Here is a 56,658-nt window from a genome sequence, read left to right as displayed (position 1 = left end):
GGTGGCGGACGGCTTCACCGTGCTGCCGTACACGAGCGACGATCCGGTTCTGGCCACCCGGCTGGCCGGAGTGGGCTGCGCCGCGGTGATGCCGGCCGGCTCGCCGATCGGCTCTGGCCTGGGCATCTCGAACCCGCATCACATCCGACTGATCCGCCAGGCGGTGGACGTGCCGGTGGTGCTCGACGCGGGCATCGGTACCGCCTCCGACGCCGCGCTCGCCATGGAATTGGGCTGCGACGCGGTGCTGGTGGCCAGCGCGGTGACCCGGGCCGCCGATCCGGCGCGGATGGCCACCGCCATGCGGCACGCGGTGCAGGCGGGCATGCTCGCCGCCTCGGCCGGCCGGATACCGCGCCGCTTCCACGCGCTCGCGTCCACCGCGGACGAGGGGGCGGCCCAGTGGTGACCCCGTCCGGGCCAGTGGTGACCCCGTCCGGCCTGGTGGTGCTGACCGATCGCACGCTGTCGGTGCGGCCGTTGCCGGAGACCGTCGCGGCGGCCGTGCGCGGCGGCGCGGAGTGGGTGCTGCTGCGCGAGCGCGACCTGCCGCCCTCCCGGCGCACCGCGCTGGCGGCGGCGTTGCGTGCCGTGCTGCCGCCGGGCCGGCTGATCGTTGCCGGGCCGGACCCGTTGGGCGGGAACGCCGTGCACCTCGCCGAGCGAGACCGGTCCCCGGCGGAGTCGGGCGAACGCCCGGCCCTGGTCGGACGGTCGTGTCACGCGCCCGCCCCGGGAGCCGAGGGCGGGACATCTCACTCCGATGTGGACTATGTGACGGTGTCGCCGGTCTATCCGACGACCACCAAACCGGGGTACGGGCCGGCGCTGACCCCGGCCGGGGCGGCAGCCATCGCCGGTGATCGCCGATGGCTGGCACTGGGCGGGATCGACACCGCCGACCGCGCTCGGGCGTGTGCGGATGCCGGCGCGGCGGGAATCGCGGTGCTCGGCGCGGTGATGCGGGCGTCCGATCCGGAGCGCGTCGCCGGGGCGTTGTCCGCGGCGTTCGCCGACGCCCGTGCCCGTACCGGCGTGCGGAGCGGCCGGTGACGCCGACGGTGGTGCTGACCGTCGCCGGGTCGGACTCCGGCGGCGGCGCCGGGATCCAGGCGGATCTCAAGACGTTCGCGGCGCTCGGCGCGTACGGCGTCTCGGTGCTGACCGCGATCACCGCGCAGAACACCCGCGGCGTACGGGCCGTGCATGTGGTCCCGGCCGCGATGGTGGCCGCGCAGCTCGACGCGGTCCTGGACGACATGCGGGTGCGCGCGGTGAAGGTGGGCATGGTGCCCGACCCGGACGTGGCCGCGGTCATCGCCGAGCGGGCGCATCGGATGCCGGTTGTGGTCGTGGATCCGGTGATGGTGGCGACATCCGGCAGCCGGCTCGCCGACGTTGCCGCGGTCCGGCCGCTGATCGCGTGCGCGCAGGTGCTGACACCGAACCGGCACGAGGCGGCGGCGCTGCTGGACCGGCGGGTGGACACGGTGGACGAGATGGCCGCGGCGGCTGCGGCGCTGGCCGACGCCAGCGGTGGCGCGGTGGTGGTCACCGGCAGCGAACTGGCGGTGGACGTGCTGCATCACCGGGGCGAGACCTTGCATCTGCGAGGCGTTCCGCTGGACACGGCGAACAACCACGGCTCCGGCTGCACCTTCTCCTCGGCGATCGCGGCCCGGCTGGCGGGCGGGTGCGGCGTGCCGGACGCGGTGCTGAGCGCGAAGCAGTACGTCGCGCGGGCGCTGCTCGGCGGCAGCTCCTGGCAGATCGGCGGCGGCCCGGGACCGCTGAACCACTTCCCGTGACGACTTCCTGCGAACGACGAGGCCAGACCGTGAATCCCACCGACCAGGGGAGGACAGATGAGGCGCAAGGTGTACGTGGAAGGCGAACGCCCGGACATCCGGGTGCCGTTCACCGAGGTGGTGTTGAGCGGCGGCCACGAGCCGGTGCGGTTGTACGACACGTCCGGGCCGGGCAGCGATCCGGAGGTGGGACTGCCGCCGCTACGCCGGCCGTGGCGCCGCGCGGGTACCCAGTTGGCCGCCGCACGGACCGGTGAGATCACCCCGGAGATGGAGTTCGTCGCGATCCGCGAGGGCGTGGCGCCGCAGCTCGTACGGGACGAGATCGCGGCCGGGCGGGCGGTGCTGCCGGCGAACGTCAACCATCCGGAATCCGAGCCGATGGTGATCGGGTCGCGGTTCCTGGTGAAGGTGAACGCCAACATCGGCACGTCGGCGGTCACCTCGTCGGTGGCCGCGGAGGTGGACAAGCTCACCTGGGCGACGCGGTGGGGCGCGGACACCGTGATGGACCTGTCGACCGGCCCGGACATCCACCGAACCCGGGAGGCGATCCTGCGCAACGCCGCGGTGCCGATCGGCACCGTGCCGATCTATCAGGCGCTGGAGAAGGTGGGTGGCGATCCGGTGAAGCTGTCCTGGGAGGTGTTCCGGGACACCGTGATCGAGCAAGCCGAACAGGGCGTGGACTACATGACCGTGCATGCGGGCGTGCTCCTGCCGTACGTTCCGCTGGCGGTCGGCCGGGTGACCGGCATCGTCTCGCGGGGCGGCTCCATCATGGCGGCCTGGTGCCTGGCGCATCACGAGGAGAACTTCCTCTACACCCATTTCGCGGAGCTGTGCGCGATCCTGGCTCGCTACGACGTCACGTTCTCGCTGGGTGACGGATTGCGGCCGGGCAGCATCGCGGACGCCAACGACGAGGCGCAGTTCGCCGAGCTGCGAACGCTCGGCGAGCTGACCAAGATCGCCTGGGCGCACGATGTGCAGGTGATGATCGAGGGGCCCGGTCACGTGCCGATGCACAAGATCAAAGAGAACGTGGACCTCCAACAGGAGGTGTGCGACGGTGCGCCGTTCTACACGCTCGGCCCGCTGACCACGGACGTCGCTCCGGCGTACGACCACATCACCTCGGCGATCGGTGCGGCGATGATCGGCATGTTCGGCACCGCGATGCTCTGCTACGTGACGCCCAAGGAGCACCTGGGGCTGCCGGACCGCGACGACGTCAAGGCGGGTGTCATCGCGTACAAGATCGCCGCGCATGCGGCCGATCTGGCGAAGGGCCATCCGGGCGCGCAGGCGTGGGACGACGCGTTGTCCCGGGCGCGCTTCGACTTCCGCTGGGAGGACCAGTTCGAGCTGGCCCTCGACCCGGACACTGCACGGGCGTACCACGACGAGACGCTGCCCGCCGAGCCGGCGAAGAAGGCGCACTTCTGCTCCATGTGCGGGCCGAAGTTCTGCTCCATGAAGATCACGCAGGAACTGAAGGAGTACGCGGATCGGGGCATGCGGGACAAGAGCGAGCAGTTCCTGGCATCCGGCGCGGAGTTGTACGTGCGGCCGTCCTGAGTGAGAGGAGGCGGGGCCCGTCCCGGCGGGCCCCGCCACCGCTCAGAGCTTGTAGAAGTTCGCGTAGTGATCCGGGGTGAACCAGGTCTCCTTGGTGGAGCGGTTGACCACGATCCGGTAGGCATCGCGCGCGGCGCCCTTGCTGCGCGGGTAGACGTCGTACTCGTTGTAGGAGGCGCCGGCCGGCAACTGACCCTCGCGGTTCTGGAACGTTCCGCCGGTGTAGTTGTACTGTCCGTACGGCCAGCTATACCAGCCGGAGCTGAGCGGCCAGCCGAGCTGGCTCCACCCGGAGCGCGCGGTGCGCGCCGCCGAGCACCGTGACTGGGTGCAACTGGAATAGACGGAGGCCTCCGCCGCGGCGGTGTGCTCCGGGGCCAGCACCGCGGGCGCGACAAGGGCGGTGCCGCCCAGCGCGATCACGGCGGCGAGGCTGGTGAGCAGGCGGCGAACGCGGGACGGGGAGCGAGCCGGCCGGTTCGAAATCATGTTCGGACTCCGATGCCTTCGACGATGACCCGGCGCTTGCGGGCCTGCGCCCATCCTCATCGCCGGTGCGGCGCCGGGGAACATCCCCGATCGATCATTCCATCGACGTTTGCCAATGCTTCACAGTGCGGTCCGGCGGACCGGAATCAGGGCCGGTCGGCCCCGGCGGCGGATCCGTCCGGCCGCCCGGACGAGCCGAGGCCGTTCACCCAGTCCACGAACTCGTCGTCGTGGCGCTTGCGGCCGAAACGCCCGCGCCGCTTCGGTTCCTCCTGTGCGGCCGACGGCTCGGGCGCCGTTGCCAGCGGCGCGGTCTGGTCGCCGAGCGCCACCCCACCGGCCGCCTCGGGCGGGCCGGCCGGGCGACCGCCGCGGCTGGTCGGCCATTCCCCGGTGCGTCCGCGGAACGCATCCGCCATGGTGGAGCGCCGACTCGCGGCGGCACGCTCCGGGCGTACGCCGGTGGTTGCCTCCGTGCCGTCGGGCCTCGCGGGTTTGCGGTCGGGCCTGGCGGCCTCGCGGTCGGGCCTGGCGGCCTCGCGCGGCGGTGACGCTTTCGGTGGGGTTTCGTGTCGCTCCGGCTCGGCGGTCGGCGCCGGGGAGGGGGCCTTCGGTGCGTCGTCGGAAGGTGCCGAGGCGGGCGTCGCGGGCCGCTGTGGTCCGGGTTGCTGTGGTCCGGGTTGCTGCGGCGGGCCTGCCGCAGCGCTCGGTTGCTCGGCGGTGGGCTCGTCGTCCACATCCGCCTCGTCGTGGTCCCCGCGACGGAGCACCGCCGCCAGCACCGACCCCAGCACGCCGGCGCCCGCGGCGGTCATCGCCGCCCAGTACGGCACCACCTGATAGCGGTGCGCGCCGGTGCCGGGGCCGGCGATCAGGTAGGCCAGGGTGAGCAACGCCGGGCCGGGCAGCCCGGCCAGGGCGACGCTCAGCATCGGGAACTCCCGCCGCCGGGCGGCCCAGCCCAGGGCCGCGCCGAGCAGCAGCGCCACCGCGGGCATGGTGAACAGCGCGGTCCGCTGGGTGACCGCCGGGGCGAGGAAGCCGGCGTCGAACACGCCGAGCCGTGCAGAGGGGAGCGGATCGCGCACGCCCAGGCTGGGCGCCACCGAGACCACCGCCAGCACCCACACCGCGGCACCCATCGCGGTGCAACTCCAGCGCGCCACCGTGCGGGTCACCGAGGCGAATCCGGCGGCGATGCCGACCACCGCGCCGAGCGCGGCACACAGGCCGATGACGAAGACCGGATGCACGCCGATGACCTGGGCGGTGCGGGCGGGCTGCATGGTGAGCGGCACGGTCACGGCCGCACCCACCCCGGCAGCCACCGCCAGGGCGAGGACCGCGCCGGTGCCCGGGGTGGTCGAACGGGACGCCCCGGTGGATGCCTCGCCGGCCGCGTCCGGGTCCGCCTCCGATCGCTCGGGGTTGCTCCGGCGGCTCCACAGCGTCAGCAGTCGCGCACCGCTCAGCGCGCCGACGACGCCGGAGGTCGTCGCGATCCAGGCGACCCAGGAGAGCTGCGCCACCCACTGGTCGCGCTCCTGGACGTCGAGGACCCGGGTGAGGCGCAGGATGCCCAAGCCGTACGCGACTCCGAGCTGGCTCGCCGCGGCCAGTGCGCCGACACCGAGCGTCGCGGCCAGGAGCTTGGCCCAGGTCCGAAATGTCATGCCGGGCACGTTACGGAATTACCGGTGGGCAAGGCCAGTCCTGACCGTCGTTCTTAAGGCGGCCCAAAAGCCGACGGCACAGGGGTGTTGTGGTCCGGACACGGGCTGTCACCCTGGCCCGTGTCCGGCACCGTGTCACCGCTCAGCCGCCGGCGATCCGCCAGCGCCCGCTGCGCGCGACGAGCAAGGTCAGGGCCTGGGGCATCAAGCCGGAGTGGTTGTCCGGGGTGAGCCGGATGGCTCCGGTCAGGCCATCCATCTGCGACGTCTCGATCAGGTCACGAATGCGATCGCGGTCGTTGCCGACCCGGGCGGCGGCGTTCGCGATGAGATCGACGGCATCCGCCGCAAACGCGGCGACCCCGGAGTAGCTGCCGTACCGCGAGGTGTAGTCGCGGAACCACTGCTTGCGCGCGGCCTTCGCCGGGGTGGTCGCGATGACGTCGTCGATCGCCAGGATCTGGGTGAAGACCATGATCGCGTTGTTGGTGGCATCCGCGGCGTCCTCGGGTACGAACAGGTCCGCGGCTGCCTCGGCATCGAAGTAGACCTTGCCCTTGTAATCGTCCGCCTTCGCGCTGATCGCCGCGAGCGTCGCCTGGTCCGAGCCGGTCAGCACGATCAGGGCCTGCGGCTCGCTGTCGGTCAGCGTGCCCACCGCCTGCGTGATGTCGGTGGCGTTCGGCTTGACCATGGTGGAGGTCTTCAGCTTCACGCCGGCCTTGTCGAGCTCGGACCGTACGGACGAGAAGGCGTCGTGGCCGTAGAGATCGTCGGTATAGAGCACCGCGGCGCTGGCGGTCTTGGTCCGAGTCAGCTCGTTGACCATGGTGGCGGCGCTGTCCGGTGCGTTCGGACCGAGCTTGAACAGGTACCGCCGCTCGGCCACCGGATTACTCACCTCGGAGGCCGCGGCCAGCGCGATGGTCGGGATGTGCTTGTCGTTGATCGTCTTGGCGGCGCCGGCGGCGCACTCGCCGCAGGCGCCGGTGATCACGCCGACCACGTTCGGGTCGTCGGCGAAGGTGCTGATGTTGCGCAACGATGTGGTGCTGTCCGAGCGATTCTCCTGGATGCGCAGCACGAGCCGACGATTGCCGAGCTGCCCCGAGGCGTTGATCTGCTCGACGCGTAGCTGCAGGGCGCGGGCGTAGGAGTTGTCCACCGACGACCCGGACGCCAAGTCGGCGCCGATGACGAGTTCGGTGGCCTCGGCCGCATCGTCGGAGGTGCAGCCCGCCAGGGTGGCGGAGATGAGCGTCGACGCGGCGAGCGACGCCGTGATGCGGCGGGTGAACCTCACGGTGAGTGTCTCCTCATGGCGCTACGGTGTCCGTCGTGGACCCCGCGAACACGGACAAGGTGTCCGTTCGATCGCGGCAAACCTTGCCAACGTGAAGGTCCCCGGTCAAGCTGCGCCTGTCGATGGCGGCGAGACGCACTTCCCACATAGTGGTTGGAATCTTCCGGCGAAAGTGTGACCAAGGAAACACGCACGGTTGCCAAGGTCATATTCGCGCACGTCAAAGCGGCGAGCTGTCGATTGTCGATGCGAACAGGGGATTGTGCCGCGTGGAATCATGACCTTCGCGGAGGATCCCAGGCTTCCCAAAGCTATGTGAGTTCTGATGAAATCGCGGCCGTGCCGCGTGTGGCACGTGCTTCGCCGCACGTACCTTGGCCGGGCCGCCGACGCCCTACGCGCGAAGAAATGCGGGGATGGACACCGAGGAGACACTTTGAGCACCGGATCTTCGACGCCGATCGGCATTGCGTCGCCGGGCAGGCAGCGACGCGGCCTTCCGCGCCTGCGAGATGCCCGGATCCGGTCCAAACTGGGCCTGATCCTTCTGGTGCCGTTGTTGGCCGTGCTGGCGCTCGCGGGCGTACGGCTGGTGGACATCGGCGGGCGGGCGGTCGCCGCCGGGCAGGTCGAGGATCTCACTCGCCTCGCCACGCGGCTGTCCCAGGTGACGCAGGCCATGCAGGACGAGCGCATGAGCGCGGCCGCGTTCCTCGCGACGCCGGCCGGTTCGGATGCCGACAAGCCGGCCGCGTCCGCCTACACCGCGGCCGTGGACGCGACGGACCGACGCATCCAGGAGTACAACCAGGATCGCCGCGATCTGGCGGATCCGCCGGACTCGGTGGCGGATCGGTTGAACCGGATCGACGACCACCTCAAGACGCTGGACGCCACTCGAACGCAGGTCAGCAACCGGAACGAGATCACCGTCACCGAGGCGGTCCTTCGCTACGGCGTGGTGATCACCGACCTGGTCGGCTACGTGGACTCGGTGGGCCAGTTCGCCGGTGAGGGGACCGTGGCCGACGGACTGCGGGCCCTCGCCGCGTTCACCCGAGCCAAGGCCGGCACCTCCGACCAGGAGGCCACCGCGTACGCGGCCCGGGCGGTGGGGGACACCAGCGATGAGGCGCTGTCGGCGTTCATCGCCACCCAGACCAGCCAGCAGGAGGCACTGCTCGCCTTCTCCCTGGTGGCCAGCCCGGCGCAGCAGGAACTCGTGGACAGCACGGTGACCGGTGACGCGGTCAACCTGGCCGACGACGTGTCGACCCGGTTCGCCCGCGCGGAGCCGGTGCCCCCGTCCGACGTCAGGCAGTCCCTGGGCGCCGTGGTGGACCTGATGCGCTGGGCAGAGCAACGGCTCGAGTCGCGCATCGTCGACCTCGCGGCGGACGACACCGCGTCGGCCAGCCGGCAGGCCGCACTCGAGTCGGTTGCCGTTCTGATCGTGCTCATTCTCGCCATCGCGCTGGCGGTCGTGCTGGCCCGGTCGCTCAACCTTTCGCTGCGGCGGCTGCGGGAGGGCGCGCTCTCCGTGGCCAACCGCGACCTTCCCGATGCCGTGGCGCGGCTACGCGATGCCCGCAACCTCGGTGACGGCGGTGCCGAGGACATCGTCCGGCAGGTGCGTGACCCGATCCGGTTGGAGAACCGCGACGAGGTCGGTCAGGTGGCCCAGGCCTTCAACGTGGTCCACCGGGAGGCCGTCCGCATCGCCGCCGAGCAGGCCGCGCTGCGGACCAGCGTCTCGGCGATGTTCCTCAACCTGGCCCGGCGCTCGCAGAACCTGGTCGACCGGATGATCGGTGAGCTGGACCAGATCGAGCGCGGGGAAGAAGACCCCAAGCGCCTCGCCCAGTTGTTCGAGCTGGACCACCTGGCCACCCGGATGCGCCGCAACGACGAGAACCTGCTGGTGCTCGCCGGGGCCGACTCCAGCGCCCCACGTCGCGAGGACGCGCTGCTGATCGACGCCTTGCGCGCGGCGCAGTCCGAGGTGGAGCTCTACAACCGCATCGAGTTCGGGGCCATCGACACCGACCTCTCCATCACCGCCGCGGCGGTGAACGACGTGGTCCGGCTGATCGCGGAGCTCCTGGACAACGCCACCCGCTTCTCCCCGCCCAACACCACCGTGGTGGCGGACGCGCGTCGCGTCCGAGACTACGTCGTCGTACAGGTGGAGGACCGGGGACTGGGCATGTCCGCGGAGCAGATGAGCACGCTCAACCGGCGGCTGAGCGAGCCGCCGAGCGTCGACGTGGCCGCGTTCCGGCTGATGGGTCTGGCCGTGGTCGGCCGGCTGGCCAGCCGCTACGGCATCCGGATCGAGCTGCGCGCCAACATGGACGGCGGCACGATCGCTCACGTCATGCTGCCCGCGTCCATCGTGATCGTCCCCGGTCAGCCGATCGACCCGCCGCGCACCAGCCGCACGCCCCAGTTGGACAGCGGCCCATCGTCCTGGGACAGCCAAGGAGGATCCCGCGGCGGCGTGGCGACCCTGCCGGCGATCGCTCCGGAGCCGTGGGGCCAGCAGAACCCGGAACTCCCGCAGCACCCGGCACTGCCGGCGATGCCGTCGCAGCGTCCGGTGTCGCCGAGCTTCGCGCCCACCGCCGACCGTCCGCCGCTGCCGACGCGTACCGCGCAGCCGGTTGCCCAGTCGCCCGCGTCCGCTCCGCCGGCGTCCGCCCCACCCGCCTCGGCGCCGCCCGCGTCCGCACCCCCGTCACCGGCGTACGCCCGTGGCGGGCAGGCCGCGCCCGACCGGACGGCATTCGGCGGGATGGCCCCGGAGTCGGCGGTGCCCCCGCCGACCGCGCTCGGATCGCCCACGGTGGCCTATCCCACCGTCCGGCCCTCCGCCTCGCCGGATCTCCAGGTGGCGGTCGGTTTCATCACTCCGGACGGGCGAAAGGTTCCGCCCCCGCCGGTGCCGGCCAGCCCTCACCCGAACGGTTGGGGTGCCGCGCTCGCGTCGATGCCGACGCCGCCACCGCCTCCCGCGCGCGCGCCGGCCGAGGATCGGTCCGAAGCGCCGATCTTCCTGCAGATGCAGCAGAGTTGGTTCCGCGGCAGGGACGGACAGGACCCCGACGATTGGGGCATGCCGACCGCGGGGTACGCGCCGCCACCGACCCCGTCCGGCACGGCCTCGCCCGCGGCCGACGCATCCGCGTCTGCGGCGCCCGCCGCCGCGGGGTCGTCGGCGAACCGGTCCGGGGTCACCCGGTCCACCGGCTCGCCCAATGCGGCACCGGCATCCGCACAGCCGGGTGGAGCAGGCCCGGCGACCGGAGGCGCACCGAACACCGGCGGCGGGTCCACCGGGCGACCCCTGCCCCGCCGGGAACCGGCCGCGCCCGGTACGGAGCCGATGCGCGAACGCTCACCTGGCGCGAGCGAACAGGCATCCGAAGGTGCCTCGTCGGTGGGCAACGTGCACAATGGATCTCGGTCGGCAACGGCCGGCGCGTCGGCGACAGCCGGCACCGAGAACGGTGGTTCGCCGAGCGTCCCCCGCCAGCGCGATGCGGGAACGGAAGCGTGGCGGACCGCCGCCGACGAAGGATGGCAGCGGGCGATGGCAGCGGCGCAACCTCAGGACGCCGGCACCACCCGCTCCGGGTTGCCCAAGCGGGTGCCGCAGGCCCAGCTCGTCCCCGGTGGAGTTCAGACCGGCCAGCGCAACCAGAACCGTCGCAGCCCCGACGAGGTACGAGGCCTCCTCTCTGCGTACCACCGAGGTGTGCAACGCGGGCGTACTGCCGGCAGCGCGGAAAACGAAACCGCGTCGGCAGGCGCCCCTGCTCCGAAGGAGAACGACTAGTGACCAGGCCCCCCACCATGCAGGACATGGGCTGGCTGCTCAGTAATTTCGCCGACAGCGTCGCCGGCATCGCACACGTCGTCGCGGTCTCCGCGGACGGCCTGTTGCTGGCGTCCTCCCGCGATCTGCCCCCGGATCGTGCCGACCAGCTCGCGGCGATCACCTCCGGCGTGGTCAGCCTGACCGACGGCGCGTCGCGCATGTTCAGCGCCGGTGAGGTGCAGCAGACCATCATCGAGATGGAGAGCGGCTATCTGTTCCTGATGTCCATCAGCGACGGCTCCTCGATGGCGGTCCTGGCCGCACGGAGCTGCGACGTCGGTCAGGTCGGCTACGAGATGGCCCTGCTCGTGGAGCGGGTGGGTGCCGCATTGGTGCCCGCGCCCCGCGAGACCGTCGGGCATCAGGTCTGACGCGCCCGAGAGAAGAGGTGACCGCGACCATGGGTGCGTCCCAGCCACATGATCCACGTGGCGCGTTGGTTCGCCCCTACGCGGTCACCCGTGGGCGTACGGAACCGCAACGGGACATTCCGATCGAGGCCGTCCTGGTCGCCAGCCAGGCCGCCATGCAAGAGGCCCGGTTCGCCGGGCATGACAAGTACCGCATCGCCGTGCTGTGCGAACCACGGGCGCAGTCCCTCGCGGAAATCGGGGCGTATCTGCGCCTCCCGCTGGGCGTCGCCCGGGTGCTCGTCGCCGACATGATCGCCGACGGGCTGTTGTCGCTGCACAGCGCCGCTCCCAAGGAAGGCTTCGCGGAGCGGATGGATCTGCTGGAAAGGGTGTTGAGTGGACTTCGCAAGCTCTGAGCGGGCGGGGGCGCAACCCAAGGAGATCACCTCCGCGAAAATCGTCGTTGCGGGCGGTTTCGGCGTGGGCAAGACGACGCTGGTCGGTGCGGTCTCGGAGATCGAGCCGCTGACCACCGAGGCGGTTATGACCTCGGCCGGCCAGGGCGTTGACGACGCGTCGAAGGTGCCCGGCAAGGAGACCACCACGGTCGCCATGGACTTCGGCCGGATCACCATGGCCGACGATCTGATCCTGTACCTGTTCGGCACGCCCGGTCAGACGCGGTTCTGGTTCATGTGGGACGAGTTGATTCGTGGCGCAGTCGGCGCCGCGGTGCTGGTGGACACGCGCCGCATCACCGACGCCTTCGCTCCGCTCGACTACTTCGAGAACCGTCACCTCCCGTACCTGGTGGCCCTGAACTGCTTCGATGGTGCCCCTCGCTACGAGCCGGCGGAGGTCCGGGAGGCGCTGGCGATCCCGGCGCATGTCCCGCTGATCATGTGTGACGCCCGGCATCGTGATTCGGTGAAGACCGTGCTGGTCGGTGTCGTGGAGCACGCGATGGCAACGCTCGTCAACGAGCACGGACGGGGTTCGCCGGCCACCGTGGGGTGACGTCCCCTCCCTCGACGAAGGTCCGTGTGCACACGCTCCTGCGACGGTGTGCACACGGAGGTCTCCCCGGCGATCAGGTGGGCAGGCGGTAGCCCCGCTTCACCACTGTCTGCACGATGCCGGTGGCCCCGAGCCCGGCCCGAAGCCGAGCCACCGCCATCTCGACGGCGTGCTCGTCGGCTCCGCGCGGTAGCGCTTGCAACAGCGCGGCCCGGGACAAGACCCGGCCGCGAGCCGAGGCGAGCGCGCGCAGCACTGCCATGGGAGCCGGTGCGAGCGGCCGGAGCTCACCATCCACGATGGTGGCGTGGCCGCGCAGCGTCAGCGAATGGCCCGCCACCACCAACGTCACCGCTCGTTTCGGCAGTTCGTCGACGAGCGTACGCACCAGCGTGCTCAGCCGCGCGCGGGCGGGCGTGACCAGGGGGACGTCGAGTCGTCGCAGCGGCGCCGCGGTGACCGGCCCGATGCAGGCCGCGAGAACGTCTGCGCGGAAGGCGTCGACGAGCGGAGCGGTGTCCGGGCCGGCCGCGCGCAGCAGCGCACTCACCGCCGCTGCCGAGGTGAAAGTGACCGCGTCCACCAGATGCCCGGCGATCAGGTCGACCAAGCGGTGCAGCGGAGCCGGGTCGGTCGGCGGTGCCCAGCGGTACACCGGCAACTCGACCACCCGGGCGCCGGCGCTGCGCAGCGCTTCGGTGTATTCCGGCTGGCTCTCGCCGTGCAACTGGATGGCGACGGTCAGGCCCGCGATGCCGCGACCGGTGAGATGGTCGACGACCTCTTCGAAGCTCTCGCCCTCCGGTGACCACTGATCCTGCAGGCCCGCGGAACGGACGGCCGCGCGAGCCTTGGGACCGCGCGCCACCAGATAGGCCCGGGATAGCACGCCCCGCAGCGGATCGGCGAGGCCCCACCCCTCGGCCGCCTCCAGCCACCCGCGCATGCCGATGCCGGTATTGACCAGCACGATGTCGGGAGGCGTCTCCAGACAGGCGCGGGTGGCGTTGCGCAGGTCGGCGTCGTCGGCGATGGGCACGATGCGCAGCGCGGGCGCGAGCACCACCCGGGCCCCGCGGTGCTCCAACAGGCCGGCGAGCTCGTCCCGGCGCCGGTCGGCGGTGACGCCGATGGTGTAACCCGAGAGCGAAGCGGTCGGCTGCGCCAGGGCGGAAGCCGTGATCACGCTGCGGCGCGTGCTTCCCGTGCGTCCCGTCATCCGGATGTCTGCTCTGCCCGGTCCTTGCTCACGAGGACCCTGTTGACGAGAAGCCGCGGCGTGGCTGGCCGGTCCACCGAAGGGCACGCTCGGAGACCGCCGTCCTCAGCGTCGACCCGCTCCCATGTCACGCCTGCGTTCTCCGCCGTACCTCCGGCCCGCACACACCGCGGCTTCCCCTCGCCGAACCGGTCGTCAACCGGCTCGGCGGACGCCGTCAGGTCCGTCCTCAACCCTGACGGCGGCTCGTGGGTGGTGCTGGTGACGAAACGCCGGACCGGATGATTCGGTCGTATCGCCGAGGTGTTCGCACCACTTCCCATGTCGGAAGAGTGCCGTCGGGTAATTTCGGCCTCGCGTCCCGTATGTTTCGAGCCTGCTAAGAGGCATCGATGCCGTCCGGCGATGCCGGTCGGGTGACTCGTCCCACCCGGCGTGGGTGCGCGGCGCGCGGCGCGTTATCATCAGTTCTCTGGAACCACCGGCCGTTTTGACCGCGCGCCGCGCAGGCGGGTATTGTTGCCTGCTGTTGTGCGACGGCTGCGAGTGCCCGCTTTTGGCGTGCTCGTCGTTCGTGCTCGCCACGACCAGCGCGCGCCCCCAGACCGACGACGAGACAAGGTAATTCTGTGCGTACGTACAGCCCGAAGCCGGGTGAGATCGAGCGTCAGTGGCACGTCATCGACGCTTCTGACGTCGTTCTGGGCCGCCTGGCCACCCACGCTGCGAACCTGCTTCGCGGCAAGCACAAGCCGACGTTCGCCCCGCACGTCGACACCGGCGACTTCGTGGTGATCATCAATGCCGGCAAGGTTGCGCTGACCGGCAACAAGCGGCAGACCAAGGTGGCGTACCGTCACTCCGGCTACCCCGGCGGCCTCAAGCAGGTCGGCTACGAGGAGCTGCTCAGCAAGCGCCCCGAGAAGGCGGTCGAGCTGGCAGTGAAGGGGATGCTCCCGCACAACAAGCTCGCCCGGCAGGTCATCAAGAAGCTGAAGGTCTACCCGGGGCCCGAGCACCCGCACGCCGCGCAGCAGCCGAAGCCGTTCGAAATCACCCAGATCGCGCAGTGAGCGCGGGAGAAGGCAGCAGCATGTCCGACATCATCGAGCCCGAGGTCGTTGAGACCGTCGAGGAGCCCGCTGAGACGGTCGTCGTGGTCGAGACGCCCGCGCCGGCCCCGGTCCGCGCCCCGCGTCCCGGTGACCGTCCGGTCCAGACTGTGGGCCGTCGCAAGGAAGCCATCGTCCGGGTTCGTCTCGTCCCCGGCAGTGGCAAGATCGTCTGCAACGGCCGTGAGCTTGAGAACTACTTCCCGAGCAAGGTCCACCAGCAGCTCATCCGTGAGCCCCTGGTGACCACCGAGAAGGCCGAGACCTTCGACGTCATCGCCAATCTGCGTGGCGGCGGCACCACCGGCCAGGCGGGCGCGCTCCGTCTCGGCATCGCCCGTGCTCTCGTCGCCAGCGAACCGGACGACCGTCCGTCGTTGAAGAAGGCCGGGTTCCTGACGCGCGACGCGCGCGCGAAGGAAAGCAAGAAGTACGGCCTCAAGAAGGCCCGTAAGGCTCCGCAGTACTCGAAGCGCTGACCTTGCGCTCCGTCTGAACCAAACGGCCGAGTGTGCCCCAGTCCTGGGCACGCTCGGCCGTTTGGCGTATCCCTACCGCATTGACATCACCGGCCTGCGCCTGCCGTGCAGGACGCGGCCGGAGCGAAAGGACCAGTCGCATGGGGCGACTCTTCGGCACCGACGGCGTTCGTGGCCTCGCGAACGGCGACCTCACCCCGGAACTGGCGCTCTCGGTCGCGGTCGCGGCCGGCCGGGTTCTGATCGAGACCGATGGCACTCACCAGCCGCTGGCCATCGTGGGCCGAGACCCGAGGGCCAGCGGGGAGATGCTCGAAGCGGCGGTGGTGGCCGGCCTCGCGAGCGTGGGCGCCAACGTCGTCCGGGTCGGGGTGCTGCCCACGCCCGCGGTCGCCTACCTCGTCGGTCAGGCCAACGCCGACCTCGGAGTCATGCTGTCGGCCTCGCACAACCCGATGCCGGACAACGGCATCAAGCTGTTCGCGGCCGGTGGCGCCAAACTCCCGGATGAGCTGGAAGCGCGGATCGAGAAGGCGATCGCCGACGGGCACGGGCTGGTCGGCCGGCCCACCGGTGCGGGGATCGGCCGGGTGCATGAGTTGATGGACGGTGCCGAGCACTATGTGAAGCATCTGGTCGATGCCACCCCGCACCGGCTGGACGGTCTCAAGGTCGTGGTCGACTGCGCCAACGGCGCCGCCAGCGAAGTCGGCCCCGAGGCGTACCGGGAAGCGGGCGCCGAAGTGATCGCCATCCACGCCGAGCCGGACGGTCTGAACATCAACGACAAGTGCGGCTCGACGCATCTGGACGACCTCCGTCAGGCCGTCATCGAGCACGGTGCCGACCTCGGCATCGCGCACGACGGCGACGCCGACCGCTGCCTGGCCATCACCGCGGCCGGTGAGGTGGTCGACGGCGACCAGATCATGGCCATTCTGGCGTTGGCGATGCGCGACGCCGGGACCCTGACGAAGGACACCCTGGTCGCCACCGTGATGAGCAACCTCGGTCTGCGCCTGGCCATGAAGCAGGCCGGGATCGAGTTGATCGAGGCGAAGGTCGGCGACCGTTACGTGCTGGAGGTGCTGCACGCGGGCGGCCTGGCGCTGGGTGGTGAGCAGAGCGGCCACATCGTGATGCCCGCGCACGCGACCACCGGCGACGGTGTGCTGACCGGCCTGCACCTGATGGCGCAGCTCGCCGTGTCGGGCAAGTCGCTGGCCGATCTGGCCGCCGTGCTGCACAAGCTGCCTCAGGTCCTGATCAACGTGCGGGTGGCGGACCGGCACGTGGGTGCGGCCGCGCCTACCGTGCAGGCCGCGGTCGCGCTGGCCGAGAACGAACTCGGCGAGACGGGCCGGGTGCTGCTGCGGCCCTCGGGCACCGAACCGCTGGTGCGGGTGATGGTCGAGGCGGCCGGCGAGGATCAGGCTCGTGCGGTGGCGGAACGGATCGCCGACGAGGTGCGGGCCGCCAGCCCAGCCTGATCCGCGCTGACCTGATGTGCACCGGCCTGATGTGCACCGGCGTGCCGGGGCGGATCAGGCCGGTGCACGCAGCCGGCGTACCGCCTCGTCGATCACGTGTTCGCGTTTGCAGAAGGCGAAACGGATGAGGTGGCGCCCGGCGTCCCGGTCGTCGTAGAAAACCTGGGTCGGCACCGCCACCACGCCGTAGCGCTGGGGCATGGCCCGGCAGAACTCCGCCCCGTCGGCGCCGCCGAGCGGGGTGATGTCCGCGGTCACGTAGTACGTGCCGGCGCTGGGCAGCACGCCGAAACCGGCGTCCCGGAGCCCCTCGACCAGCCGGTCGCGGCGTGCCTGCAGGACGTCTCGGAACTCGGTGAAATAGGAGTCCGGAAGTCCCAAGGCGACCGCCACCGCGGGCTGGAACGGAGCGGCGTTGACGAAGGTGAGGAACTGCTTGACGCGCAGCGTCGCGGACACCAGCGGCGCCGGGCCGGTGGCCCATCCCACCTTCCAGCCCGTGCAGGAGAAACTCTTCCCCGCCGACGAGATGCGTACCGTGCGATCGGCCATGCCGGGCAGGGTGGCCAGCGGGATGTGTGGCGTCTCCGCATCGGTGTAGACGAGGTGTTCGTAGACCTCGTCGGTCACCGCGTACACGCCGTGCCGGTGGCACAGCTCGGCGATCAGGGCGAGCTCGTCGGCGGTGAAGACCTTGCCGGTGGGGTTGTGCGGCGAGTTGAGCAGGAGTAGCCGGGTCCGCGGACCGAACGCCGCGCGCAGTTCCGCCTCGTCGAAGTGGTACCGCCCGTCCGCGCCCGGACGCAGCGTCACCGGTCGGCGCACCGCCCCGGCTAGGGTGATCGCCGCCGCGTACGAGTCGTAGTACGGCTGGAAGCACACCACCTCGTCGCCGGCCTCGCACAACGCGAGGATGCTCGCCGCGATCGCCTCGGTCGCTCCGGCGGTGACCACCACTTGGCTGTCGGGATCCCGCGTGAGCCCCCAGAAGCGCTGCTCATGAGCGGTGATCGCGGCTCGCAGCGCGGGGATCCCGGGCAGCGGGGGGTATTGGTTTGCGCCGGAGTTGAGCGCTTCGCCCGCCGCCGCGATCATCTCGGCCGGGCCGTCGCTGTCCGGGAAACCCTGCCCGAGATTGACCGCACCGGTGCGCACGGCCAGCGCGGACATCTCGCTGAAGATCGTGGTGCCGAACGCGCGCATGCGTTCCACCAGCGGGTCGGATGCCATGGCAGAACTCATTCGACGATGAACTTCAGACAGGACACGGTGGCGAACGTCCCCTCACGGGTCTTCTGCGCGACCTCCTCGCCGTCGACCGTGGCCCGGCATTTGATGGTGCCGGAGTCGACGCCGCTGCGAATCGCGGTCACCGACACCATCGACGGGCCCTGCATGGTGGTGGTCACCTTCCACGGCAGGTCCACCTCGCGCACCCGCTTGGGCGTTTGGCTGACGTCCTCGGTGTAGATGATCTCCGCGGGTCCGTCGCCGGTGACCTCATAGACCACTTCGTAGGGTTGGCCGTTGCCGTCCGGCAGATTGGGCAGGTCGGTAGGCAGCCCAGGAAGGTCGCTGGGAAGTCCGGTGGGCCACCCCGGCTCGGCCGGGTTCCCGCCCGGCTCGGGGAGGGTCGGCTCGGTGATCGGCTCGACCGCCTCGGAGACCCGGTCGCGGACCATCTGGTAGCCGATGACCGCGGCGGTGACGGTGCCGCCGCACAGCAGCACGGTGACCGCGATGATCACCGCGACGAGTGGGACGTTGCTCTTCCGCGGCGGCGGCGGAGGCGGCGCGCCGTATCCCGGAGGGCCGCCGTAAGCGCCCGGCGGTGCCCCGCCCGGGGGCGGTTGGGGATATCCGGCGGGCGGCTGACCGGGCACCGCGAAGGCGGAGGTGGGTGGATAGGGGCCAGGGCCGCCAGGGTTGCCGGGATCGCCTGCGGGAGCGGACCACGGATGCCCGGACGCCGGACCGCCGCCCGGAGCGGGCGGCCGGGGCGCGGGCCTCTCGGAGCCTGGCTCGTGTGGGGGACCCGCCGGTGACGTCGGATCCGGCGGGGGCGGCTGGTTGCTCAAACGACTCTCCCGGTGCGGGCGCCGTGGCGGCGCGGCTGGCCGCGGCTGCCGAGCGGCAACCGTCACCCGAAAGAAGGGTACGCGGTCGGTGCCACGACGGCTGCCGATCAGGGCCATACCCCCAGGCATTTCGATCACATACCATGCTCGAAAGGGTGGCAATCGCGCATGACATATGAGCGAAGCTGGGCTACGCTGCCACGCATGTGTGGAATCGTGGGGTACGTCGGGAAGCGTCCGGCGCTCAGCATCGTTCTCGACGGCCTGCGGCGGCTGGAATACCGCGGCTACGACTCCGCCGGGGTGGCCGTCATCGACCGGGATGAGGTGCTGACCGAGAAGCGGGCCGGCAAGCTGGCAAACCTGGAGAAGGCGCTGGCCGATCGCGTCGACGACGGGATCGCGGTCGGGAGCACCGCGATCGGGCACACGCGATGGGCGACCCATGGCGGCCCGACCGATCGCAATGCGCACCCGCACGCCTCCGGCGACGGCCGCATCGCGGTCATCCACAACGGCATCATCGAGAACTTCTCCCGGCTGCGCGCGGAGATCGAGGCCACCGGTGTGGAGTTCACCAGCGATACCGACACCGAGTGCGCGGCGCACCTGTTGGCGGCGGAGATGCGCGCGTTGCGCGAGTCCGGCAGCCCGGAGGGTCCGCAGACGCTGGCCGAGGGCATGCGCCGCGCGGTGAGCCGGCTGGAGGGTGCCTTCACCCTGCTCGCCGTCGACGTCCAGACGCCGGACGCGGTGGTCGCGGCGCGCCGCAACTCGCCCTTGGTGGTCGGTCGGGGCGCTGGGGAGAACTTCCTCGCCAGCGACGTCTCCGCGTTCATCGAGCACACGCGCGAGGCCATCGAACTGGGGCAGGACCAGGTCGTGCTGATCACGCCGGGCGGCATCGAGATCACCGACTTCGCCGGTGCGCCGGCCGCCGGCAAGGAGTTCCACATCGACTGGGACGCCTCGGCCGCCGAGAAGGGCGGATATGACTACTTCATGCTGAAGGAGATCGCCGAGCAGCCGCAGGCGATCGCGGACACGCTGCTGGGCCGGCTGTCCGAGCGAGGCGACATCGTGCTGGACGAGGTCCGGCTGACCGACCAGGACCTGCGCGACGTGGACAAGGTGTTCATCGTGGCCTGCGGCACCGCCTACCACGCCGGCATGGTCGCCAAGTATGCGATCGAGCACTGGACGCGGATCCCCTGCGAGGTCGAGCTGGCCAGCGAGTTCCGGTATCGCGATCCGGTGCTGGACCGGTCCACCCTGGTCGTCGCGGTGAGCCAGTCGGGCGAGACGATGGACACGCTCATGGCGTTGCGGCATGCCAAACAGCAGAAGGCGCGCGTGCTGGCGATTTGCAACACCAACGGGTCCACGATTCCCCGCGAGTCGGATGCGGTGCTCTACACCCACGGCGGCCCGGAGATCGCGGTCGCCTCCACCAAGGCCTTCCTCACCCAGCTCGTCGCCTGCTATCTGATCGGCCTGCACCTGGCTCAGGTCCGCGGCGTCATGTATGCCGACGAGGTGGCCGCCGTGGTGTCCCGGCTGCGTCGCACGCCGGATGCGCTGCGCGAGCTGCTGGGCAAGATGGAGGACGTGCGGGCGCTGGCCCGCGACCTGAAGTCGTCGTCCACGGTGCTCTTCATCGGCCGGCACGTGGGGTACCCGGTGGCCCTGGAGGGCGCGCTCAAGCTCAAGGAGCTCGCCTACATGCACGCCGAGGGATTCGCTGCGGGGGAGCTCAAGCACGGCCCGATCGCGCTGATCGACAAGGGCACCCCGGTGGTATGTGTGGTGCCCTCGCCGGCCGGCCGCGGTGTGATGCGCGACAAGGTGGTCTCCAACATCCAGGAGGTGCGGGCCCGCGGAGCGCGCACCATCGTGATCGCCGAGCAGGGCGACGACGGCGTGGTGGCCTATGCCGACCACCTGATCGAGGTGCCGCGCACGCCGACGCTGCTCGCGCCGCTGATGACCACCGTCCCGTTGCAGATCCTCGCCTGTGAGATCGCCGCGGCCCGCGGACATGACGTGGACCAGCCGCGGAACCTGGCCAAGTCGGTCACCGTGGAGTGACATCGCGCTTCCCGAGCATGATGTCCGTGATCGCGTCGAGCGCCGGGCTTCCGGGATCCCAATAGCCGGAATGCCCGGCGTCCGGTGGGCTGACGAACCGTCGCGCGCCGAACTCCGGATCACTGGGATTGGCGCCGTGCCACAGTTCCTCCGCCGGGTGCACCAGGGCCGACCACGCCAGGGCGGGCAGCACGCCACCGGCGGCCATGTCGGCGGCCAGCGAACCGGGCGACACCGCCAGGTGCTGGATGGGGTCGGACCGCGAGGTCGAGGACCAGACCCGCGCGGCGGGCACCCCCAGCTCGTGGACCGAATCGGCACCCACCCCCGGCGAGCCGACGAAGATCAGGTCGTCGGCCGCCAGGCCGGGGCGGGACGCGGCCCGCCCCACCACGAGCGAGCCGTAGCTGTGGCCCAGCACGGTGACGTGCGAGGGACCGTCGTGGCCGGCCCGCAACCCCGCCTGGAACCGGCGCAACCGGTGCGCCCCGTCGCGGGCCGGGTGGGCGCTTGCTGCCTCGGGGAGGAAATCGGGCGCGTCGTAGTCCAGCCACAGCACCGTGGCGGCGGATGTCGCGGACGACCGCTGCGCGGCATGCGCTGCCACCCGCTCGGCCCGCCCGAGATCGCCGCCGAGGGAGGAGAGGCCCGCGGCCATGCCCGGAACATGGACGAGCACGTGCTCAGTGTGGTCCGGGTCGCCGACCGCGATGACCGCCCGACCCTCGGCGGCGGCGTCGAGCCGGATCAGGTACGCCCGCGGGCGGCCGGGATCGGCGAGGCGATCGCCGAGGGCGTCGAGGGCCGCGCGGACCTGCGGCCGGGGCTCCGCCGCGCGCAGGCCCGGCAACGACAATCGATTGGCCAGGTCCCGGAAGCTCGCCGGGACGCCGTCCAGCGAGCCGATCCACGTCGGCCGGGTCACGGTCAACCAATGCCGTTGCGCCACGGTGAGCCCGTCCCACCAGCGGCGTGTGACCTCGGCAGGGGCGTCGCACGGTGGCAGCGGCGCGTCCGCCGGCCCGGCCGCCAACCGGTCGGCGGCCACACCGGCGAGGGCGCTGAGACGCGCGGCGGCGGTCGCGTCCGCGTCTCCGGCGACCCGAACGGCGGCGGTGATGTCGGCGGTGACCCGGGCGACGGCACCGCGTGCCACGGCGGCTCGCGCGCTGTCCTGCACCGCGGTAGTGGTGCCCCAGTCCAGAGGCTCAGGGCTCGCGGAAACGGCATCGGCCGCCGGCGACAGGCGGACCGCGCCGTCGTCGTCGACGAAGAGGCCGCACCCGGCGGCGTGGCGCAGCGCCTGGCTCAGCAGCGCACGTGCGCGGTCCAGCGCCTCGGCGAACTCGCTGATCGCCTGGTCCGCCTCCCAACACAACACGCGGAACAGTTCCGCGTGCCGTCGCAGTGCGTCCAGCCGGCACCCGGCGGCCTCCGCAGCCGTGCCGGAGGACCACGCGCGTCGGACCCGGCGCAGACACACCGTCAGCTCGGCCGCCCATCGGGCGGCGTGGTCCGCCCACCGCCGCCAGGTCGCCGCGACGTCCCGCCAGCGTTGCGGGTCGGTGACACGCAGCCGGGCATAGGTCACCGCGGTCACCACGCATCCGTCCGCGGCATCGCGCGGAAGCGTCCGGCGGCGCGTTCGTCGGCCGCGGTGTAGGAGAGCGCAGCGGTGCGCAGATGGTGGGCGACCGCGGTGACATCGGTGCCGAGGGCGATCGCCCGCGCACCCAAGGCCCCGGCGGCGCGCCGCGCCGCGTCACCGGCGGCCCATCTCGGCACGAGCACCGTGGCCGGTGCCGCGCGGGCGTCGCCGGCGATGAGTCCACCGCAGGCCATGACACGGGAAGCGGATGACAGCAAGGCGGTTGCGTCGATCTCGATGGGGGGATGCATCGGTGCCTTCCGGCCGCAGGAACGGGACGAGCCGACGTTAGGGTCGCCGCCGCCCGGGACGGCTCCGCTGTGGACAACTGCCGGGCCGGCCGCGGCGGCGGCATGCACAGGGCTTGTGGGGCGTGGCCCGGAGCATTAGCCTGCGCCACTTCGTGCGCACCACGCGACGGTGACGAAGACGGCCGACGTCTTAGGCTGAGGGGGTGATCGTCTCTGTCGGCATCGACGTGGTCCTGGTCGAACGCTTCGCCCGAGCGTTGGAACGCACTCCCTTGCTGGTGGATCGACTGTTCACCGACGGTGAACGGCTCACCGCCTCCGGCAATCCGCGGTCCGCGGAGTCCTTGGCCGCCCGCTTCGCGGCCAAGGAAGCGGTGGCCAAGGCGCTGGGCGCGCCGGCCGGGCTGCGCTGGCACGACTGCGAGATCGTCGCCGACCCGGACGGCCGACCCTGGCTGACGGTGTCCGGCACGGTCGCCGCGGCCGCCGCCGAGCGCGGCGTGCACCGCTGGCACCTGTCGCTGTCGCACGACGGCGGCATCGCCTCGGCGATGGTGGTGGCCGAGGCCTGACGTTGTCGTACCCCGCCGGTAAGACATGACGAGCCGGTACGACATGACGACGAGCGAGTGGCGATAGGGGCGGAGCATGCGACAGGCGTGGCGCGTCGCGGACGTGCGTTCGGCGGAGAAGGCGTTGATGGCGACCGTGCCGGAGGGCGCGCTCATGCAACGGGCCGCGGCCGGCCTGGCCCGGCGGTGTGCGCTCATGCTGGGCGCGCACGGCGGCGTGTACGGCGCTCGCGTGCTGCTGCTGGTGGGTTCCGGGGACAACGGCGGCGACACGCTGTTCGCCGGCGCCCGGCTCGCCGCCCGGGGCGCCCAGGTCAGCGCGCTGCTGCTGGATCCGGATCGTGCGCACCCCGGCGGCCTGCGGGAGTTGCGGCGGCTCGGCGGCCGGACCGTGCACGACCTGCCGGAGCGCTGCGATCTTGTGCTGGACGGCATCGTCGGGATCGGTGCCAGCGGCAGCCTGCGTCCGCGGGCGGCGGAGTTGGTGGCGGCGCTCGCCGAGCGGCGTGCGCCGGTGGTCGCCGTGGACGTGCCCAGCGGCGTGGCGGTGGACACCGGTGACGTGCCCGGTGCCGCGGTGACCGCCGACGTGACGGTGACCTTCGGCTGCCTCAAGCCGGCCCACGTGGTGGGCCCGGCGGCCGCCCACGCCGGGATCGTCGACGTGGTCGACATCGGTCTGGGCGCCACGCTGCGTGCCGATCCCGCGGTGCGGATCCCCGACGCGGCCGACATCGCCGCGTGGTGGCCACGCCCCGGCCCGGCATCGGACAAGTATTCCCGCGGTGTCGTCGGCGTGGCTACCGGCTCGGCGACCTACCCGGGCGCCGCCTTGCTTTCGGTCTCCGGCGCCCTCGCCGGTCCGGTCGGCATGGTGCGTTACGCGGGCAGCGCGCGCGACGACGTGGTCCGCGCGCACCCGTCGGTGGTGACTGCCGATCGCGTGTCCGATGCCGGCCGGGTGCAGGCCTGGGTCTGTGGATCCGGTCTGGGCACCGACGAGACGGCGCGCACCGAGGTGCGCGGCGTGCTGGCCTCCCCGCTGCCGGTGCTCCTGGACGCCGACGCCCTCACCCTGCTGGTCGATGGCCGGCATGCGGAGGACCTGCGGAGGAATGCGCCGCTCGTGGTGACGCCGCACGACGGCGAGTTCCGGCGGCTGGCGGGTGAGGCCCCGGGCGCCGACCGGATGGGTGCCGCCTGCAAGCTGGCCGCCTGGATCAACGCCGTGGTCCTCCTCAAGGGCGACCGCACCGTCGTCGCCACTCCGTCGGGCCAGGTCTTCGTCAATCCCACCGGCTCACCGGCGCTGGCCACCGCGGGAAGCGGCGACGTGCTCGCCGGTCTGCTCGGGTCGCTGCTGGCCGGCGGGCTGCCCGCGGAGCGCGCCGCGGTCGCTGCGGCGTTCGTGCACGGGCTGGCCGGGCGCCGGGCGGCCGAGCGCGGCCCCGTCACGTCGGCGGACGTCGCTGCGCAGTTGCGCCCGGCACTCGCCGAGTTGCTGGGGTGAAGCGAGCCGGCGAGTGCAGCGAAACCGCCGGGCGGGGCAGCCTGCCGGGCGGAGCGGACTGGCGGGGTGAAACGGCCTGCCGGGCGGAGCGGACTGGCGGGGTGAAACGGCGAGGCGTGGCGGATCAGTAGGGTGGGAGCCGTGTGGCAGGCCGAGGTCAGGGTGGATCTGAGCGCGATCCGGGACAACGTGACGGCGCTGCGCGCCCGGACCACGGCCGACGTGATGGCCGTCGTCAAGGCGGACGGGTACGGGCACGGCATGGTGCCCGCGGCCCGCGCCGCGGTGGCTGGCGGGGCCGCCTGGCTGGGTGTCGCCACCCTGGCGGAGGCACTGCCGCTGCGCCGCGCGGGTCTCACCGTGCCCATGCTGGCCTGGCTGCACGCCCCGGGCATGCCGTTGCACGAGGGCGTCGCCGCGGAGGTCGATCTGAGCGCGAGCAGCCTCGGCCAACTCGCCGAGCTGGTCGTCGCCGGGCGCCGGGCGCAGCGGCCCGCGCGAGTCCATGTGAAGCTGGATACCGGGCTTGGCCGGGGTGGCGCCCCGGTGGCCCAGTGGCCCGCTCTGATGGAAGCCGCCGCGAAGGCCCAGGCCGATGGCGACGTCGAGGTGATCGGCGTGTGGAGCCATCTGGCGTCCGCGGACGTGCCGGGAGATGCCAGCGTCGATCGGCAGCTTGCCGCGTTCGCCGACGGGCTTGAGGTGGCGGGACGGTTCGGCGTCCGCCCGCACGTTCGGCACCTCGCCAACTCCGCCGCCACTCTGACCCGGCCCGACACACATTTCGACCTGGTGCGTACGGGCATTGCGATCTATGGATTGTCGCCGGTGGCAGGCGTGGACTTCGGGCTGCATCCGGCGATGACCGCGCGAGCTCGGGTCACCCTGGTCAAGCGCGTGCCTGCCGGACAGGGCGTGTCCTACGGCCTCACCTATGTGACCGACCGGGAGACCACGCTTGCCGTCGTCCCGCTCGGCTACGGCGACGGGGTGCCCCGGCATGCCTCGCGCAGCGGCCCGGCGGAGATCGGTGGCCCGGTGGAGATCGGCGGTGTGGTGCACCGGATCGCCGGGCGTGTCTGCATGGACCAGGTCGTCGTGGACTGCGGTGACACGCCGGTGACGCCCGGCGACGTGGCGACGCTGTTCGGCGCCGGAACGCCGAGCGCCGACGATTGGGCCGAGGCAGCCGGGACGATCAACTATGAGATCGTGACGCGCTTCGGCGGCAGCCGGGTGCCGCGCGTCTACGATGGAGCGGCCGGATGAACCGGCGTGCCAAGCAGGCCGGGGTGGCCGGTGCCGTCCTCGGGGTGGCAGCCGCGGGGCTGGCCGGCGCCTTCGCCGTCGAACGCGTCCTGGTCCGGCGGTCGGTCAACGCGCCGGGGGATCCGCACGTGAACGAGTCGTTCGGCGACCAGCCGCGCGACCACGAGATGACGGTGACCGCGGCGGACGGCACCGAACTGCACGTGGAGGTGGTGGAACCGCCCGCGCCGACGGACACGCCGACCATCGTGTTCGTGCATGGATTTGCCCTGGACATGGGCACGTTCTACTTCCAGCGCCAACTGTTGACCGAGCGGGGTGATCATCGGCTGGTCTTCTACGACCAGCCGGGGCACGGGCGGTCCGGGCGGCTGGAGGCCGGCGATTACGACATCGCCGCGCTCGGCGTGTCGCTGGCCGCGGTGCTGGACGCCGCGGTGCCGGACGGGCACATCATCCTGGTCGGCCACTCGATGGGTGGCATGACCATCATGGCGTTCGCGGAGCAGCATCCGGAGTGGTTCGGCAGCCGGGTGACCGGCGTGGTGCTGATGTCCACCTCGGCCGGCCTGATCGACAAGTCGAAGCTCGGGCTGCCCACCGTCGTCGCCCGCGCCAGCGCGCCGTTCTTCCCGCTGTGGGGTGGCGCCGCCCGCCTCGGCGGCGGGGCGATCGACCGTGCCCGCGCCGCCTCGTCCGACCTTGCCTGGCTGTTGACCCGGCGGTACGGCTTCGGCGAGCCGCGACCCAGCCCGTCGCTTGTCACCTTCGTGGAGCGGATGAACTCCGGAACCCCGGTCGAGACGTTGACCAGATACCTGCACACGCTCTACAAGCACAACCGCTTCCCGGCGCTCTCCGCGCTGCGGGGGGTTCCGGTGCTGATCATCGTCGGCACCCGGGACTATCTGACTCCGGTGACTCACTCGGAGGAGATCGTGCGGCACCTTCCCGAGGCGGAGCTGGTGAAGATCGACAACTCCGGGCATGTGGTGATGCTCGAAAAGGCGGAGGAGGTCAACGCCGCGTTGCTGCCCTTCCTGGACAAGATTTCATGATCACCGCAGCCACCGTGGAGGAGACGCGGGCGGTGGGCGGCCGTCTCGCGGGCATCCTGCGCGCCGGCGACCTGGTGCTGCTCACCGGTCCGCTGGGCGCCGGCAAGACGGCACTGGCCCAGGGCATCGGCGCCGGGCTCGGCGTCCGCGGTGCGGTGACCTCGCCGACCTTCGTGATCGCTCGGCTGCATCGCGGCGAACCGCCGATGGTGCACGCCGACGCGTACCGTCTCGGCGACCGGCCGGACCCGCGGGCCGAGATCGACGACCTGGACCTGGACGCCTCCGCGGAGCACGCGGTGACGCTCGTCGAGTGGGGCGACGGGCTGGCCGACCACCTGAACGACGCCTACCTGCAGATCCGCATCGACCGCCGCGACGACGACACCCGCGTGATCGACCTGGTGCCGCACGGCGGCGACTGGGCCGAGCGCCTGGAGAACCTGTGATCCTGACCGACCTGCTCCCGGCGCCGTGGCGCGCCGAACTGACGCCGCTCCTGGACGGCGACCGCCTGCGGGCGCTGAGCGCATTCGTCACCGCCGAATATGCCGAGCACACCGTGTATCCGCCGATCGATGACCTGTTCGCCGCGTACCGGCTGTGCCCGCCGGATCGCACCCGAGTGTTGATCCTGGGCCAGGACCCCTACCACGGCCCGGGTCAGGCGCACGGCCTCAGCTTCAGCGTGAACGACGGCGTGCGCATCCCGCCGTCGCTGCGCAACGTGTTCCGGGAACTGGCCGAGGACGTCGGCGTGGCGCCGCCGACATCCGGCGACCTCCGTGGCTGGGCGAAGCAGGGTGTCCTGCTGCTCAACGCGGTGCTGACGGTGCGTGCCCGCACTGCGGCGTCGCACGCCGGCAAGGGCTGGGAGGCGTTCACCGACGCCACCATTCGTGCGCTGAACGCCCGCGAGGATCGTGTGGTCTTCCTGCTGTGGGGCGGGTACGCGCGGAAGAAGGCCGCGTTGATCACCAATCCGGCGCACGTGGTGCTGCAAGCCGGACATCCCAGCCCGCTCAACAGGGAGGGCTTCCGGGGCGCGCGTCCGTTCAGTGCGGCGAACAAGGCCCTGGCCGACGCGGGCCGGCCGGTGATCAACTGGGATCCCCGCGGGTGACCTCGGCCCGGTGCGGATAACCTGCATTGGTGCTCGTACTCGCACTGGACACCGCGACACCGGCGTCGGTCGCCGCGGTCGCCGAGGTCACCGACGACGGCATGCGGGGGCTCGCCGAGCGACGCACCGTCGATCCGCGCGCCCACGGCGAACTGCTCGCGCCGCAGATCAGCGCGACACTGGACGAGGCGGGCGTGCGGTTGCGAGAGGTCGGCGCGATCGTCGCCGGTCTGGGGCCGGGACCGTTCACCGGTCTGCGGGTCGGGCTGGTGACCGCGGCCGCCATCGGGCAGGCGCTGCGCCTGCCGACGTACGGCGTGTGCACCCTGGACGCGTTGGGCCGCACCGCCGGGCCGGGACGCGTCCTGGTCGCCACCGACGCCCGGCGGCGTGAGGTCTATGTGGCGACCTATCAGGACGGCGTCCGCGTCGGCGAGCCGGACGTGTGCCGCCCGGCGGAGGTGCGGGTCGACGCCGACCGTGCGGTGGGCGAGGGGGCGATCCGCTACAGCGAGGTCTTCGGGCTGCCGATCGACGAACGGGTGCAGTTTCCGCCCGGCGCGGCCCTGGTGGCGCTGGCCGCCGACCGGATCCGCGCCGGCGCGCCGGGCGAACCGTTGACCCCGCTGTACCTGCGTCACCCGGATGCCGTCGCCTCCGCTAGCCGCAAGCACGTCCTGCAGTGATCACCATCGAGCGTTTCCGCTGGTGGCACGTGGCCGAGGCGCTGCCCATCGAGGAGGACCTGTTCGGCGCGGAGAAATGGTCCGCCGGGATGTTCTGGAACGAACTGGCCCAGCGGCACTTCTACCGGATCGCGACGGACGGCCGGACCCTGTGCGGGTACGCCGGTCTGCTGATCGTCGACCATGAGGAGGCGTGGGTGCAGAACATCGCGGTGCGCCGTGACCAGCAACGCCGCGGCATCGGGCGGTTGCTGCTGGAGGCGCTGCTCGATGAGGCCACCGACCGGAAGGTGGCCAAGACGCTGCTGGAGGTGGCGGTGGACAACGCACCCGCCCAGCATCTGTACGCGACGTACGACTTCGAGCCGGTCGGCGTGCGTCGCGGGTACTACCAGCCCAGCAACACCGACGCCCTGGTGATGATGCGCAATGCCTGACGAACCCCTGGTCCTCGGCATCGAGACCTCCTGTGACGAGACCGGCGTCGGCGTGGTGCGCGGTCACACGCTGCTGGCCGACGCGCTGGCGTCCAGCGTGGACCAGCACGCCCGGTTCGGTGGTGTGGTGCCCGAGGTGGCCAGCCGGGCTCACCTGGAGGCGATGGTCCCGACGATGCAGCGGGCCCTCGACGAGGCGGGCGTGACGCTCGCCGACGTGGACGCGATCGCGGTGACCGCCGGGCCGGGCCTGGCCGGCGCCCTACTGGTGGGGGTCGCCGCGGCGAAGGGCTACGCGTTGGCCGCGGACAAGCCCGTCTACGGCGTGAACCACCTGGCCGCGCACGTGGCGGTGGACACTCTGGAACACGGCCCGCTGCCCGAGCCTGCCGTGGCGTTGCTCGTCTCCGGCGGGCACTCCTCGCTGCTGCGGGTGGACGATCTCACGGCCGGCGTCACGCCGCTGGGCGCGACCATCGACGACGCCGCGGGCGAGGCGTTCGACAAGGTGGCCCGGCTGCTCGGCATGGGCTTTCCGGGCGGCCCGGCGATCGACCGGGCGGCGCGCGACGGTGACGCCGGGGCGATCGCCTTCCCGCGGGGGCTGACCGCGCCGAAGGACCTGGCCGCGCACCGCTTCGACTTCTCCTTCTCCGGGCTGAAGACCGCGGTCGCGCGGTGGGTCGAGGCCCGGGAGCGCGCGGGCGAGCCCGTTCCGGTGTCCGACGTGGCCGCCGCGTTCCAGGACGCCGTCTGCGACGTGCTCACCGCGAAAGCGATCGACGCTTGCCGTACGCATGGTGTGCGAACCCTGGTGATCGGCGGTGGCGTGGCGGCCAACTCCCGGCTGCGGGTGCTGGCCGAGCAACGGGCCGCCAAGGCCGGGATCCGGGTGCGGGTGCCGCGGCCGGGCCTGTGCACCGACAACGGCGCGATGGTGGCGGCGCTAGGCTCGCGGTTGGTCGCGGCCGGTGTGGCGGCCAGCCCGCTCGATCTTCCGGCGGACTCCGCCATGTCATTGACCACGGTCGCTGTCGCAGGGTAGGAAGCGAGAATGATCGCACGCATGTGGGAGGTGCGGGCCGCCCGCAGTGGCTTCGACGAGCTGCTGAGTTGGGTCTGCGACGAGGCGTTGCCCAAGCTTGAGGTGTTGCCTCAGCACGTGTCGAGCGAGGTGTTCTCGTCGACCGACCAGCGGATCGTGGTGATCTCCCGCTGGCGTCACACGCCGGAGGCGCTGCCCGGCCCGCCGACGCATCTGATCGCCCGGTCGCCGCACGTGTGGGATTTCACGCCGGTCGACCGCTGAGACGCCGAATGCAGGGGTCGTCCGGGCCGTCAGCGCAGGGCCATCACGACCACCAACAGCACCAGCGCCACGATCGCGACGCCGAACACCAGGGGCAGCTCGCGGTGATCCTTGGGGGTCGGCTCGGTGGCAGGCTCCGCGGGCAGGTCGCTGAGGACGGCGGCGAGGTCGTGCAGGGTCCGTGCGCCGTAGACCGCTTCGACCCGTGTGGTGAACTCGTCCAGCGTCAGCCGGCCCTCGCCGGTGTGCCGTTCCAACGAGGCCACCGCCCGCTGCCGGTCCTCGTCGGACGCCCGGATGTCCATCGCCGCATGCTACGCCCCCGCCGCACGGCACCACCCGGGTCAGGGCGGCCACCGTCCGGTCCCCGGGACATGCGTCCCCGGACATGCCGAAGGCGCGCCGCCGGGGAGGGCGACGCGCCTTCACGCGTGGAACGACCGGTCAGAAACCGGGGCCGTGCTGGTGGCCGTGGCCACCGCCGGCCGGCGCCGCCTCGGGCTCGGTCGGCTTCTCCACCACGAGGCTTTCCGTGGTGAGCAGCAGCCCGGCGATCGAGACGGCGTTGGAGACCGCGTTGCGGGTCACCTTCACCGGGTCGATGATGCCGGCCGAGGCCAGGTCGACGTATTCGTCGGTGGCCGCGTTGAGGCCGTGGCCCCAGCCCAGGTCGGCGACCTTGCCGACCACGACGTAGCCGTCGTGACCGGCGTTCTGCGCGATCCAGCGGATCGGCTCGACCAGCGCCTTGCGCACGAGTGCGACGCCGGTGGCCTCCTCGCCGGTCAGGCCGAGGTCACCGTCCAGGACGGAGACGATCTGCGCGAGGGCGGCGCCGCCGCCGGGGACGGTGCCCTCCTCCACGGCCGCCTTGGTCGCCGCGATGGCGTCCTCGATGCGGTGCTTGCGCTCCTTCATCTCGACCTCGGTGGCCGCGCCGACCTGGATCACCGCGATGCCGCCGGACAACTTCGCCAGGCGCTCGCCGAGCTTCTCGCGGTCCCAGTCGGAGTCCGAAGCCTCGATCTCCTTGCGGATCTGCGCCACCCGGTCGTCGACCTCGGACTTGCGTCCGCCGCCGTCGACGATGGTGGTGTTCTCCTTGTCCACGACCACGCGCCGGGCGGTGCCGAGCATCTCCAGGGTGACCTGGTCAAGCTTGTAGCCCAGCTCCGGCGCGATCAGCTCGCCGCCGGTGGCGATCGCCATGTCCTGCAGCATCGCCTTGCGCCGGTCACCGAAACCCGGGGCCTTCACGGCTGCGACCTTCACGGTCTTGCGCAGCGCGTTGACCACCAGGGTGGACAGTGCCTGCCCCTCGACGTCCTCGGCGATGATCAGCAGAGGCTTGCCGGACTGCAGGACCTGCTCCAGCAGCGGCAGCATCTCCTCGATGGAGGAGATCTTCTGCGTGCTGATCAGGATGTACGCGTCCTCCAGGACGGCTTCCTGCGACTCGGAGTCGGTCACGAAGTTCGGCGAGATGAAGCCCTTGTCGAACTGCAGGCCCTCGGTGACCTCCAGCTCGGTGTTCAGCACCGAGCCTTCCTCGACGGTGATCACTCCGTCGCGGCCGACGCGGTCCATCGCCTCGGCGATCAGCTCGCCGATGGTCGCGTCCTGGGCCGAGATGGTCGCCACGTTGGCGATCGCCTTGTGGTCGTTGACGCTGACCGCCTTGTCCAGCAGGGCCTTGGAGACGGCCTCACCGGCGGCGTCCATGCCGCGCTTGAGCGCGATCGGGTTGCCGCCCGCGGCCACGTTGCGCAGACCATCGCGCACCAGCGCCTGGGCGAGCACGGTGGCCGTGGTGGTGCCGTCGCCGGCCACATCGTTGGTCTTGGTCGCGACTTCCTTGACGAGCTGGGCGCCGAGGTTCTCGTACGGGTTGGTGAGCTCGATCTCCTTGGCGATGGTGACACCGTCGTTGGTGATCGTCGGCGCGCCGAACTTCTTGTCGAGGACGACGTTGCGGCCGCGCGGGCCGAGAGTGACCTTGACCGTGTCGGCGAGCGCGTTGACGCCGTGCTCCAGCAGGTGCCGGGCGTCGTCGGAGAAGCTGAGAATCTTCGCCATTTATGGTCCCTTCACGCACCGCCGCCCTGGACCGGTGACCCGGGCCAGGGCGGTCAGCACTGTCAGTGAGGTCTTACTTCTCGATGACCGCGAGGACGTCGCGGGCGGAGAGCACCAGGTACTCCTCGCCGGCGTACTTCACCTCGGTGCCGCCGTACTTCGAGTAGAGGACCGTCTCGCCGACCTTGACGTCAACCGGGATCCGGTTGCCCTTGTCGTCGATGCGGCCGGGGCCGACAGCGAGGACGGTGCCCTCCTGCGGCTTCTCCTTGGCGGTGTCGGGGATCACGATGCCCGACGCCGTGGTCGTCTCAGCCTCGTTCGCCTGGACCACGATGCGGTCCTCAAGCGGCTTGATCGCAACCTTGGTCGCGGTAGTCACGGGCATACCCTCCTGGGGCACTTGATGTCGTCGCCGGCCGCCGGAACGGCCGGCCTGATGCCTCATGCCACACAGGCGGGGCCGTCGTCGCGGGTGCCGGTCCGCCTGGTGCTCAGCCGTCCGTCCGTACGGGCCGGGCGGCTGGCACCCTCGTGGTGAGAGTGCTAAGTCGGAGACTAGGCCGGAACTAGCACTCCGTCAACCAGAGTGCCAGCGCGTCGTACCCGCGAGAATGACCGTGTGGATGTGCACCTGTTGACCTCGTTGCGAACCCCGGCCGGCGACGACGCGCTTGCCGCGGCGGCTGCGGTTGCCGGGGGAGATCCGCTGGTCGCGGCGTCCGCCCTGCGCGCCCGCGGCGTCCCGGCGGACCTGGCCGCGGCGGCGCTCACCCAGGTGGATCTGCGCGGCCGGGCGGCCGGCAAGTTCGGGCCGGATGCGGAACGGATGTTCTTCACCCGTACGGGACTGGAGCAGGCGACCCGTCGGTCGGTGGCGGAGCGCCGGGCCGCCCGGCTTGCCGCCGCGGGCGTCCGCACGATGGCCGATCTGGGATGTGGGCTGGGCGCGGACGCGTTGGCTGCGGGGCGCGCCGGGATCGCCGTGCATGCGGTGGACGCCGATCCGCTGACCGCGGCGGCGGCGCGCGCGAACGTCGCCGCCTGCGGCCTGAGTCACCTGGTTCGGGTGGACTGTGCGGATGCCACCACGGTCGAGGTCGAGCGCTTCGACGCGGTGTTCGCCGATCCGGCGCGTCGGCGTGCCGGGCGGGGCCGGGTGTTCGACCCGCGGGCCTGTTCGCCGCCGTGGGATTTCGTGCTCGCGCTGGCCGGGCAGGTGCCGCGTACGGTGCTGAAGCTCGCGCCGGGCATCGATCACGCCCTGATCCCGCCGGGTGCCGAGGCGGAATGGGTGTCCGACGGCGGCGATCTGGTGGAGGCGGCGTTCTGGTTCGGCCCGCTCGCCGCCGCGCCGCGCCGGGCGGTGCGGTTGCCGGCCGGGCGGGAACTCACCGGTACCGGCGCCGCCCGCCCACCGTGCGGTGCCCCGGGCAGCTACCTGTATGACCCGGACCCGGCGGTGGTCCGTGCGCACCTGGTCGCCGAGTTCGCCGAGACGGTCGCCGGCCGGCTGGCCGACCCGGACATCGCGTACGTCTATGCGGACGTCCCGGCGGACACGCCGTGGGCCCGGCGCCTGGAGGTGGCCGAGGTGATGCCGTTCTCGCTGAAGCGCCTGCGCGCCACGTTGCGCGATCGCGGCGTCGGCCGGGTGGAGATCCGCAAGAGGGGGTCTGCCGTGGAGCCCGAGCGGTTGCGCCGCGACCTGCGGTTGTCCGGTCCGAACCCGGCGTCGCTCGTGCTGACCCGGGTGGCCGGCGATCCGGTGGTGTTGCTGTGCCGGGAAGGCTCCGTGCGGGCGGCGAATCGAGGCGAGTAGCGTGCCGCCCCATGGCGAAGAAGGCGTCCGGTACGCCCGCCACCGCGCTGCTGACCGAGCGCCAGGTGGCGCATGGTCTGCACCCGTACGAGGTCTCGCCGGACGCGGCGAACTACGGGGCGCTGGTGGCCGCGGCGCTCGGCGTAGCGCCGGAGCGGGTGTTCAAGACGTTGATCGCCGACGTCGACGGGGCGTTGGTGGTCGCCGTCGTACCGGTGACCGGTGACGTCGATCTGAAGTCGCTCGCGCAGGCGGTGGGCGGCAAGCGCGCGGCGATGGCGGACCGGGCCGTCGCCGAGCGCAGCAGCGGGTACGTGCGTGGCGGCATCAGCCCGCTGGGGCAACGCCGTCGGCTGCCGACAGTAGTGGACGAATCTGCGCGTACTTTGACCGAAATGTACGTTTCAGCCGGAAAGCGTGGATTGCAGGTATCCCTTCATCCGGACGTTCTCGTCCAATTGACGGACGCAACCTGGGCGCGAATTCGGACATAAATCCCTATAGTGCCTCATCGTTACTATACCGTTACGATATCCGGCAGATCTTTCTCTCACGATCCGGCAGATTGGGCCGTTGGCGTGACTTAGCGTCACGTTGTGGGGCACGCCTGGCGATTGGTTAAGCGTGGCATGGGGGCGCTGTGCAGGCCGAAGAGCCTGTGTCACGCCCATGTTGCCGGATTGTTATGCCGGACAACAAAAAGCCGCGGCAAGACTTCTTGTGTAACCCGGCGCTACGGGAATACGTTGCCGGGCACAACAAACTGCTCCTAGATCCACTGGCGTCCTGGGGAGCTACCCCTCCCGGCAGCGTCCAGCGAATCCGACGAAGGCCCGGATTTACCCGAAAGGACATACGGAATGCGTAAGGGAATGCTTGCCCTTGCCGCGGTTGGCCTGCTGGCCACCGGCAGCATGGCGGCGTGTGGTGACGACAGCGGCGACACCAGCACCGGCAGCAGCGGCGACTCGTCGTCGGCCGGCATGGTCGGCGTGATCCTGCCGGACACCAAGAGCTCGCAGCGGTGGGGCACCGACGACCCCAAGTTCCTCAAGCAGGCGTTCGACGCGGCCGGCGTCCAGGCGGACATCCAGAACGCGCAGGGCGACAAGACCCAGTTCCAGACGATCGCCGACGGCATGATCTCCCAGGGCGTCAAGGTCCTGATGATCGTCAACCTGGACTCCGGCACCGGTAAGGCCGTGCTGGACAAGGCGAAGAACGCCGGCATCGCCACCATCGACTACGACCGCCTGACCCTCAACGGCGGCGCGGACTACTACGTCAGCTTCGACAACGTGGCGGTCGGCAAGCTGCAGGGCGAGGGCCTGGTGCAGTGCCTCAGCGACAAGGGCTACGACAAGCCGGTGGTGGCCGAGCTGAACGGCTCGCCGACGGACAACAACGCCACCCTGTTCAAGCAGGGCTACGACTCCGTCCTGCAGCCGAAGTACGACTCGGGCGAGTTCGTCAAGGGCCCGGACCAGTCGGTTCCGGACTGGGACAACGCCCAGGGCGGCACGATCTTCGAGCAGATGCTCACCCAGAACCAGAAGATCAAGGGTGTGCTCGCCGCCAACGACGGCCTCGGTAACGCGGTCATCTCGGTGCTGAAGAAGAACAAGCTCAACGGCCAGGTCCCGGTCACCGGCCAGGACGCCACCGTGCAGGGCCTGCAGAACATCCTCGCCGGCGACCAGTGCATGACCGTCTACAAGGCCATCAAGCAGGAGGCCGACGCCGCCTCCGAGCTGGCCATCGCGCTGGCCAAGGGTGAGAAGCCCACCACCGCCACCGGCACCACGAAGGACCCGGAGTCGGGCAAGGACGTCCCCTCCGTACTCCTGCAGCCCAAGTCGATCACCGCGTCCACCGTCAAGGACGTCATCGCCGACGGCTTCGTGACCAAGGAGCAGGTCTGCACCGCGCAGTTCGCGGACGCCTGCAGCAAGAACGGCATCAGCTGACCTGACAGACCGGGGGTACGCCCCCAGACGGCTGACGACGGTGCCGCTCACGCCCTCGACGGCGTGGGCGGCACCGGACGTACGCCCACCCCCCACTCCGGTCACTAGAAAAGGAGAACATCCGTGGCCGCGACACCTCTTCTGGAGCTGCGCGGGGTCAACAAGAGTTTCGGCCCCGTCCAGGTCCTGCATGACGTCGGTCTCGATGTCTATCCCGGTGAGGTCACCGCGCTCGTCGGCGACAACGGCGCCGGCAAGTCGACGATGGTGAAGTGCATCGCCGGTATCTACACGATCGATGCGGGCACGGTGACCTACGAAGGCCGGAAGGTGGCGATCCACAGCCCCCGGGACGCCTCCGCGCTCGGGATCGAGGTCGTCTATCAGGACCTCGCACTCTGCGACAACCTGGACATCGTTCAGAACATGTTCCTCGGCCGCGAGAAGATGAGCGGCGTGGTGCTCGACGAGCCCACCATGGAGCAGATGGCCGGAGACACCCTCGCCGGCCTTTCCGTGCGTACCGTGAAGTCGCTGCGGCAGCTCGTGGCCAGCCTGTCCGGCGGCCAGCGGCAGACCGTGGCCATCGCCAAGGCCGTGCTGTGGAACAGCAAGGTGGTGATCCTCGACGAGCCGACCGCCGCGCTCGGCGTCGCGCAGACCGCGCAGGTGCTGGAGCTGGTCCGGCGGCTTGCCGACAACGGCCTCGGCGTGGTGCTGATCTCGCACAACATGAATGACGTCTTCGCCGTCTCCGACCGCATCGCCGCGCTCTACCTGGGCCGGATGGCCGCGCAGGTGAAGGCCACCGACGTGACGCATTCCCAGGTGGTGGAGCTGATCACCGCGGGCCGCAGCGGCAACCTGGGCCTGCCGTCCGAGTCGTCGAACGGGAACGGCTACGCCGACATCACGCCCTCGGGAGACGAGCGATGAGCACAACCACCACGCCCGCCGAAACCGGCAAGCCCGAGGTGGCCAAGCCGACGGCGGCCAGCCACCTGAACGCGTACTGGCGCCGGGTCCGCGGCGGTGACATCGGCAGCCTGCCGGCCATCCTGGGCCTGATCGTGCTGTGCCTGATCTTCGGCTCCGCGCGCGAGACCTTCGTCAGCGCGCTGAACTTCGCCAACCTGTTCTCGCAGAGCGCGCAGGTCATTTTCATCGCGATGGGTCTGGTCTTCGTCCTGCTGCTGGGCGAGATCGACCTGTCCGCCGGATTCGCCAGCGGTGTGTGCGGCGCGATCATGGCGATCCTGCTGGCCGACCACGGCTGGCCGTGGTGGGGCGCGATCCCGGCGGCGATGCTCACCGGCGTGGTGATCGGCTTCATGCTCGGTCTGCTGGTGGCCAAGCTCGGCATCCCGTCGTTCGTCGTGACGCTCGCCGCGTTCCTCGGCTTCCAGGGCGTCCTGCTGCGGCTGCTGGGCGGCGGCAAGAACATCTCGATCAACAACTCGTTCGTGCTCAAACTGGCCAACAGCAACCTGTCGGTGACGATGAGTTGGATCATGGTGATCGTCGCCGTGCTCGGTTACGCCGCGGTGCAGTTCAACCAGATCCGCAGCCGGGCGTCGCGTGGCCTGGTCACCGACCCGCTCGGCATCGTGCTGATGCGCATCGGCGGGCTGGCCGTGCTCCTGGTGGTGGCCACCGCCGTCCTGACCCACGAGCGCAGCATCAACCCGGCGATCAACTCGGTGCGGGGCGTGCCGATCGTCGCCCCGATCATCGCGGTCTTCCTGATCATCTGGACCTTCGTGCTGGGCCGCACCCGGTACGGCCGGCACGTGTACGCCGTCGGCGGCAACAGCGAGGCCGCGCGCCGCGCCGGTATCCCGGTCGACCGCATCCGCATCTCGGTGTTCGTCATCGGCTCGTTCATGGCCTCCATCGGCGGCATCCTGATCGTCAGCCGGGCCAACTCGGTCGACCCCAACACCGGCGGCAGCAACATCCTGCTCTACTCGGTCGGCGCGGCCGTGATCGGCGGCACCAGCCTCTTCGGCGGCAAGGGCAAGGTGATCAACGCGGTCATCGGTGGCGCGGTGATCGCGGTGATCGACAACGGGATGACCCTGATGGGTTACGCGGCCGGCACCAAGTACATCGTCACCGGTCTGATTCTGCTGGTCGCGGCCAGCGTCGATGCGCTGTCCAGGCGCAGAGCGGCATCATCCGGGGCCCGATGAGCCACCCCATCCTGGGCGAGGGGACGGCACGCTGATGCGGGCCGGCCCCAGCCAGGAGGAGGTCCGTCGGCACAATCTCGGCACGCTGTTGCGCTACGTGCATGTGCACGGCGCCACCTCCAGGGCGGAACTCACCAGCCGGCTTGGCCTGAACCGCAGCACCATCGGCGCGCTCACCACGGAGCTGAGCGGCGCCGGGCTGGTCTCCGAGGAGACCCCTCGGGAGACCGGCCGGGCCGGACGACCGTCGCTGGTCGTCCGGCCGCAGTCGGCGCGGGTCTACGCGTACGCGATAAGCATCGAGGTCGACCGGCTCCGGGCTGCGCGCGTCGGCCTGGGCGGACGCATCCTGGATCGCCGGGAGACCGAGCGGCCGCGCGGCATGCCGTTCGAGGACGCCATCCGGCCGTTGGCCGGCTTCGTGCGGGAGATGCGCAAAGCGGTTCCGGACGATGCGCGGTACGTGGGCAGCGGGCTGGCCGTGGCCGGCATGGTGCGCCGCGCCGACGGCATGGTCCGGCTGGCACCGACCATCGGCTGGGTGGAGGAACCCGTCGGTGAGGTGCTCGGCGCGGAACTCGGCGACATCGGCATGCTGACCGTGGGCAACCACGCCGACGTCTCCGCCCTGGTCGAGCACAGCCGCGGTGCCGCGGTCGGCCTGGACAACGTCATCTACCTGTACGGCGACGTGGGCGTCGGCAGCGGCATCATCGCCGGTGGGCGCCGGGTCACCGGTCACGGCGGATACGGCGGCGAGGTCGGCCACATGGTGGTCAATCCGCAGGGCCGCCCCTGCAGTTGCGGCTCACGCGGGTGCTGGGAGACCGAGATCGGCGAGTACGCGCTGCTCAAACACGCCGGACGAGAAGCCGACAGCGGTCGCGAGGCGGTGCTGAACGTGGTGGAGGCCGCGATGCGCGGCGACAGTCAGGCGCAGCGCGCGGTCCGGCACGTGGGGGACTGGCTCGGATTCGGCGTGGGCAACCTGGCCAACATCTTCAACCCCGAGGCGGTCATCTTCGGCGGGACGCTGCGCGACATCTACCTGGTCGCGGCCGCGCAGATCCGCAGCAGGCTGAACGCCATCGCGCTGCCCGTGTGCCGGGAGCACATCCGCCTGCGCACCCCGGAGCTGGGCAACGACGCGGCCCTCATCGGCGCGGCCGAACTGGCCTTCGAGCATCTGCTCGCCGATCCGCTGCTGAGCTGAGACGCGTACCCGGGTTCCCGGTGCGCGGCGGGCCGCCCGGCGCTCATTAACCTGTGTCGGGAAGGGCAAGGCAGGCGACACAGGGAGCGAGGCCGCGGTGATCGTTGTCGTGGAGGGGCCGACCGCTGCGGGGAAGACGACATGGTGCCGGCGACACGTCGGCCGGTTCGTCGCGGGGTACGCCCGGACCGGCAAGGAACCGGCCGACGGCCCGGCACTGGCCCGGCACTGGGCGCGGGTGGCGATGCGCCGCTGGGCCGAGGCGGAGGAACTGGAACGCCTCGACGGCGTCGCGTTCTGCGACACCGACCCGATCCGGCTGCACTACGCCTGGGGGATGGCGGCGCTGGGCCTGGCCCCGCGAGCGCAGTTCGATCGGGAACTGGCCGTGGTGCGGGTCGCGATGCAGACCGGGCGTCTCGGGTTCGCCGATGCCGTCCTGGTCGGCCTGCCGGACGTGGCCACGCTGCAACGCCGCCGCGACGAGGACCCCACCCGGCGGCGCCGCAACTTCGCCACCCACGTGCAGCTCCGCGAGCCGCTGCGCCAGTGGTACGCCACCCTGGACGCGCTGGACCCCGGACGGGTGCACTGGGACCTGCCGACGGACGGCACGCCGAAGCTGCCCGAGCCACGGCCGGAGCGGTCGTCGGTGGCGCTGCTCGACGCGCTGGTCGAGGCGTTGCCCCCGCTGCGTACCGCGGTGCCGGAGTAGGCCGCGGGGCGTAAGCGAGCCGTAAGGTCATCCGCCCGCGGCCGGGGCAGGATGGTTCGGGTGAAGCTTTCCGTACGTGCCGGGCTGTCCGGTGTGGCGGCTGCCGCCGTGGCGCTCGGGTTGGCCGAAGTCGTCGCGGTGCTCGCCGGCCCGCTGTCCGCGCCGCTGCTGGCCGTCGGTGGCGTGGTGGTGGACAACGTCCCCGGGCCGGTGAAGGACGTCGGCGTCGCGGTCTTCGGCGTGCACGACAAGACGGCACTCATCACCGGTACGGCGATCCTGCTCGCCGCCTACGCGTGGGGGCTGGGCGTGGTGGCGGTCCGCCATTGGCGGCTGGCGCTGGCCGGCATCGCGCTGTTCGGGCTGATCGGCGTGCTGGCCGCGGTCACCCGGCACGACGCGGGGGCGCTGGCCGCGCTGCCGTCCGTGGTGGGCGCCGCGGTGGCCGTACCGGTGCTGCACCTGCTGCTGCGCCTGGCCGTGCCCGGCCGGGGTTTCGTCCCGGAGGATCCGGCGAGCTCGGCGGACGCGGACCCGGCGGCGTCCCGGCTGGATGCCGAGGACCGGCGGCGGTTCCTGCGGGCGCTGGGTGTCGCGGCGGCGGCCACCGCCCTGGGCGGGATCGGCGGTCGCCTGCTGACCTCAAGCCGGGCGGTGACCCAGGCGCGGCAGGCGGTCCGCCTGCCGGAGCCGGCCGCCCCGGCGCCCCGCGTCCCGGCGGCGGCGCAAGCGCGCGGCGCGGTGGCGTACGTGACCTCGAACGACGACTTCTACCGGATCGACACCGCGCTCTACCCGCCGCAGATCGACCCGTCGACATGGCGGCTGCGTGTGCACGGCATGGTGCGCAACCCGATCACCCTCACCTGGGACGAGCTGCTGCGGCGACCCATGGTGCAGCGGTACGTGACGCTCGCCTGCGTCTCGAACGAGGTCGGCGGTGACCTGATCGGCAACGCGTTGTGGCTAGGCACGCCGATCAAGCAGCTACTCGACGAGGTTCAGCCGCTGCCCGGCGCCGACCAGGTGGTGCAGCGTTCCTCGGACGGCTGGACGTGCGGCAGCCCGACCGCGGTCCTGCGCGACGGGCGTGACGCCTTGCTCGCGGTGGGCATGAACGGCCGGCCCCTGCCCGTCGAGCACGGTTTCCCGGTACGCGTGGTGGTCCCCGGCCTCTACGGGTACGTGTCGGCGTGCAAATGGATCACCGAGATCGAACTGACCCGGTTCGCCGATTTCGATGCGTACTGGGTGCCGCGCGGGTGGTCGCAGCGCGCGCCGGTCAAGACCGAGTCGCGGATCGACACGCCGCGCGACGGCGCGTCCCGAACGGCCGGGACGGTGACCGTGGCCGGGGTGGCATGGGCGCAGCACCGCGGCATCGACCGGGTCGAGGTGCAGGTGGACGACGGGCCCTGGCAGACCGCGACGCTGGCGTCGACCGTGTCGGCGGACACCTGGCGGCAGTGGAGCTGGCAGTGGCCGGCCACGGCTGGCGAGCATTCGGTCCAGGTGCGGGCGACGGACGCCACCGGGGAGACCCAGACGAGCACGCCGGCCCCGCCGGACCCGGACGGAGCGACCGGATATCACCGCGTCTCGGTGACGATCACCTGACGGCGGTGCCGGCCCGGCGCCCCCAGGCTCGGCCGCGTCGGTGCGTGGGGGCCTGGCCACCGTCGAACTGGCCGCGCACTCCGCAAACCCGCACGTACGGTGCGACGGGCTGGGCAAAGTCGCTCATACGGTTTCCGCATGTTCACCGATGCGGTTGAAGAATCATCGAACATGCCGACCCGGCCCCCGTCCGGAGGCCGAGCCGTGAGCTGTGTGGTGACGTCGCGCGTCGGGCGGCGTCAGGCGGCAGGCGCCTGCCGTTGGGCGGGCACCGCAGTCTTGTGGGGCCGGCCCAGGCGAGCTTCGAGCCGGGGCAGGTCGACGCGTCCGTGACGGCGGTCGGCGAGGTCCTCCCAGCCGACCGCGAGCAGCCGCAGCCGCTCCGTCTCGCTGAAACCTCCCCAGACTCCGTACGGCTCGCGAACGGCCAAGGCGTGCGCGGCGCACTCCGCCCGGACCGGGCAGGCGCCGCACAGGGATTTGGCCTTGGCCTCACGGCGATTGCGGGACGATCCGCGCTCGCCGTCGGGGTGGAAGAACTGAGCGCTGTCACGTCCCCGGCATCGGCCGAGTCGCTGCCAGTCCCACAAGTCAGCGATGGGCCCGGGAAGTCTACGAACGTTCGACATCAACAGCCTCCTCCCGCGCGGCACCGCGGAGTGTCGTCCATGGGGGGCCTGACTCAGGCCTGCCGCGGGTGTACCCCGGTCTTCCGGGGCTCACACCCTCCTGATCGATGTCTTCACAAACCCGTCTCCCACGGAGGCGACGTGTCACCCCTATTTTCCTAATTTTCCATCTAAAGCGCGTAATGCTGCGGCCCTCGCGTGATCTCCTCTGAGAGAGAAGGAGGATCACTGTGCGTACCGTCCTCGTGTGCGTCCGTACCCCCATGGCGGCCCAGACCGTCGCGTCCACCGCGGCCCGGCTCGGCTTGACCGGGGTGGTCCGGACGGCGGTCAGCGAGACCGAGGCCATGATCCGATTGGCCGAAAGGCCGTCCGAGGTGGTCTTGGCCGACACCGCCGTGACCCGTCCCGACAGCGTCGGCTTCACCCGGCGCGTCCTTTCCCGTGCACCGCAGGCACAGGTTGTGCTCTTCGGCGCCGAAGACCCGAGGGTGGCCGCAGCCACCGTCGCGGCCGGTGCCCGCGGAGTGATCCGCGGTGTGGAACACGACCTGGTCAGCGTCGTCGCCAAGGCGCTGATCTTGCTCCTGCTGCCGGCCCGTCCCCAGCAGGGCATGCCGATCAACAGCGCCAATGCCCAGCCGGCCACGGTGGCCGGCGGCGTCCGCAACGCCAACTCGGCGGCCACCCGCGGGCAATACCGCGACGGCGGCCCGGTCGGCTCACCGAACAGCGGCGCCGTCCCGGCGATGCTGCCGAACTCGCCCATGGTCCCGGTGCAGCGCGGCGACGCGGTCGACCCGGCAACCGGGCGGCCGGCAGTCTGGCCGGGAAACGAGGCCACCCAGGTCGGCGTGGCCGAGGCGGTCCCGGCGGGGCGGCGGCTCACCCTGACCGAGCGCGAGTTGCAGGTGCTCCGCGGCATGGCGGACGGCAAGAGCAACGCCGAGATCGGGCGAGAACTGTTCGTGTCCGAGGACACGGTCAAGACCCACGCCCGGCGGCTCTTCCGGAAGTTGGGAGCCCGCGACCGGGCGCACGCCGTGGCGGCGGGGTTCCGGGCGGGCTTGGTGGCCTGACGATCGGTAGGGCGTTGTTGACGGCGGGGGTGGCCGTCAACGCCCGACGTCAGCGCAGGTAGCCGGCCGGCACGCCCGCGGGCGTGTCCCCGGGGGCGTGCCCCCCGCGGGCGTGCCCCGGCAGGCGTGCCCCCCGCAGGCGTGCCCCCTTCAGGGGCGCCCGCCGGTCGGCCAGCCCCCCGCACCGTCGATCTTGGACTTTGTGTGCCCGTTTCGGTGCACCGAAAGCGACTTGTCCGACCGGAAACCGCAAGATCGCCGGGGTGTGCGGGTGAGCGGTCGATCTTGGACTTCGCGGTCCGGCAAGTCGGGAATGGCGCACCAAGTCGGGCACACAAAGTCCAAGATCGACGGCGCGGGGGCTGGCCGACCGGCGACGGTGCGGGAGCTGGCCGACGGCGACGGTGCGGGAGCTGGCCGACCGGCGGCTGAGCGGGGTCGACGGTGCCTGGGCGGGGTCGACGGGGCCGGGCGGAGGGTCGACGGGGCCGGGCGGAGGGTCGACGGGGCCGGGCGGAGGATTGAGGTGCCGCAGGGCGGGAGTCAGGACTGCGCGTCGTCGTCGGTGCCCTCGGTCAGGGTGTCGTGCACGCCGTCGGCGTAGCCGCGCGCGTACTCCCAGGAGACGTAACGGTCCGGGTCCGGGTCGTACGCCGGCTCGTGCACTCGCGGCTGCCCGGAATGGAGCAGGTGCCGCAGGTTGCCCCGCAGCAGATCCCAGTCGAAGTAGTGCGGCTCGTGGCAGTCCTCGCACTCGATGACCAGCCCGCGGATGCCCGTGGGACTCAGCAACGCCTGGTAGATCTCCAGGTCGGAGAGGTCCTCGAGCACGTCCTGCCGCTCCGCGTCGGTCAGCGGGTCCGGGTCGGCGTCGCCGCCCTGATCCTCGAGCTCCGCGGCCGGGTCGGCGGGGTCGCCGTTGAACGGGTCGATCGGTTCGTCCTGCACATGGACACCGTACCCACCCCGGGTGCCGATGTGGTGGCCCGCACGTCTTGTCCGCCTGCGCGGATGCCGTACGCGTGATGAGTAGGATGAAGAACCCGCCTCGCCCGACAAGGATGATCCGTGGACATCGAGTCTGCCCGCAGCGTGCCCCTTGGCCTCACCTTCGACGACGTCCTCCTGCAGCCCGGCGCATCGGACGTGGTGCCCAGCCGGGTCAACACGGTCTCCCGCCTGACCCGCAATGTGGATCTTGCCGTGCCACTGTTGTCCGCCGCGATGGACACGGTGACCGAGGCGAGGATGGCCATCGCGATGGCCCGCCAGGGCGGCATCGGCGTGCTGCACCGCAATCTCTCCGCCGAGGATCAGGCCGCCCAGGTCGACCTGGTCAAGCGTTCCGAGTCCGGGATGATCACCAACCCGGTGACGTGCAGTCCCGAGGACACCCTGCGCCAGGTCGACGCGTTGTGCGGCAAGTACCGCATCTCCGGCGTGCCGGTGGTGGACGCCGGCGGTGTGCTGGTGGGCATCGTGACCAACCGGGACATGCGGTTCGTCACCGACGACAGCGCCAAGGTGCGCGACGTCATGACGAAGATGCCGTTGATCACCGCCCCGGTGGGTGTCGGCAAGGACGAGGCGTTGGGCCTGCTGCAGCGCCACAAGGTGGAGAAGCTGCCGCTGGTCGACGAGCAGGGCCGGCTCAGCGGCCTGATCACGGTGAAGGACTTCACCAAGAGCGAGCAGTACCCGGATGCCACCAAGGACGCCCAGGGCCGGTTGCGGGTGGCCGCCGCGGTCGGGGTCGGCGATGAGTCGTACAAGCGGGCGCGTTCCCTGATCGACGCCGGTGTGGACGTGGTCATCGTGGACACGTCGCACGGCCACCAGCGCCAGGTGCTGGAGATGATCGCGCGGCTGAAGAAGGAGACCGGCACCGATATCGTCGGCGGCAACGTGGCGACGTACGCGGGAGCCAAGGCGATGGTCGAGGCCGGCGCCGACGCGGTGAAGGTGGGTGTGGGTCCCGGCGCGATCTGCACCACCCGGATCGTCGCGGGTGTGGGCGTACCGCAGATCACGGCCGTGATGGAGGCGTCGCGGGCCTGCCGGCCGGCCGGTGTGCCGGTGATCGCGGACGGCGGGGTGCAATACTCCGGCGACATCGCGAAGGCGATCGTGGCCGGCGCCGAGACGGTGATGCTCGGCGGCCTGCTGGCCGGCTCCGAGGAGAGCCCCGGCGATCTGATCTTCGTGAACGGCAAGCAGTACAAGTCGTACCGCGGCATGGGCTCGCTAGGCGCGATGCAGACGCGCGGGCAGGTCAAGTCGTTCTCCAAGGACCGCTACTTCCAGCACGACGTGCCGGAGGAGAAGCTGGTGCCGGAGGGCGTCGAGGGGCAGGTGCCGTACCGCGGACCGCTGGCCCGGGTGATGGGCCAGCTCGTCGGCGGGCTGCGGCTGTCGATGGGGTACGCGGGCGCGGAGACCATCGCGGAGTTGCAGGAGCGTGGCGCGCTGATCAGGATTACCGCGGCGGGTCTCAAGGAAAGCCACCCGCACGACATCCAGATGACCGTCGAGGCCCCGAACTACCACTCCCGCTGAGAAGCTGAGGGACAAGGCCCCGAACCACCACCGCAGCGAAGGGGATCGGCCATGCGTGACGTCGTGGAGATCGGCATGGGGAAGACCGCGCAGCGCGGCTACCACCTCGACGACATCGCGATCGTGCCGTCGCGGCGCACCCGCGACGTCGACGACGTGTCGACCGAGTGGCGTGTGGACGCGTACCCGTTCCGGATTCCCTGCGTGGCGCACCCGTCGGACGCCACCATGAGCCCGGCCAGCGCCGTCGAGCTGGGCAAGCTCGGCGGCCTGGGGGTGCTCAACGCGGAGGGCCTGTGGACCCGCTACGAGGATCCCACCAAGATCCTCGAAGAGCTGGCCGCGCTGGGCGAGGAGGCGGACGCCACCAAACGCCTCCAGGAGGTGTACGCCGAGCCGATCCGCCCCGAGCTGATCGCCGAGCGCGTCGCCACCATGCGCGAGGGCGGCGTGACGGTGGCTGTCCGGGTCTCCCCGCAGCACACCCTGACGCTCGCCCCGGTGGTGCTGGACGCCGGCGTCGACCTGCTGGTCATCCAGGGCACGCTCGTCTCGGCGGAGCACGTGTCCAGCACGGACGAGCCGCTGAACCTGAAGGAGTTCATCGCCGACCTCGACCTCCCGGTGATCGTGGGCGGTTGCACCGACTACAAGACCGCCCTGCACCTGATGCGCACCGGCGCGGCCGGTGTGATCGTCGGCGTCGGCGCCGACGAATGGTCCACCACGGACACCGTGCTGGGTATCCGGGTGCCGATGGCCACCGCTATCGCGGACGCGGCGGCGGCCCGGCGGGACTACCTGGACGAGACCGGCGGCCGGTACGTGCACCTGATCGCCGACGGGGGGATCTCCACCAGCGGCGACATCGCGAAGGCGATCGGCTGCGGCGCGGACGCGGTGATGCTGGGCGAGCCGCTGTCGCTGGCCGAGGGAGCGCCCGCGGGCGGTGCGTGGTGGCACTCCGCGGCCAGCCACCCGAAGCTGCCGCGCGGCGGATTCTGCATCGCCGGCGAGCCGGACGGCACCCTGGAGGAGATCCTGTACGGCCCGGCGACTCGCCCGGACGGCCAGTCGAACCTGTTCGGCGGCCTGCGCCGGGCGATGGCCAAGTGCGGCTACAGCGATGTGAAGGAGTTCCAGAAGGTCAGCCTGGTGCTGGACCGCTGACGGCGCGGACGGGGGGATCGGTGCGCAACGCCGCGGCCTGCGCGGTCGCGGTCGCGCTGCTGCTCGGCGGATGCACCGGCGGCGATGACGGCACGGCGGGGGCCACGACGCCCCGGCCCGGTGCGGCCGGGGCGGGCGACCCGTACTTCCCGACGTACGGCAACGGCGGGTACGACGTACGCGGATACGATCTCGATCTGCGTTATGACCCGGCGGCCGGCCGGCTGACCGGGACCGCGACGATCACCGCCGTGGCCACGCAGGGACTGTCCCGCTTCAACCTCGACCTCGCCCACCTCACCGTGACCCGGGTGACCGTCGACGGCACGACTGCCCGCGCCCGCCAGGAGGGCCGGGAACTCGTCGTGACGCCCGGCACCGGCATCGCCGACGGCGACCGGTTCATCGTGGTGGTGGCGTACGGCGGCACGCCCGCCCCGATCGACAACGAGTTCCTCGGCAAGGGCGGCTGGACGCGTACCGGGGACGGGGCCTTCGCGGTGGGCGAGCCGGAATCGGCGAGCACCTGGTTCCCGGTCAACGACCATCCCTCGGACAAGGCGACGTTGCGTCTGGCCATGACCGTTCCGGAGGGATTGCAGGCGATCGGCAACGGTATTCCCGGCGAGCGCACCACGGCCGGCGGCTGGACCACGTGGCGCTGGACGGAATCGTCGCCGATGGCCAGCTATCTGGCCACCGTGGTGATCGGCAAGTACCGGATACGCAGCGGCACCCTGCACGGCAAGCCGATGGTGACCGCGGTGCCGGAGACGCTGCCGCAGGACGGCCCGGCCGCCCGGTCGATCGCCCGCACCGGCGAGATCGCCGACTTCCTCACCGGCCGGTTCGGCCGCTACCCGTTCGACGCGTACGGCGGGGTGGTGATCGACGACGACCGGATCGACTACGCGCTGGAGACGCAGACCCGCCCGGTGTACGGCGACACGTTCTTCGGCCGCGGGCCGAACAGCACGGTGGTCGCGCACGAGCTAGCGCATCAATGGTTCGGCGACAGCGTGTCGGTGGAGCGCTGGCGCGACATCTGGCTCAACGAGGGCTTCGCCACCTACGCCGAGTGGTTGTGGGACGAGCACGAGGGCACGCGGACGGTGCAACAGAGCTTCGATGCCGCGTACGAGCGGATGGACTGGTCGATCCCGACCGACGATCCGGGGGTGCCGCACCTGTTCGGCCAGGCCGTCTACCAGCGGGGTGCGATGGCCCTGCACGCGCTCCGCCGCACCATCGGCGACCGGGCGTTCTTCGGCCTGCTGCGGTCGTGGCCGGCGCGGCACCGCGACGGCAACGTGACGACCGCGCAGTTCGTGACGGCCGCCGAACGTGCCGCCGGGGGCCGGGATTTGAGCGGCCTGTTCGACGCGTGGCTCTCCGGGGACGGCCCGCCGCCGCGTCCGTGACCGTCCGGTTCAGTCCCGGTCGACCGGGTTCAGTCCTTGTTGACCAGGGCGGGGTGGTCGCTCAGGTACGCCTCGGCGCGCCCGTCGTGGAGGGCCTTGAGGAATCCGGTGCCCTCCGAGGTCAGCTCCTCGCCGATGTAACCGCCGTGGTGATAGACGGCGTCGCCGGGAAGCCCGACCAGGGTCAGGTTCCGTGGGTCCAGGTCGCGCAGCGCGTACGCGTATTCGAGGGGGCCGCGCCCGCCGACGTACACCAGGCTGTCGCCGAGCGCGTCGATCACCGGGCGCAGGCGTTCCGGGGCGGTGGCCAGACCGGCGTCGCGGGCCTTGCTGAGCAGCGCCTTGACGAGTTGCCGCTGGTGACGCTGGCGGGTGTAGTCACCGCCCGGGGTGTAGCGCTGCCGCGCGTAGTCGAGCGCTTGCCACCCCTGCAAGGTGCGGGTGCCGGGCAGATAGGTGGCCTGCGGTCCGAGATATCCGCCGCCGCCCGGCCGTAGGGTGCGCCGAGACCCGTCCGGCTGCCGGTGAATGGACACCACCTTCTGGTCGATGGTCATGGTGACCCCGCCCAGGGCGTCGGTGAGCCGGGAGAGCCCGCCGAAGTTCAGGATCGCGCCCGCCTGGAACTCGTCGATCCCGGTGTAGTCGGACACCACCGTGGTGAGTAGCTCGTAGCCCTGTTCGACGCTGATCCGTTTCGAGCCGGGCACCCGGGATCCCAGGCTCATCGCCTCGGTGATCTTGTGACGGCCGCCGCCGAACCCGGCCTTCGCGTACGCGGGCATGTCCACCCGCAGGTCGCGAGGCAGCGAGAACAGATATCCCGACCGCAGATCGGCCGAGACGTGCAGCAGCATCAGCGCGTCGGCGTGCGGTTCCCAGTCCGGAACGTTCACCCGGGTGTCGACGCCGATCAGCAGAAGGTCGAGCGGGCCCTCGATGTCCGCGCCGGGCGGTGGCGCGGGGCTGGTCGACGGGGCCGCGGCGGTCGGTGCGGGGGTGCCGGGGGCGGCGGCCGGTGATTCGGAGCGCGCGGCCAGGGCCACGGCAATGCCGGTGCCGGCCAGCGTCACCGCCACGACGCCGACTGCCACCCACATGATCCGCCTGGTTCGCATCCCGCACACAGTAAGCGACGTCTATGCGCTGCTCAACGCCTCGGCAGCGGTCCGTCTGGCTCGGCTACCGGAGCGCAACCCGGCGGGCACTGAGGTTGCCACCCGACGCCTTGACGGTGGACGGCACTGCTGTCGGGAAGTGCGGGGGGAACGTTCATGCGCAACGGCGCGATCAGGCGGTTCGGGATCGGTCTGCTGGCGGGGGGTCTCGTGGCGACCGCGTATCCGGCCGCCGCACACGCCGCGCCCGCACCCGACCCCGAGCCGGTGTCGCTGATCGTCGGGTTGCGGCACGACGCGGACGTGGTCGACCGGCTCACCGACGACGACGTGGACGTGTTGGACAGTGAGGAGATCGGTGACGCGGTGGCGGTGGACGTCCCGGCCACCCAGGTCACCGATGCCGCGGCGACGCTGCGGGCGGACCCGGCGATCGCCTACGTGGAGCCGGACCACACGGCACGCGTCGCCCGGACCACGCCGCGTGATCCCGGGTTCCGCAGCCAATGGGGCGCGGTCCGTGCGGACGTGGACGATGCGTGGGACCTGACCCGTGGCGTCGGCGGCGTGGTGGTGGCGGTGGTGGACACCGGCGTCAAGCCGCTGCCCGATTTCGCGTCCCGGCTGCTCACCGGGTACGACTTCGTCAACGAGGACAGCAACGCGTACGACGACAACGGCCACGGCACGATGGCCGCCGGGGTGCTCGCCGCCAGCGGCAACAACGGCACCGGTGTCGCCGGCATCTGCTGGTACTGCAAGATCCTGCCGGTCAAGGTGCTGGGCGCGGACGGTGTCGGCTCGTACAGCGACATCGCCGAGGGCATCCGGTACGCGGCGGACCGCGGCGCGAACGTGATCAACCTGTCGCTCGGCGGCTCGGCGGACAGCCAGTTGCTGCGCGACGCGGTCGACTACGCGACCGGCCGGGGTTCGCTGGTGATCGCCGCGGCCGGTAACGCGGGCAGCTCGCAGCGGCACTATCCGGCAGCGATCCCGGCCGTCCTGGCGATCGGCGCCTCCACCTCCGCGGACACCCGCTACTCGTGGTCCAACTACGGCAGCGACTGGGTGGACCTGGCGGCGCCGGGGTGCAACCCGGCGCAGGACGTCGGCGGCCGGATCGGCTGGTTCTGCGGCACCTCCTCGGCCACCCCGTTCGCCGCGGGCGTGGCGGCGCTGCTGGCCTCCACCACTCCGGAGCCGGGCCCGGCCGTCATCCGGGAGGCGATGGAGTCGTCCGGCCGGGCGCTGTCCGGCGGCTGGACCGGAGCCGGGCGGGTGGACGCGGACGACGCGCTGCGGGCGCTGCCGTTCTGGTTGTCCGGGGTGAGCAAGCCACTGACCGTGGGCAACTCCCTCACGCTGCGTCCGCACGTGGCGTCGGCCTCCGGCATCACCGAGGTGGTCGCGGAACTCGACGGCGACGTGCTTGCCACGTCGACCGCGGAGCCCTGGACGCTGCGGGTGAACACCCGGGCGGTGACCGGTTCGGCGACGCTGACGGTGACGGCCAAGGCCGGGTCGACGGTGCTGGCCACCGCTGCGGTACGGATCACCGCCGACCACACCGGGCCGCGGGTGGCGTTCGTGGCGCCTCGCCGGGGCGCCCTGGTGCGCGGCGTGGTGCGGGCCGGCGCCCGTGCCTCGGACCCGGCGGGGATCAGCAAGATCCAGCTCGTGGTCGGCGGGCGCGTGGTGTCCACCGACACCACCTGGCCGTACCAGTTCACCTGGAAATCCGGGTCCCGCAACGGGCGCATCACGCTGATGCTGCGGGCGTTCGACCGGCTCGGCAACGTGAGCCGGGTCAGCCAGGTGGTGACCCGCGACAACGCCCGTCCGTCCGCGCGCATCCTGGGCGGCCCGGCGAGCGGACGGAAGGTCCGGGGCACCGCGCGGCTGACCGTCCGCGGCTCCGACGCCAACCGGGTCGCGCGCATGGAACTGCTGGTCAACGGGCGGGTGGTGCAGCGCACCACGGCGAGCACCTACCGCTTCTCGGTGCCGACCTGGCGTTACGGGCGGCGAATGACGGTGCGGGTGCGCGTCTATGACCGTGCCTGGAACGCCGCCTACACCCCGACCCGGACGTGGTACCGCTGACGGGCCTGCGCGCCGACCGCACTAAACTGCCCGCCATGAGCACTCCCCGGCCCGTGCTGGTCGTCGACTTCGGCGCGCAGTACGCCCAGTTGATCGCTCGCCGGGTCCGCGAGGCCCGGGTCTACTCGGAGATCGTGCCGCACTCCATGCCGGTCGCCGAGATGATGGCCAAGGACCCCGCGGCGATCATCCTGTCCGGCGGCCCGTCCAGCGTGTACGAGCCGGGCGCGCCGGCCCTGGACGCCGGGCTGTTCGACAACGAGGTGCCGGTCTTCGGCATCTGCTACGGCTTCCAGGCGATGGCGCAGGCGTTGGGCGGCACCGTGGCGCACACCGGTGGCCGGGAGTACGGCCGCACGCTGCTCGCCGCGCAGGGCGGCACGCTGCTGCGCGACCTCCCGGCGGACCTGCCGGTCTGGATGAGCCACGGGGACAGCGTCACCATCGCGCCGGTCGGCTTCGCGGTGACCGCCTCCACACCGGGGGCGTCGGTCGCCGCGTTCGAGGACCCGGTCTCGCGACGTGCCGGCGTGCAGTTCCACCCCGAGGTGGCGCACACCGAGCACGGGCAGGAGATGCTGCGGCGCTTCCTCTATGACATCGCCGGCATCGAGCCGACCTGGACGCCGTCCAACATCATCGACGAGCAGACCGCGGCGATCCGCGCGCAGGTCGGCGACAAGCAGGTGATCTGTGGCCTGTCCGGCGGGGTCGACTCCGCGGTCGCCGCGGCGCTCGTGCACAAGGCCGTCGGCGACCAGTTGACCTGCGTCTTCGTCGACCATGGCCTGTTGCGCTCGGGCGAGGCCGAGCAGGTCGAGAAGGACTACGTCGCGGCCACCGGCATCCGGTTGAAGGTGGTGGAGGCCGCGGACCGGTTCCTCGACGCCTTGGACGGGGTGCAGGACCCGGAGCAGAAGCGCAAGATCATCGGTCGGGAGTTCATCCGCGTCTTCGAGGCAGCGGCGCGCGAAGTGGATGCCGAGCGGCACGTCGAGTTCCTGGTCCAGGGCACGCTCTACCCGGACGTGGTGGAGTCCGGCGGCGGCACCGGCACGGCGAACATCAAGAGCCATCACAACGTCGGCGGGCTGCCCGACGATCTGCAGTTCTCGCTGATCGAGCCGTTGCGCACGCTGTTCAAGGACGAGGTGCGGGCGCTCGGCACCGAACTGGGCCTGCCCGAGGAGATGGTGCACCGGCACCCGTTCCCCGGTCCCGGCCTGGCCATCCGAGTCATCGGCGCGGTGGACCGGCACCGGCTGGACGTGTTGCGGGCGGCGGACCTGATCGCCCGCGAGGAGCTCAGCGCGGCCGGGCTGGACCGCGACGTGTGGCAGTTCCCGGTGGTGCTGCTCGCCGACGTGCGCAGCGTCGGGGTGCAGGGCGACGGCCGGACGTACGGGCACCCCGTCGTGCTGCGGCCGGTCTCCAGCGAGGACGCCATGACGGCGGACTGGTCGCGTCTGCCGTTCGACCTGCTCGCCAAGATATCCACCCGCATCACCAACGAGGTGCCCGAGATCAACCGGGTTGTGCTGGACGTGACAAGTAAGCCGCCGGGCACCATCGAGTGGGAGTGATCCGCCCGCCGGATCATTGCCCGCCGGGCGTGGTGCCGGTGGCGGGGGCCGGTGTCTCCGCCTCGGGCATCACGAACCACATGATCGGGTACGCGATGAGGGCCACTCCGCCGGTGAGGGCGATGGCGACCGCGAAGCCGACGCGCACCAGGACCGGATCGACGTCGAAGTAGCGTCCGAGGCCGCTGCAGACGCCCGCGACGATGCGGTCGTCCATCGGCCGGCGCAGTTGCTTGTACGGGGTGACGGTGTGTTGTGTCATGCCTCCAGCGTGCCGTCGCGCGGGTCCGGGCGCCTCGGTGAGTGCCCCGATCCGGACCCTGATTTCGGCCGGGTTGCCGGGTGGTCGATATCACCTCGATGTCGTCACCCTGTGTAGTCTCTGCTGGACTCAAAGTCTGCGACAGCCCTCTGATCAGGGATTACTCTATGCGATCCCACTGTCAGGAATCCGACACACGAATCCTCTGGGTAACAAAATGCGGGAAAGATTTCGGTTGTGACCCCCGCATTGGAACCCTTGCGCCGGATCGCGGCCTACGCCGTGGCGACCGACCCCGACGGTCGCGTTCTGCTCGTCCGGGCATCGTCCCGCTCCGGCACCCCCGGAGTCTGGTCGTTGCCCGGCGGTGCCGTCGATCACGGAGAAGACCCGAACCACACCGTCGTCCGGGAGACCGCGGCGGAGACCGGACTGTCGATATCCGTCTCCGGACTGCGCGACGTCCTGGCGGACATGCGATCGCTGCCGCACCGCGGCGTCACCATCCACACCGACCGGCTGATCTATTCGGCGGCGGTGCGCGGCGGCAAGCTCATCGATCGCGTCGGCCAGCCGACCGACCTGGCCCGATGGCACACCGTGGAGGAGGTCGAGCGGCTGCGGCTGCGCCCGTTCACCGCGGACGCGCTGGGGCTGTCCGCCGCCTCCGCCGACCTGCGGCCGGACGAGACCCCGGACTTCCCGTCGTTCTACGCCGTGCCCGGCCCGGACGGGCTGCACCGGGCGCAGCGCTTCGCCGCCTATGCGATCGCCACCGATCCGGCGGACCGGGTGCTGCTCACCCGGGTGGCCCCCGGCTACCCGGGTGCCGGTCGCTGGCATCTGCCCGGCGGCGGCACCGACTACGGCGAGCAGCCCGGCAACGCGCTGATTCGTGAGCTGGTCGAGGAGACCGGCCAGGTCGGTCGGCTGATCAGCCTGCTCGGCGTGGCGAGTCACCGCGACGCCGCCTCGCTCGGTCCGGAGGGCTACCCGATCGATTGGCACGGGGTGCGCGCCTTCTATCGCGTCGTGGTGGACGCGCCGACCGACGTGGTGGTCAAGGACGTCGGTGGCTCCACGTCCGAGGCGTGCTGGGTGGATCTCACGGAGGTGGCCGCCATCCCTGGCGACCGGCTCACCGAGGTGACCGCCGAGGCGCTGCGGGCGGCGCGGCTCCTCTGATGCCCGTCCGGACACGACGGGTCGGCGCGTACGGCGTCTGCCGCCGTGCGGACGGCCGGGTGCTGATGGTCCGCGCCTCCGCGGCGGCCGAGTTCCCCGGACTGTGGGGACTGCCGGGCGGCGGCGTGGACCACGGTGAGCATCCGGTCGATGCCTTGGTTCGCGGGTTCCGCGCGGAGACCGGGCTGGAGCTGCGGGAATGGGCGCTGCGGTCGGTCACGGCGGACGTGCGGCTGTTGCCGCGCTCGGGCGTCGTCCAGCACACCGATCGCATCGTCTACGACGTGACGCCGGCCCCCGGCGAGCTGCGTGGGGAGGGTGGCGACACGGGCGACGCGGCAGAGTGGGTATGGCCCCGGGAGTGCCCCCTGCTGCCGTACGCCGCCCACATTCTGGGCGAGTCGGCGGTGAGACTTCCCAGTATTCAGGACCTTTCCGACTTTCCGCTCGCGCGGCCGGACCGGGTCCAGCGATTCGGTGCGTACGCGCTGGCCACCGACCCGGACGGCCGCGTCCTGCTCACCCGCATCGCCCCGGGCTATCCCGGAGCCGGACGCTGGCACCTGCCCGGCGGCGGCACCGACCACGGCGAGGTTCCGGAACGGGCCCTCGCCCGGGAACTGTTCGAGGAGACCGCGCAGCGCGGGCGCGTCGACGGACTGCTCGGAATCTCACACCGATACGACCCGGCGGCCGTCGGTCCGGAGGGCGTGCCGATGTCGTGGCATGTCATTCGTGCGCTGTTTAGAGTCCATGTCGACCGGCCGACCAGACCGACGGTGCAGGAGTCCGGCGGATCCACTGCGGCGGCTGCCTGGTGCACCCCGAGCGAACTCGCCGCAAAGCCGCTGACGGACGTGGTGCAAGCCGCGCTGGACCAGGTCGCGGACGGCGAAGGTCGGTTAAAATCAACACCGAGATCAGGTCACTGCCGGGGCGGCTGAGGCGGGAGGGGGCGTGGCCCACCGCGCGTGCGGTCTATCGCCAAGGTCCCGCCACTGTGCAAAGGTGTAACCGCCCCCAGGGAGCGGGGCACCCCGCCCCGCCGCGGATCTCGGCGGGCTGACGATCCAGATGGAGGAGCACGTGCCGAGAACCCCTTGGCGCCGGCGTCGTACGACGGACAGTCCGCGTCCCGCCGGACGTCGTTGGGCAGGCCGGATCCGCCGCAGCGGCAGCGCTGCGCGGCGGGCCCTGGTGCGCGTGGGGCGCCGGTCCGGCCGCGCCGCCACCGCCACCCAGGCCGAGGTGATCTACACCGGTTCCCGCGCGTACGCCGCGCCGACCACCCGCACGCCACTGGCGCTCCCCACGTCCCCGGCCGGCTACCGGGTCGCGCCGAACGAGCCCGTCGCGGACGCCGAGGAGGCGGACGCCGGCGGGTTGCTCCCCGGCGACCATACGGTCCGCCGCCGGGCGAGCTTCGCCCTGGTGAACGCCTGCACCCTGAGCAGCCTCGGGCTCGGCCTGCTGGCGATCTTCCTGGCCATGCACGGTGACCTGCGTTATGCCGC

Annotated in this window: 54 protein-coding genes (2 of these 54 cut by a window edge); 39 read left to right on the top strand and 15 right to left on the bottom strand. The window is 71.4% G+C overall.

Features of this window, described 5'->3' with window-relative positions; translation table 11 throughout:
- The 4 genes in view from IEY73_RS14060 to thiC are tightly spaced (at most 57 nt apart) and all read left to right on the top strand, a layout consistent with a single transcriptional unit that may run on beyond the window.
- On the top strand, positions 1-409 hold the 3' portion of the coding sequence (locus IEY73_RS14060; protein ID WP_189079641.1) for a thiazole synthase. The gene continues 332 nt to the left of window position 1, outside the view; 409 of the gene's 741 nt are visible here — the last part of the coding sequence; the start codon falls outside the window, past its left edge; its stop codon occupies positions 407-409.
- A 14-nt stretch (positions 410-423) separates the two neighbouring features.
- A complete protein-coding gene (locus IEY73_RS14055; protein WP_189079707.1) occupies positions 424-1,053 on the top strand; it encodes a thiamine phosphate synthase in 630 nt (209 codons plus the stop codon).
- Complete coding sequence (gene thiD, locus IEY73_RS14050) at positions 1,050-1,808, top strand: bifunctional hydroxymethylpyrimidine kinase/phosphomethylpyrimidine kinase (protein WP_189079640.1); 759 nt, start codon at positions 1,050-1,052, stop codon at positions 1,806-1,808. Before IEY73_RS14055 ends, thiD begins: the two co-directional genes overlap by 4 nt.
- 57 nt (positions 1,809-1,865) lie before the next feature.
- Entirely contained in the window at positions 1,866-3,389 is a 1,524-nt protein-coding gene (thiC, locus tag IEY73_RS14045) for a phosphomethylpyrimidine synthase ThiC (protein ID WP_189079639.1), read from the top strand.
- A 42-nt stretch (positions 3,390-3,431) separates the two neighbouring features.
- On the opposite strand, the gene IEY73_RS14040 is transcribed toward thiC, so the two are convergent.
- From IEY73_RS14040 to IEY73_RS14030, 3 genes are all read right to left on the bottom strand, one after another.
- Entirely contained in the window at positions 3,432-3,878 is a 447-nt protein-coding gene (locus IEY73_RS14040) for a ribonuclease domain-containing protein (protein ID WP_189079638.1), read from the bottom strand.
- A 146-nt stretch (positions 3,879-4,024) separates the two neighbouring features.
- A complete protein-coding gene (locus tag IEY73_RS14035) occupies positions 4,025-5,551 on the bottom strand; it encodes a hypothetical protein (protein ID WP_189079637.1) in 1,527 nt (508 codons plus the stop codon).
- 142 nt (positions 5,552-5,693) lie between these two features.
- Positions 5,694-6,854, bottom strand: coding sequence for an ABC transporter substrate-binding protein (locus tag IEY73_RS14030; RefSeq protein WP_189079636.1), 1,161 nt, complete (start codon positions 6,852-6,854; stop codon positions 5,694-5,696).
- Between the two features lie 436 nt (positions 6,855-7,290).
- On the opposite strand from IEY73_RS14030, the gene IEY73_RS14025 reads away from it, so the two are divergent.
- The 4 genes from IEY73_RS14025 to IEY73_RS14010 are packed head-to-tail and all read left to right on the top strand — an operon-like array spanning position 7,291 to position 12,104.
- Complete coding sequence (locus IEY73_RS14025) at positions 7,291-10,692, top strand: sensor histidine kinase (protein ID WP_229715823.1); 3,402 nt, start codon at positions 7,291-7,293, stop codon at positions 10,690-10,692.
- On the top strand, positions 10,692-11,105 hold the full coding sequence (locus tag IEY73_RS14020; RefSeq protein ID WP_189079634.1) for a roadblock/LC7 domain-containing protein: 414 nt from the start codon (positions 10,692-10,694) through the stop codon (positions 11,103-11,105). Before IEY73_RS14025 ends, IEY73_RS14020 begins: the two co-directional genes overlap by 1 nt.
- Before the next feature lie 29 nt (positions 11,106-11,134).
- Positions 11,135-11,503: a DUF742 domain-containing protein gene (locus IEY73_RS14015; RefSeq protein ID WP_189079633.1), complete on the top strand. Its 369-nt coding sequence runs from the start codon at positions 11,135-11,137 to the stop codon at positions 11,501-11,503.
- The gene (locus IEY73_RS14010) at positions 11,484-12,104 is read left to right on the top strand and encodes a GTP-binding protein (RefSeq protein WP_189079632.1); all 621 of its coding nucleotides are present in this window, start codon (positions 11,484-11,486) and stop codon (positions 12,102-12,104) included. The genes IEY73_RS14015 and IEY73_RS14010 overlap by 20 nt, the downstream gene beginning before the upstream one ends.
- Before the next feature lie 73 nt (positions 12,105-12,177).
- Here IEY73_RS14010 and IEY73_RS14005 read toward each other — a convergent pair whose 3' ends face one another.
- A complete protein-coding gene (locus IEY73_RS14005) occupies positions 12,178-13,323 on the bottom strand; it encodes a uroporphyrinogen-III synthase (RefSeq protein WP_189079631.1) in 1,146 nt (381 codons plus the stop codon).
- Positions 13,324-13,952: 629 nt separating this feature from the next.
- Here IEY73_RS14005 and rplM point away from each other — a divergent pair.
- From rplM to glmM, 3 genes are all read left to right on the top strand, one after another.
- Entirely contained in the window at positions 13,953-14,396 is a 444-nt protein-coding gene (rplM, locus tag IEY73_RS14000; RefSeq protein WP_189079630.1) for a 50S ribosomal protein L13, read from the top strand.
- 20 nt (positions 14,397-14,416) lie between these two features.
- Positions 14,417-14,914, top strand: a complete 498-nt coding sequence (gene rpsI / locus IEY73_RS13995; protein ID WP_229715822.1) for a 30S ribosomal protein S9 — start codon at positions 14,417-14,419, stop codon at positions 14,912-14,914.
- A gap of 140 nt (positions 14,915-15,054) precedes the next feature.
- A complete protein-coding gene (glmM, locus tag IEY73_RS13990; RefSeq protein ID WP_189079629.1) occupies positions 15,055-16,404 on the top strand; it encodes a phosphoglucosamine mutase in 1,350 nt (449 codons plus the stop codon).
- Positions 16,405-16,458: 54 nt separating this feature from the next.
- On the opposite strand, the gene IEY73_RS13985 is transcribed toward glmM, so the two are convergent.
- Both IEY73_RS13985 and IEY73_RS13980 read right to left on the bottom strand, forming a co-directional pair.
- Complete coding sequence (locus IEY73_RS13985) at positions 16,459-17,634, bottom strand: pyridoxal phosphate-dependent aminotransferase (protein WP_189079628.1); 1,176 nt, start codon at positions 17,632-17,634, stop codon at positions 16,459-16,461.
- An 8-nt stretch (positions 17,635-17,642) separates the two neighbouring features.
- Positions 17,643-18,152: an MmpS family transport accessory protein gene (locus IEY73_RS13980; protein WP_189079627.1), complete on the bottom strand. Its 510-nt coding sequence runs from the start codon at positions 18,150-18,152 to the stop codon at positions 17,643-17,645.
- A gap of 534 nt (positions 18,153-18,686) precedes the next feature.
- Here IEY73_RS13980 and glmS point away from each other — a divergent pair.
- The gene (glmS, locus tag IEY73_RS13975; protein ID WP_189079626.1) at positions 18,687-20,570 is read left to right on the top strand and encodes a glutamine--fructose-6-phosphate transaminase (isomerizing); all 1,884 of its coding nucleotides are present in this window, start codon (positions 18,687-18,689) and stop codon (positions 20,568-20,570) included.
- On the opposite strand, the gene IEY73_RS13970 is transcribed toward glmS, so the two are convergent.
- Both IEY73_RS13970 and IEY73_RS13965 read right to left on the bottom strand, forming a co-directional pair.
- Entirely contained in the window at positions 20,557-22,170 is a 1,614-nt protein-coding gene (locus IEY73_RS13970) for an alpha/beta hydrolase (protein ID WP_189079625.1), read from the bottom strand. The two genes, glmS and IEY73_RS13970, sit on opposite strands and share 14 nt — an antisense overlap.
- Positions 22,167-22,469 carry a hypothetical protein gene (locus IEY73_RS13965; protein WP_189079624.1) on the bottom strand — a complete coding sequence of 101 codons (303 nt, stop codon included), beginning with the start codon at positions 22,467-22,469 and terminating at the stop codon, positions 22,167-22,169. The genes IEY73_RS13970 and IEY73_RS13965 overlap by 4 nt, the downstream gene beginning before the upstream one ends.
- 203 nt (positions 22,470-22,672) lie before the next feature.
- Here IEY73_RS13965 and IEY73_RS13960 point away from each other — a divergent pair, with 203 nt between their 5' ends.
- The 10 genes from IEY73_RS13960 to IEY73_RS13915 all read left to right on the top strand — a co-directional run bounded on the left by IEY73_RS13960 (position 22,673) and on the right by IEY73_RS13915 (position 30,433).
- Complete coding sequence (locus IEY73_RS13960; protein WP_189079623.1) at positions 22,673-23,041, top strand: holo-ACP synthase; 369 nt, start codon at positions 22,673-22,675, stop codon at positions 23,039-23,041.
- A gap of 76 nt (positions 23,042-23,117) precedes the next feature.
- Positions 23,118-24,551 carry an NAD(P)H-hydrate dehydratase gene (locus tag IEY73_RS13955; RefSeq protein WP_189079622.1) on the top strand — a complete coding sequence of 478 codons (1,434 nt, stop codon included), beginning with the start codon at positions 23,118-23,120 and terminating at the stop codon, positions 24,549-24,551.
- Between the two features lie 141 nt (positions 24,552-24,692).
- The gene (gene alr / locus IEY73_RS13950; protein WP_189079621.1) at positions 24,693-25,820 is read left to right on the top strand and encodes an alanine racemase; all 1,128 of its coding nucleotides are present in this window, start codon (positions 24,693-24,695) and stop codon (positions 25,818-25,820) included.
- Positions 25,817-26,878, top strand: coding sequence for an alpha/beta fold hydrolase (locus IEY73_RS13945; RefSeq protein ID WP_189079620.1), 1,062 nt, complete (start codon positions 25,817-25,819; stop codon positions 26,876-26,878). Before alr ends, IEY73_RS13945 begins: the two co-directional genes overlap by 4 nt.
- Positions 26,875-27,327, top strand: a complete 453-nt coding sequence (tsaE, locus tag IEY73_RS13940; RefSeq protein ID WP_189079619.1) for a tRNA (adenosine(37)-N6)-threonylcarbamoyltransferase complex ATPase subunit type 1 TsaE — start codon at positions 26,875-26,877, stop codon at positions 27,325-27,327. Before IEY73_RS13945 ends, tsaE begins: the two co-directional genes overlap by 4 nt.
- Complete coding sequence (gene ung / locus IEY73_RS13935) at positions 27,324-28,001, top strand: uracil-DNA glycosylase (RefSeq protein WP_189079618.1); 678 nt, start codon at positions 27,324-27,326, stop codon at positions 27,999-28,001. Before tsaE ends, ung begins: the two co-directional genes overlap by 4 nt.
- 29 nt (positions 28,002-28,030) lie before the next feature.
- Positions 28,031-28,687, top strand: coding sequence for a tRNA (adenosine(37)-N6)-threonylcarbamoyltransferase complex dimerization subunit type 1 TsaB (gene tsaB / locus IEY73_RS13930; protein WP_189079617.1), 657 nt, complete (start codon positions 28,031-28,033; stop codon positions 28,685-28,687).
- Positions 28,687-29,124, top strand: coding sequence for a ribosomal protein S18-alanine N-acetyltransferase (gene rimI, locus IEY73_RS13925; RefSeq protein WP_189079705.1), 438 nt, complete (start codon positions 28,687-28,689; stop codon positions 29,122-29,124). The genes tsaB and rimI overlap by 1 nt, the downstream gene beginning before the upstream one ends.
- Positions 29,117-30,169 (top strand): tRNA (adenosine(37)-N6)-threonylcarbamoyltransferase complex transferase subunit TsaD, encoded by a 1,053-nt coding sequence (gene tsaD, locus IEY73_RS13920; protein ID WP_189079616.1) that lies wholly within the window; start codon positions 29,117-29,119, stop codon positions 30,167-30,169. The genes rimI and tsaD overlap by 8 nt, the downstream gene beginning before the upstream one ends.
- 9 nt (positions 30,170-30,178) lie before the next feature.
- Positions 30,179-30,433, top strand: coding sequence for a hypothetical protein (locus tag IEY73_RS13915; RefSeq protein ID WP_189079615.1), 255 nt, complete (start codon positions 30,179-30,181; stop codon positions 30,431-30,433).
- 29 nt (positions 30,434-30,462) lie between these two features.
- On the opposite strand, the gene IEY73_RS13910 is transcribed toward IEY73_RS13915, so the two are convergent.
- From IEY73_RS13910 to groES, 3 genes are all read right to left on the bottom strand, one after another.
- On the bottom strand, positions 30,463-30,738 hold the full coding sequence (locus tag IEY73_RS13910) for a DUF1707 SHOCT-like domain-containing protein (RefSeq protein WP_189079614.1): 276 nt from the start codon (positions 30,736-30,738) through the stop codon (positions 30,463-30,465).
- A gap of 139 nt (positions 30,739-30,877) precedes the next feature.
- Positions 30,878-32,509 (bottom strand): chaperonin GroEL, encoded by a 1,632-nt coding sequence (gene groL / locus IEY73_RS13905; RefSeq protein WP_189079613.1) that lies wholly within the window; start codon positions 32,507-32,509, stop codon positions 30,878-30,880.
- A gap of 73 nt (positions 32,510-32,582) precedes the next feature.
- Positions 32,583-32,891 (bottom strand): co-chaperone GroES, encoded by a 309-nt coding sequence (gene groES / locus IEY73_RS13900; protein ID WP_015619077.1) that lies wholly within the window; start codon positions 32,889-32,891, stop codon positions 32,583-32,585.
- Positions 32,892-33,131: 240 nt separating this feature from the next.
- On the opposite strand from groES, the gene IEY73_RS13895 reads away from it, so the two are divergent.
- The 8 genes from IEY73_RS13895 to IEY73_RS13860 all read left to right on the top strand — a co-directional run bounded on the left by IEY73_RS13895 (position 33,132) and on the right by IEY73_RS13860 (position 42,035).
- Entirely contained in the window at positions 33,132-34,331 is a 1,200-nt protein-coding gene (locus IEY73_RS13895) for a class I SAM-dependent methyltransferase (RefSeq protein WP_189079612.1), read from the top strand.
- 11 nt (positions 34,332-34,342) lie between these two features.
- Positions 34,343-34,825 carry a Cys-tRNA(Pro) deacylase gene (gene ybaK, locus IEY73_RS13890; RefSeq protein ID WP_189079611.1) on the top strand — a complete coding sequence of 161 codons (483 nt, stop codon included), beginning with the start codon at positions 34,343-34,345 and terminating at the stop codon, positions 34,823-34,825.
- 366 nt (positions 34,826-35,191) lie between these two features.
- Complete coding sequence (locus IEY73_RS13885) at positions 35,192-36,298, top strand: sugar ABC transporter substrate-binding protein (protein ID WP_189079610.1); 1,107 nt, start codon at positions 35,192-35,194, stop codon at positions 36,296-36,298.
- Between the two features lie 123 nt (positions 36,299-36,421).
- Complete coding sequence (locus tag IEY73_RS13880; protein WP_189079609.1) at positions 36,422-37,234, top strand: ATP-binding cassette domain-containing protein; 813 nt, start codon at positions 36,422-36,424, stop codon at positions 37,232-37,234.
- Positions 37,231-38,490 carry a sugar ABC transporter permease gene (locus IEY73_RS13875; RefSeq protein WP_189079608.1) on the top strand — a complete coding sequence of 420 codons (1,260 nt, stop codon included), beginning with the start codon at positions 37,231-37,233 and terminating at the stop codon, positions 38,488-38,490. The genes IEY73_RS13880 and IEY73_RS13875 overlap by 4 nt, the downstream gene beginning before the upstream one ends.
- Positions 38,491-38,524: 34 nt before the next feature.
- Complete coding sequence (locus tag IEY73_RS13870) at positions 38,525-39,703, top strand: ROK family transcriptional regulator (RefSeq protein WP_189079607.1); 1,179 nt, start codon at positions 38,525-38,527, stop codon at positions 39,701-39,703.
- Positions 39,704-39,800: 97 nt separating this feature from the next.
- Positions 39,801-40,418, top strand: a complete 618-nt coding sequence (locus IEY73_RS13865) for a hypothetical protein (protein WP_189079606.1) — start codon at positions 39,801-39,803, stop codon at positions 40,416-40,418.
- Between the two features lie 60 nt (positions 40,419-40,478).
- Positions 40,479-42,035: a molybdopterin-dependent oxidoreductase gene (locus tag IEY73_RS13860; RefSeq protein WP_229715821.1), complete on the top strand. Its 1,557-nt coding sequence runs from the start codon at positions 40,479-40,481 to the stop codon at positions 42,033-42,035.
- A gap of 239 nt (positions 42,036-42,274) precedes the next feature.
- Here IEY73_RS13860 and IEY73_RS13855 read toward each other — a convergent pair whose 3' ends face one another.
- A complete protein-coding gene (locus IEY73_RS13855) occupies positions 42,275-42,664 on the bottom strand; it encodes a WhiB family transcriptional regulator (RefSeq protein ID WP_189079604.1) in 390 nt (129 codons plus the stop codon).
- Between the two features lie 230 nt (positions 42,665-42,894).
- Between IEY73_RS13855 and IEY73_RS13850 the strand changes: the two genes are divergently transcribed.
- Positions 42,895-43,743 carry a response regulator transcription factor gene (locus tag IEY73_RS13850; RefSeq protein WP_189079603.1) on the top strand — a complete coding sequence of 283 codons (849 nt, stop codon included), beginning with the start codon at positions 42,895-42,897 and terminating at the stop codon, positions 43,741-43,743.
- A gap of 543 nt (positions 43,744-44,286) precedes the next feature.
- Here IEY73_RS13850 and IEY73_RS13845 read toward each other — a convergent pair.
- The gene (locus IEY73_RS13845) at positions 44,287-44,691 is read right to left on the bottom strand and encodes a DUF5319 domain-containing protein (protein ID WP_189079602.1); all 405 of its coding nucleotides are present in this window, start codon (positions 44,689-44,691) and stop codon (positions 44,287-44,289) included.
- A 120-nt stretch (positions 44,692-44,811) separates the two neighbouring features.
- On the opposite strand from IEY73_RS13845, the gene guaB reads away from it, so the two are divergent.
- The 3 genes from guaB to IEY73_RS13830 are packed head-to-tail and all read left to right on the top strand — an operon-like array spanning position 44,812 to position 48,890.
- Entirely contained in the window at positions 44,812-46,299 is a 1,488-nt protein-coding gene (gene guaB / locus IEY73_RS13840) for an IMP dehydrogenase (protein WP_189079601.1), read from the top strand.
- A gap of 51 nt (positions 46,300-46,350) precedes the next feature.
- Positions 46,351-47,469 carry a GuaB3 family IMP dehydrogenase-related protein gene (locus IEY73_RS13835; RefSeq protein WP_189079600.1) on the top strand — a complete coding sequence of 373 codons (1,119 nt, stop codon included), beginning with the start codon at positions 46,351-46,353 and terminating at the stop codon, positions 47,467-47,469.
- Between the two features lie 20 nt (positions 47,470-47,489).
- Positions 47,490-48,890 carry a M1 family metallopeptidase gene (locus IEY73_RS13830; protein WP_189079599.1) on the top strand — a complete coding sequence of 467 codons (1,401 nt, stop codon included), beginning with the start codon at positions 47,490-47,492 and terminating at the stop codon, positions 48,888-48,890.
- A gap of 29 nt (positions 48,891-48,919) precedes the next feature.
- Here the strand turns inward: IEY73_RS13830 and IEY73_RS13825 are convergent, their stop codons facing one another.
- A complete protein-coding gene (locus IEY73_RS13825; protein ID WP_189079598.1) occupies positions 48,920-50,008 on the bottom strand; it encodes an LCP family protein in 1,089 nt (362 codons plus the stop codon).
- 156 nt (positions 50,009-50,164) lie between these two features.
- Here IEY73_RS13825 and IEY73_RS13820 point away from each other — a divergent pair, with 156 nt between their 5' ends.
- Positions 50,165-52,114: a S8 family serine peptidase gene (locus tag IEY73_RS13820; protein WP_189079597.1), complete on the top strand. Its 1,950-nt coding sequence runs from the start codon at positions 50,165-50,167 to the stop codon at positions 52,112-52,114.
- Between the two features lie 35 nt (positions 52,115-52,149).
- On the top strand, positions 52,150-53,697 hold the full coding sequence (gene guaA / locus IEY73_RS13815) for a glutamine-hydrolyzing GMP synthase (protein WP_189079596.1): 1,548 nt from the start codon (positions 52,150-52,152) through the stop codon (positions 53,695-53,697).
- A gap of 13 nt (positions 53,698-53,710) precedes the next feature.
- Here guaA and IEY73_RS13810 read toward each other — a convergent pair whose 3' ends face one another.
- Positions 53,711-53,959: a PspC domain-containing protein gene (locus IEY73_RS13810; RefSeq protein WP_189079595.1), complete on the bottom strand. Its 249-nt coding sequence runs from the start codon at positions 53,957-53,959 to the stop codon at positions 53,711-53,713.
- Between the two features lie 237 nt (positions 53,960-54,196).
- On the opposite strand from IEY73_RS13810, the gene IEY73_RS13805 reads away from it, so the two are divergent.
- The 3 genes from IEY73_RS13805 to IEY73_RS13795 form a co-directional block, all read left to right on the top strand.
- Entirely contained in the window at positions 54,197-55,144 is a 948-nt protein-coding gene (locus IEY73_RS13805) for an NUDIX hydrolase (protein ID WP_189079594.1), read from the top strand.
- Positions 55,144-56,088: an NUDIX hydrolase gene (locus IEY73_RS13800; RefSeq protein WP_189079593.1), complete on the top strand. Its 945-nt coding sequence runs from the start codon at positions 55,144-55,146 to the stop codon at positions 56,086-56,088. The genes IEY73_RS13805 and IEY73_RS13800 overlap by 1 nt, the downstream gene beginning before the upstream one ends.
- Positions 56,089-56,230: 142 nt before the next feature.
- Positions 56,231-56,658, top strand: the beginning of a protein-coding gene (locus IEY73_RS13795) for a CDP-alcohol phosphatidyltransferase family protein (RefSeq protein WP_373292783.1). The gene runs 550 nt beyond the window's last position; only the first 428 of its 978 coding nucleotides appear in the window; its start codon is at positions 56,231-56,233; its stop codon lies beyond the right edge, outside the window.

Origin of the sequence: Mangrovihabitans endophyticus (assembly GCF_014646155.1) — a bacterium.
Taxonomy (GTDB): Bacteria; Actinomycetota; Actinomycetes; order Mycobacteriales; family Micromonosporaceae; genus Actinoplanes; species Actinoplanes endophyticus.
Note: the sequence above shows the minus strand (reverse complement) of the source record. Positions and strands in the feature narration are given on the sequence as shown.

Bases quoted from the DNA above. Each gene is read 5' to 3' on its own strand.
- thiC (WP_189079639.1), top strand. From the start codon at position 1,866: ATGAGGCGCAAGGTGTACGTGGAAGGCGAACGCCCGGACATCCGGGTG.
- IEY73_RS14040 (WP_189079638.1), bottom strand. From the start codon at position 3,878: ATGATTTCGAACCGGCCGGCTCGCTCCCCGTCCCGCGTTCGCCGCCTG.
- IEY73_RS14035 (WP_189079637.1), bottom strand. From the start codon at position 5,551: ATGACATTTCGGACCTGGGCCAAGCTCCTGGCCGCGACGCTCGGTGTC.
- IEY73_RS14015 (WP_189079633.1), top strand. From the start codon at position 11,135: ATGGGTGCGTCCCAGCCACATGATCCACGTGGCGCGTTGGTTCGCCCC.
- IEY73_RS14005 (WP_189079631.1), bottom strand. From the start codon at position 13,323: ATGACGGGACGCACGGGAAGCACGCGCCGCAGCGTGATCACGGCTTCC.
- rpsI (WP_229715822.1), top strand. From the start codon at position 14,417: ATGTCCGACATCATCGAGCCCGAGGTCGTTGAGACCGTCGAGGAGCCC.
- glmM (WP_189079629.1), top strand. From the start codon at position 15,055: ATGGGGCGACTCTTCGGCACCGACGGCGTTCGTGGCCTCGCGAACGGC.
- IEY73_RS13985 (WP_189079628.1), bottom strand. From the start codon at position 17,634: ATGGCATCCGACCCGCTGGTGGAACGCATGCGCGCGTTCGGCACCACG.
- glmS (WP_189079626.1), top strand. From the start codon at position 18,687: ATGTGTGGAATCGTGGGGTACGTCGGGAAGCGTCCGGCGCTCAGCATC.
- IEY73_RS13965 (WP_189079624.1), bottom strand. From the start codon at position 22,469: ATGCATCCCCCCATCGAGATCGACGCAACCGCCTTGCTGTCATCCGCT.
- IEY73_RS13955 (WP_189079622.1), top strand. From the start codon at position 23,118: ATGCGACAGGCGTGGCGCGTCGCGGACGTGCGTTCGGCGGAGAAGGCG.
- IEY73_RS13945 (WP_189079620.1), top strand. From the start codon at position 25,817: ATGAACCGGCGTGCCAAGCAGGCCGGGGTGGCCGGTGCCGTCCTCGGG.
- tsaE (WP_189079619.1), top strand. From the start codon at position 26,875: ATGATCACCGCAGCCACCGTGGAGGAGACGCGGGCGGTGGGCGGCCGT.
- tsaD (WP_189079616.1), top strand. From the start codon at position 29,117: ATGCCTGACGAACCCCTGGTCCTCGGCATCGAGACCTCCTGTGACGAG.
- IEY73_RS13915 (WP_189079615.1), top strand. From the start codon at position 30,179: ATGATCGCACGCATGTGGGAGGTGCGGGCCGCCCGCAGTGGCTTCGAC.
- IEY73_RS13910 (WP_189079614.1), bottom strand. From the start codon at position 30,738: ATGGACATCCGGGCGTCCGACGAGGACCGGCAGCGGGCGGTGGCCTCG.
- groL (WP_189079613.1), bottom strand. From the start codon at position 32,509: ATGGCGAAGATTCTCAGCTTCTCCGACGACGCCCGGCACCTGCTGGAG.
- ybaK (WP_189079611.1), top strand. From the start codon at position 34,343: ATGGCGAAGAAGGCGTCCGGTACGCCCGCCACCGCGCTGCTGACCGAG.
- IEY73_RS13885 (WP_189079610.1), top strand. From the start codon at position 35,192: ATGCGTAAGGGAATGCTTGCCCTTGCCGCGGTTGGCCTGCTGGCCACC.
- IEY73_RS13875 (WP_189079608.1), top strand. From the start codon at position 37,231: ATGAGCACAACCACCACGCCCGCCGAAACCGGCAAGCCCGAGGTGGCC.
- IEY73_RS13870 (WP_189079607.1), top strand. From the start codon at position 38,525: ATGCGGGCCGGCCCCAGCCAGGAGGAGGTCCGTCGGCACAATCTCGGC.
- IEY73_RS13855 (WP_189079604.1), bottom strand. From the start codon at position 42,664: ATGTCGAACGTTCGTAGACTTCCCGGGCCCATCGCTGACTTGTGGGAC.
- IEY73_RS13835 (WP_189079600.1), top strand. From the start codon at position 46,351: ATGCGTGACGTCGTGGAGATCGGCATGGGGAAGACCGCGCAGCGCGGC.
- IEY73_RS13825 (WP_189079598.1), bottom strand. From the start codon at position 50,008: ATGCGAACCAGGCGGATCATGTGGGTGGCAGTCGGCGTCGTGGCGGTG.
- IEY73_RS13820 (WP_189079597.1), top strand. From the start codon at position 50,165: ATGCGCAACGGCGCGATCAGGCGGTTCGGGATCGGTCTGCTGGCGGGG.
- guaA (WP_189079596.1), top strand. From the start codon at position 52,150: ATGAGCACTCCCCGGCCCGTGCTGGTCGTCGACTTCGGCGCGCAGTAC.
- IEY73_RS13810 (WP_189079595.1), bottom strand. From the start codon at position 53,959: ATGACACAACACACCGTCACCCCGTACAAGCAACTGCGCCGGCCGATG.
- IEY73_RS13800 (WP_189079593.1), top strand. From the start codon at position 55,144: ATGCCCGTCCGGACACGACGGGTCGGCGCGTACGGCGTCTGCCGCCGT.